57 protein-coding genes (2 of these 57 running past the window's edge) are annotated in these 56,277 nt (G+C 61.6%); 41 read left to right on the top strand and 16 right to left on the bottom strand.

Annotation, left to right across the window (positions count from 1 at the left end):
* Positions 1-12, top strand: the final stretch of a protein-coding gene (locus AMK05_RS03320; protein ID WP_064836499.1) for a DMT family transporter. Its footprint begins 882 nt before the window's first position; 12 of the gene's 894 nt are visible here — the last part of the coding sequence; the start codon falls outside the window, past its left edge; its stop codon occupies positions 10-12.
* Positions 13-119: 107 nt separating this feature from the next.
* Here the strand turns inward: AMK05_RS03320 and AMK05_RS03325 are convergent, their stop codons facing one another.
* Genes AMK05_RS03325 through AMK05_RS03340 form a run of 4 tightly spaced genes read right to left on the bottom strand, consistent with a single transcriptional unit; the run spans position 120 to position 5,914 of the window.
* On the bottom strand, positions 120-1,739 hold the full coding sequence (locus AMK05_RS03325) for a VOC family protein (RefSeq protein WP_171899743.1): 1,620 nt from the start codon (positions 1,737-1,739) through the stop codon (positions 120-122).
* 21 nt (positions 1,740-1,760) lie between these two features.
* Complete coding sequence (locus AMK05_RS03330) at positions 1,761-3,356, bottom strand: response regulator (RefSeq protein ID WP_064836500.1); 1,596 nt, start codon at positions 3,354-3,356, stop codon at positions 1,761-1,763.
* A gap of 4 nt (positions 3,357-3,360) precedes the next feature.
* The gene (locus AMK05_RS03335) at positions 3,361-3,786 is read right to left on the bottom strand and encodes a response regulator (RefSeq protein WP_064836501.1); all 426 of its coding nucleotides are present in this window, start codon (positions 3,784-3,786) and stop codon (positions 3,361-3,363) included.
* Positions 3,773-5,914, bottom strand: coding sequence for a sensor histidine kinase (locus tag AMK05_RS03340; protein ID WP_064836506.1), 2,142 nt, complete (start codon positions 5,912-5,914; stop codon positions 3,773-3,775). The genes AMK05_RS03335 and AMK05_RS03340 overlap by 14 nt, the downstream gene beginning before the upstream one ends.
* Before the next feature lie 193 nt (positions 5,915-6,107).
* On the opposite strand from AMK05_RS03340, the gene AMK05_RS03345 reads away from it, so the two are divergent.
* From AMK05_RS03345 to AMK05_RS03355, 3 genes are all read left to right on the top strand, one after another.
* On the top strand, positions 6,108-6,485 hold the full coding sequence (locus AMK05_RS03345) for a response regulator (RefSeq protein WP_064836508.1): 378 nt from the start codon (positions 6,108-6,110) through the stop codon (positions 6,483-6,485).
* A gap of 475 nt (positions 6,486-6,960) precedes the next feature.
* Positions 6,961-7,665 carry a helix-turn-helix transcriptional regulator gene (locus tag AMK05_RS03350; RefSeq protein WP_064836510.1) on the top strand — a complete coding sequence of 235 codons (705 nt, stop codon included), beginning with the start codon at positions 6,961-6,963 and terminating at the stop codon, positions 7,663-7,665.
* A gap of 31 nt (positions 7,666-7,696) precedes the next feature.
* On the top strand, positions 7,697-8,134 hold the full coding sequence (locus tag AMK05_RS03355; RefSeq protein ID WP_064836513.1) for a response regulator: 438 nt from the start codon (positions 7,697-7,699) through the stop codon (positions 8,132-8,134).
* 9 nt (positions 8,135-8,143) lie between these two features.
* Here AMK05_RS03355 and AMK05_RS03360 read toward each other — a convergent pair whose 3' ends face one another.
* The 4 genes from AMK05_RS03360 to ybaL form a co-directional block, all read right to left on the bottom strand.
* A complete protein-coding gene (locus AMK05_RS03360; protein WP_064836516.1) occupies positions 8,144-8,854 on the bottom strand; it encodes a sensor histidine kinase in 711 nt (236 codons plus the stop codon).
* Between the two features lie 173 nt (positions 8,855-9,027).
* Positions 9,028-11,577: a protein translocase subunit SecD gene (secD, locus tag AMK05_RS03365; protein ID WP_064836517.1), complete on the bottom strand. Its 2,550-nt coding sequence runs from the start codon at positions 11,575-11,577 to the stop codon at positions 9,028-9,030.
* Positions 11,578-11,660: 83 nt separating this feature from the next.
* Positions 11,661-12,041 carry a hypothetical protein gene (locus tag AMK05_RS03370; protein WP_064836519.1) on the bottom strand — a complete coding sequence of 127 codons (381 nt, stop codon included), beginning with the start codon at positions 12,039-12,041 and terminating at the stop codon, positions 11,661-11,663.
* A 54-nt stretch (positions 12,042-12,095) separates the two neighbouring features.
* Positions 12,096-13,916, bottom strand: a complete 1,821-nt coding sequence (gene ybaL, locus AMK05_RS03375; RefSeq protein WP_064836521.1) for a YbaL family putative K(+) efflux transporter — start codon at positions 13,914-13,916, stop codon at positions 12,096-12,098.
* A 34-nt stretch (positions 13,917-13,950) separates the two neighbouring features.
* Here ybaL and AMK05_RS03380 point away from each other — a divergent pair, with 34 nt between their 5' ends.
* Positions 13,951-14,250, top strand: coding sequence for a helix-turn-helix transcriptional regulator (locus AMK05_RS03380; RefSeq protein ID WP_171899744.1), 300 nt, complete (start codon positions 13,951-13,953; stop codon positions 14,248-14,250).
* 24 nt (positions 14,251-14,274) lie between these two features.
* Here AMK05_RS03380 and AMK05_RS03385 read toward each other — a convergent pair whose 3' ends face one another.
* Positions 14,275-15,696 carry an ArnT family glycosyltransferase gene (locus AMK05_RS03385; RefSeq protein ID WP_064836522.1) on the bottom strand — a complete coding sequence of 474 codons (1,422 nt, stop codon included), beginning with the start codon at positions 15,694-15,696 and terminating at the stop codon, positions 14,275-14,277.
* 625 nt (positions 15,697-16,321) lie between these two features.
* Between AMK05_RS03385 and AMK05_RS03390 the strand changes: the two genes are divergently transcribed.
* The 13 genes from AMK05_RS03390 (at position 16,322) to visR (ending at position 28,402) form a co-directional block, all read left to right on the top strand.
* Entirely contained in the window at positions 16,322-17,950 is a 1,629-nt protein-coding gene (locus AMK05_RS03390) for a globin-coupled sensor protein (RefSeq protein ID WP_064836524.1), read from the top strand.
* Positions 17,951-18,013: 63 nt separating this feature from the next.
* A complete protein-coding gene (locus AMK05_RS03395; protein WP_003588585.1) occupies positions 18,014-18,310 on the top strand; it encodes an STAS domain-containing protein in 297 nt (98 codons plus the stop codon).
* Positions 18,307-18,672: a chemotaxis response regulator CheY1 gene (gene cheY1 / locus AMK05_RS03400; RefSeq protein ID WP_003570362.1), complete on the top strand. Its 366-nt coding sequence runs from the start codon at positions 18,307-18,309 to the stop codon at positions 18,670-18,672. The genes AMK05_RS03395 and cheY1 overlap by 4 nt, the downstream gene beginning before the upstream one ends.
* 16 nt (positions 18,673-18,688) lie before the next feature.
* A complete protein-coding gene (locus AMK05_RS03405) occupies positions 18,689-20,992 on the top strand; it encodes a chemotaxis protein CheA (protein ID WP_064836526.1) in 2,304 nt (767 codons plus the stop codon).
* Positions 20,993-20,996: 4 nt separating this feature from the next.
* A complete protein-coding gene (locus AMK05_RS03410; RefSeq protein ID WP_064836529.1) occupies positions 20,997-21,464 on the top strand; it encodes a chemotaxis protein CheW in 468 nt (155 codons plus the stop codon).
* Positions 21,461-22,369: a protein-glutamate O-methyltransferase CheR gene (cheR, locus tag AMK05_RS03415; RefSeq protein ID WP_064836531.1), complete on the top strand. Its 909-nt coding sequence runs from the start codon at positions 21,461-21,463 to the stop codon at positions 22,367-22,369. Before AMK05_RS03410 ends, cheR begins: the two co-directional genes overlap by 4 nt.
* Positions 22,366-23,406 carry a protein-glutamate O-methylesterase CheB gene (gene cheB / locus AMK05_RS03420; protein ID WP_064836533.1) on the top strand — a complete coding sequence of 347 codons (1,041 nt, stop codon included), beginning with the start codon at positions 22,366-22,368 and terminating at the stop codon, positions 23,404-23,406. Before cheR ends, cheB begins: the two co-directional genes overlap by 4 nt.
* Positions 23,407-23,796, top strand: coding sequence for a response regulator (locus AMK05_RS03425; protein ID WP_003556488.1), 390 nt, complete (start codon positions 23,407-23,409; stop codon positions 23,794-23,796).
* Positions 23,793-24,347 (top strand): chemoreceptor glutamine deamidase CheD, encoded by a 555-nt coding sequence (cheD, locus tag AMK05_RS03430; RefSeq protein ID WP_007633342.1) that lies wholly within the window; start codon positions 23,793-23,795, stop codon positions 24,345-24,347. Before AMK05_RS03425 ends, cheD begins: the two co-directional genes overlap by 4 nt.
* A gap of 16 nt (positions 24,348-24,363) precedes the next feature.
* Positions 24,364-24,753 carry a chemotaxis protein CheT gene (cheT, locus tag AMK05_RS03435; protein ID WP_003584234.1) on the top strand — a complete coding sequence of 130 codons (390 nt, stop codon included), beginning with the start codon at positions 24,364-24,366 and terminating at the stop codon, positions 24,751-24,753.
* Between the two features lie 110 nt (positions 24,754-24,863).
* A complete protein-coding gene (gene fliF / locus AMK05_RS03440) occupies positions 24,864-26,555 on the top strand; it encodes a flagellar basal-body MS-ring/collar protein FliF (RefSeq protein ID WP_064836535.1) in 1,692 nt (563 codons plus the stop codon).
* 344 nt (positions 26,556-26,899) lie between these two features.
* Positions 26,900-27,646 carry a transcriptional regulator VisN gene (gene visN / locus AMK05_RS03445; protein ID WP_064836537.1) on the top strand — a complete coding sequence of 249 codons (747 nt, stop codon included), beginning with the start codon at positions 26,900-26,902 and terminating at the stop codon, positions 27,644-27,646.
* A 9-nt stretch (positions 27,647-27,655) separates the two neighbouring features.
* Positions 27,656-28,402: a transcriptional regulator VisR gene (gene visR / locus AMK05_RS03450; RefSeq protein ID WP_064836539.1), complete on the top strand. Its 747-nt coding sequence runs from the start codon at positions 27,656-27,658 to the stop codon at positions 28,400-28,402.
* Positions 28,403-28,550: 148 nt separating this feature from the next.
* On the opposite strand, the gene AMK05_RS03455 is transcribed toward visR, so the two are convergent.
* From AMK05_RS03455 to motA, 6 genes are all read right to left on the bottom strand, one after another.
* Positions 28,551-28,994 carry a hypothetical protein gene (locus AMK05_RS03455; RefSeq protein WP_064836541.1) on the bottom strand — a complete coding sequence of 148 codons (444 nt, stop codon included), beginning with the start codon at positions 28,992-28,994 and terminating at the stop codon, positions 28,551-28,553.
* Between the two features lie 5 nt (positions 28,995-28,999).
* Positions 29,000-30,079, bottom strand: a complete 1,080-nt coding sequence (flhB, locus tag AMK05_RS03460; RefSeq protein WP_064841259.1) for a flagellar biosynthesis protein FlhB — start codon at positions 30,077-30,079, stop codon at positions 29,000-29,002.
* Positions 30,080-30,369: 290 nt separating this feature from the next.
* A complete protein-coding gene (gene fliG / locus AMK05_RS03465; protein ID WP_064836543.1) occupies positions 30,370-31,410 on the bottom strand; it encodes a flagellar motor switch protein FliG in 1,041 nt (346 codons plus the stop codon).
* A gap of 28 nt (positions 31,411-31,438) precedes the next feature.
* The gene (gene fliN, locus AMK05_RS03470; RefSeq protein WP_064836545.1) at positions 31,439-32,023 is read right to left on the bottom strand and encodes a flagellar motor switch protein FliN; all 585 of its coding nucleotides are present in this window, start codon (positions 32,021-32,023) and stop codon (positions 31,439-31,441) included.
* 65 nt (positions 32,024-32,088) lie between these two features.
* Complete coding sequence (locus AMK05_RS03475) at positions 32,089-33,039, bottom strand: FliM/FliN family flagellar motor switch protein (RefSeq protein WP_064836547.1); 951 nt, start codon at positions 33,037-33,039, stop codon at positions 32,089-32,091.
* On the bottom strand, positions 33,040-33,912 hold the full coding sequence (gene motA / locus AMK05_RS03480; protein WP_012556597.1) for a flagellar motor stator protein MotA: 873 nt from the start codon (positions 33,910-33,912) through the stop codon (positions 33,040-33,042). It abuts the gene before it with no gap.
* A 254-nt stretch (positions 33,913-34,166) separates the two neighbouring features.
* On the opposite strand from motA, the gene flgF reads away from it, so the two are divergent.
* The 13 genes from flgF to fliP all read left to right on the top strand — a co-directional run bounded on the left by flgF (position 34,167) and on the right by fliP (position 43,194).
* Positions 34,167-34,901: a flagellar basal-body rod protein FlgF gene (flgF, locus tag AMK05_RS03485; protein WP_003588556.1), complete on the top strand. Its 735-nt coding sequence runs from the start codon at positions 34,167-34,169 to the stop codon at positions 34,899-34,901.
* A 95-nt stretch (positions 34,902-34,996) separates the two neighbouring features.
* Positions 34,997-36,394 (top strand): flagellar protein export ATPase FliI, encoded by a 1,398-nt coding sequence (fliI, locus tag AMK05_RS03490; protein WP_064836550.1) that lies wholly within the window; start codon positions 34,997-34,999, stop codon positions 36,392-36,394.
* 2 nt (positions 36,395-36,396) lie between these two features.
* Positions 36,397-36,939: a hypothetical protein gene (locus tag AMK05_RS03495; protein ID WP_064836552.1), complete on the top strand. Its 543-nt coding sequence runs from the start codon at positions 36,397-36,399 to the stop codon at positions 36,937-36,939.
* A 166-nt stretch (positions 36,940-37,105) separates the two neighbouring features.
* Entirely contained in the window at positions 37,106-37,498 is a 393-nt protein-coding gene (flgB, locus tag AMK05_RS03500; protein ID WP_064836554.1) for a flagellar basal body rod protein FlgB, read from the top strand.
* Between the two features lie 5 nt (positions 37,499-37,503).
* A complete protein-coding gene (gene flgC, locus AMK05_RS03505) occupies positions 37,504-37,920 on the top strand; it encodes a flagellar basal body rod protein FlgC (RefSeq protein WP_064836556.1) in 417 nt (138 codons plus the stop codon).
* 2 nt (positions 37,921-37,922) lie between these two features.
* Positions 37,923-38,267, top strand: coding sequence for a flagellar hook-basal body complex protein FliE (locus AMK05_RS03510; RefSeq protein ID WP_064836558.1), 345 nt, complete (start codon positions 37,923-37,925; stop codon positions 38,265-38,267).
* A gap of 19 nt (positions 38,268-38,286) precedes the next feature.
* Entirely contained in the window at positions 38,287-39,075 is a 789-nt protein-coding gene (flgG, locus tag AMK05_RS03515) for a flagellar basal-body rod protein FlgG (RefSeq protein WP_012556600.1), read from the top strand.
* Between the two features lie 16 nt (positions 39,076-39,091).
* The gene (gene flgA, locus AMK05_RS03520; protein WP_064836560.1) at positions 39,092-39,574 is read left to right on the top strand and encodes a flagellar basal body P-ring formation chaperone FlgA; all 483 of its coding nucleotides are present in this window, start codon (positions 39,092-39,094) and stop codon (positions 39,572-39,574) included.
* Positions 39,571-40,692: a flagellar basal body P-ring protein FlgI gene (locus AMK05_RS03525; RefSeq protein WP_064836562.1), complete on the top strand. Its 1,122-nt coding sequence runs from the start codon at positions 39,571-39,573 to the stop codon at positions 40,690-40,692. Before flgA ends, AMK05_RS03525 begins: the two co-directional genes overlap by 4 nt.
* On the top strand, positions 40,689-41,228 hold the full coding sequence (locus tag AMK05_RS03530) for a MotE family protein (RefSeq protein WP_064836564.1): 540 nt from the start codon (positions 40,689-40,691) through the stop codon (positions 41,226-41,228). Before AMK05_RS03525 ends, AMK05_RS03530 begins: the two co-directional genes overlap by 4 nt.
* A complete protein-coding gene (gene flgH / locus AMK05_RS03535; protein ID WP_064836566.1) occupies positions 41,225-41,941 on the top strand; it encodes a flagellar basal body L-ring protein FlgH in 717 nt (238 codons plus the stop codon). The genes AMK05_RS03530 and flgH overlap by 4 nt, the downstream gene beginning before the upstream one ends.
* Before the next feature lie 12 nt (positions 41,942-41,953).
* On the top strand, positions 41,954-42,460 hold the full coding sequence (locus AMK05_RS03540) for a flagellar basal body-associated FliL family protein (RefSeq protein ID WP_064836568.1): 507 nt from the start codon (positions 41,954-41,956) through the stop codon (positions 42,458-42,460).
* Positions 42,457-43,194 carry a flagellar type III secretion system pore protein FliP gene (gene fliP / locus AMK05_RS03545; RefSeq protein ID WP_064836570.1) on the top strand — a complete coding sequence of 246 codons (738 nt, stop codon included), beginning with the start codon at positions 42,457-42,459 and terminating at the stop codon, positions 43,192-43,194. Before AMK05_RS03540 ends, fliP begins: the two co-directional genes overlap by 4 nt.
* Positions 43,195-43,287: 93 nt before the next feature.
* Here the strand turns inward: fliP and AMK05_RS03550 are convergent, their stop codons facing one another.
* A complete protein-coding gene (locus tag AMK05_RS03550; protein WP_064836572.1) occupies positions 43,288-45,204 on the bottom strand; it encodes an O-linked N-acetylglucosamine transferase, SPINDLY family protein in 1,917 nt (638 codons plus the stop codon).
* Positions 45,205-45,634: 430 nt separating this feature from the next.
* Between AMK05_RS03550 and AMK05_RS03555 the strand changes: the two genes are divergently transcribed.
* The 10 genes from AMK05_RS03555 to rem form a co-directional block, all read left to right on the top strand.
* Entirely contained in the window at positions 45,635-46,540 is a 906-nt protein-coding gene (locus tag AMK05_RS03555; RefSeq protein ID WP_064836574.1) for a flagellin N-terminal helical domain-containing protein, read from the top strand.
* A 281-nt stretch (positions 46,541-46,821) separates the two neighbouring features.
* Positions 46,822-47,730 (top strand): flagellin N-terminal helical domain-containing protein, encoded by a 909-nt coding sequence (locus AMK05_RS03560; protein WP_064836576.1) that lies wholly within the window; start codon positions 46,822-46,824, stop codon positions 47,728-47,730.
* 247 nt (positions 47,731-47,977) lie between these two features.
* Entirely contained in the window at positions 47,978-48,889 is a 912-nt protein-coding gene (locus AMK05_RS03565) for a flagellin N-terminal helical domain-containing protein (RefSeq protein ID WP_064836578.1), read from the top strand.
* A 299-nt stretch (positions 48,890-49,188) separates the two neighbouring features.
* On the top strand, positions 49,189-50,151 hold the full coding sequence (locus AMK05_RS03570) for a flagellin N-terminal helical domain-containing protein (protein ID WP_064836580.1): 963 nt from the start codon (positions 49,189-49,191) through the stop codon (positions 50,149-50,151).
* Positions 50,152-50,352: 201 nt separating this feature from the next.
* Entirely contained in the window at positions 50,353-50,982 is a 630-nt protein-coding gene (locus tag AMK05_RS03575) for a hypothetical protein (protein WP_064836582.1), read from the top strand.
* Positions 50,979-52,331, top strand: a complete 1,353-nt coding sequence (locus tag AMK05_RS03580; RefSeq protein ID WP_064836584.1) for a MotB family protein — start codon at positions 50,979-50,981, stop codon at positions 52,329-52,331. The genes AMK05_RS03575 and AMK05_RS03580 overlap by 4 nt, the downstream gene beginning before the upstream one ends.
* Positions 52,332-52,335: 4 nt before the next feature.
* Positions 52,336-53,622 carry a chemotaxis protein MotC gene (gene motC, locus AMK05_RS03585; protein ID WP_064836586.1) on the top strand — a complete coding sequence of 429 codons (1,287 nt, stop codon included), beginning with the start codon at positions 52,336-52,338 and terminating at the stop codon, positions 53,620-53,622.
* Positions 53,619-55,040, top strand: a complete 1,422-nt coding sequence (locus AMK05_RS03590) for a flagellar hook-length control protein FliK (RefSeq protein WP_064836588.1) — start codon at positions 53,619-53,621, stop codon at positions 55,038-55,040. The genes motC and AMK05_RS03590 overlap by 4 nt, the downstream gene beginning before the upstream one ends.
* Entirely contained in the window at positions 54,988-55,545 is a 558-nt protein-coding gene (locus AMK05_RS03595; protein WP_003584276.1) for a lytic transglycosylase domain-containing protein, read from the top strand. Before AMK05_RS03590 ends, AMK05_RS03595 begins: the two co-directional genes overlap by 53 nt.
* 280 nt (positions 55,546-55,825) lie before the next feature.
* Positions 55,826-56,277, top strand: the 5' portion of a protein-coding gene (gene rem, locus AMK05_RS03600; RefSeq protein WP_049733072.1) for a transcriptional activator Rem. The gene runs 220 nt beyond the window's last position; 452 of the gene's 672 nt are visible here — the first part of the coding sequence; the start codon lies at positions 55,826-55,828; its stop codon lies off the right edge, out of view.

Genomic DNA, 56,277 nt, shown 5'->3' on the forward strand with positions numbered 1-56,277 from the left:
CGCCGAGGCTGATCGTTAAAGCGCGTCGCGTCAAACTTGATTCATGCGACGCGCTTTCGCTTTTTGTTTTTACGCATGTCGTTGCCGTAAAACCGCGGCACACTTTTGCGCGACATGCTTTAGCGGTTTTCCTGCAGCAGCCATTTCTGGATGATCGGCACATCGGCATCGCCGAGATCATGGCCGCCGGGAATGACGTCGGAATCGACGGTGGCGCCCGAACTCTTCAGCCGCTCTTCCAACTCGCTCGCATATTTGCCGTAGGCATCCGTCTTGCCGCTGATGACGAGCAGGTCGGTGCCTTTGAGGTCGGCATGCGGAAAGTCGCTGAGCACCGGCATGGAGCGCAGCAGCACCGCCTTGTGCACCAGGTTCGGGTGCAGGTAGAGCAGCGAGTTCAACAGATTGGCGCCGTTGGAATAACCGACATAGACCACCTTCTGCGGGTCGAGCCCATAGGATTTGACGGCGCCCTCGATAAAGGCCGCGAAAGCCTCCGCCTCGGTCTTGATGTCGTTCTGGTCGAAGGAGAAGGGGGTGATGCGCTTGTACCAGCGCGGAAACCCTTCCTCCGTCGCCCGGCCGCGCACGCCGAGCAGCGTCGCACGCGGCGCGGCCTTGTTGAGCAGCGGCATCAGCGTCGTTTCGTTGCCGCCGGAGCCGTGCAGCAGCACGAAGACGCTGCCGTCGGGATCCGGCGGCGTATAGAAGCGATGGACGAAGGGCAGCTCGCGGTAATTGATGCGCGGCTGGCCGGGCATTGCAAATTGCGGCAGCACGACCTTCAGGTCGTGGAGATTGGTGATCGCTTCGGGCGGCGCGAACAGCTTCGTCCCAAGCGCCGCCTGCTCTTCGTCCACGGTCATGCCCGGCTTGTCGGTGGCCAGTTCTATCAGCGTGCCGCCGGGCTCGCGGGCATAGAGCGAGCGGAAATATTTGCGGTCATGCAGGTTGGTCGGCGATGCGTCGGTGGCCTCAAGGGCCTTGCGCACCGAAAGCAGCGTCTCCTCGTCGGCGGCGCGGAAGGCGACGTGATCGACCGTGCCGGTGCCCGGCGCGCCCGACCAGAAGCCGCGGGCATCGCGCACGTCGATGACGTCGCCGGACTGCGAAACCAGCCTGTCGATCGTTCCGCGATTGGCCAGGAAGCGATAGCCGAAATGGGTCTCGATGAAGCTGCGGCTTTCAGCCGGCTTCTCCGTCAGCATGGTTGCGCCGCGCACGCGCTGGATGGCGTGCTCGGCCGGGATCGAGGCGCCGTCCCAGACCGCCGGCGATGTGAGGTGCTTTGCGCCGGCGAGCTTGAGGATGATGTTGTCGGGGTCCTTCAGCCTCAGCACAGGCTCGCCGAATTCGTCGGCCGGTCCTTCCGAGCGCAGGCCGAAGCTCATGGCGCGTGTCAGCCAGTAGCCGATGCTGGCTGGGTCGATCGACAGTGAGATTTCGCTGATCTGGCCGTAGCCGGCCCGGCCCGGCGCGCCGTCTTCCCAGCTAAGGAAGGTGAGGAGGGAACCGGGCGTTCCCACGGCATCGCCGTAAAGGAGATGCAGTTGCGTCACATCTTCGTAGCCGGCCGTCTGCTTGACCAGCCGCATGCCGAGAAATCCAGCGTAGAAGTCCACGTTCGCCTGCACCTTGCGGGTGATGGCCGTCACGTGATGTATGCCTGATACCATCGAGAGCTGTCCTGATTGAAGCGGCGTCGTCAGGAGCGCGAGTATGAAAGCTGCGAAGGTCATACCGTTGCCAATGACCATCGCTTAGTTTTGTTCCGCACAAAGAGCAAGCGAATCGCCGCGCTGCAGCAATTCCAAATGGTCGACATATTCGAGCGCCTCTTCGAGTTGCTGCAGGGTCGGCGGCTTGACCATATAGGCGCGCGCACCGAGATTCCTGGCTCGCTGCCGGTCGGTCTCATCGCTTGACGTGCTGAGAATGCAGACGGGAATCTGCTTGAGGCGGATATCGGCGGAAAGCGCACGCAGCACCTCGAAGCCGTCCATGATCGGCATGTTGATGTCGAGCAGCATCAGGTCGATCTGCGGCACATCGGCAATACCGGCGCGCGTCTCCAGCAGCCGCATCGCCTCGCGCCCGTTGGTGGCTACATGCAGGTTGAAGTCCACCTTCTCCCGCCGCATCAGCTTGATCTTCAAAAGCTGGATGTCGGCCGGGCTATCCTCCACCAGCAGCACTTCGGCAAGCCTGCCCGCCCCTTCGCCCGGCTGCTCCGCCCCTTTGCCGCTGTGCGGGACGGCCGCTGCGGCGGCCGGCTCCGGCCTCGTCACGGCGAGCGGCACGTCGAGAATGAAGGTGGCGCCCGGGCCATTTTCGGCTTCGCACCAGATCGCGCCGCCATGCAGCTGCGCGATGCGGCGGCAGATGGCAAGGCCGAGCCCGGTGCCCTCGATGCCGCGGCCGACGAGGCGCTTGAACGGCTGGAAGATCAGTTCGCGATGCTGGGGGTCGATGCCGGGCCCATTGTCACGCACGGTGAGCCGGCAGAAATCGCCCTGGGCTTCTCCCGAGATCGTCACCTCCGGAACCGTCTGCTCGCAATAGCGGATGGCATTCGACACGAGGTTCTGCAACAGTTGGGTCAGCAGCGTCGCGTCGCCCATGACCTCCGGCAGCGCTCCGCGGATGATCACGGCGCCGCGGCTTTCGGTCTGCTGGCGCAGATTGTCCTCCACCTGGTCGAGCACGGCAGAGAGCGAGACCGGCGTGAGTTCCGGCCCGCCGGAGGCCTCGAGGCGGGTGAAGCCGGAGACCTTGACGATCAGGTCTTCCATATGGTCGGCGGCGCTCAGCACATAGTCGAGCAGTTCCCGGTCGTCGGCCGGAAGCGCTGCAGAACCGGCCAGGATGCGGCTGAAGGATTTGATCGTCCTGAGCGGCTCCTTCAGATCATGGGCCATGGCGCGCGTGAAGATTTCGAGCGATTGCCGCTTCTGCTCCAGCTGCGCTTCCAGCATGCCGTGCATGATGGCATTCTGGATGCAGCGATGCAGTGTTTCGGGCGACAGCGAATCCTTGGTGAGATAGTCGCGCGCGCCGCTCTTCATCACCTCGACTGCGACGGTTTCACTACCCTGGCCGGTCAGCATGATGACGTTGGCGGCGGGATCGCTCTCCAGTATATCGGCAAGGACGCCGAGGCCGTTGCGGCCCGGCAGCGAATAGTCGAGCAGGATGCAGTTCGGCCGCTTGCGCCCGTTCAGCGCAAGACCCTCTTCGCCCGTTTCCGCCTCCAGAACGCTATAGGCGGTGCTGGAGACGCGGCTCAATATGCGGCGATAGACCTCGCGATCGTCGATATTGTCGTCGATGATGAGAATGCTGCAGACTTCTGCCAATCTGTCAGTCCTCGAGCGGCAGGATGGCGATTTCGAACCAGTATTCCTTCAGCCGCTGGATCGCAGCGAACAGCCCGTCGAGATCGACCGGCTTCTGCACATAGGTATTGGCCCCGAGCGCATAGCAGCCTTCGATATCGCGCTCATCGTCCGAGGTGGTGAGGATCACCACCGGGATCTTGCGCCATCCGGCGTTCGACTTGATCGCCTCCAGTGTCTTGCGGCCATCAAGGCCCGGCATGTTGAGATCGAGCAGGATCAGCCCCGGTTTCGGCACCATGGCGGTGAGCATGTCGAGCGCTTCCTGGCCGGAGGCGGCCCAGCGGATCGAATTGCGCAGGTTGGTGCGTTTGAAGGCGCGCATCGTTGCTTCGAAATCGTCTTCGCTGTCCTCGACGATCAGGATCGGTTGCGTGTCACGCTGCTGCATTCTGCCCCTCGCGCTTTTTTCCCAGGGTGAAATAGAATGTCGTGCCGGTGCCGACCTCGGATTCCAGCCAGATATCGCCATTGTGCCGCGCGATGATCTTGCGGACGAAGGTGAGGCCGGCTCCGGTGCCGTCGTCGGAATCCTGCGACTTTTCCAGCCGTTTGAAAATGCGGAAAATGTCCTCATGGAATTCCTGGGGTATGCCCTTGCCGTTATCCCTGACGAAAAACACGTTGCGGGCAACCGTGCCGTCCTTGCCGACATACCGCTCAAGATAGCCGATCGACACCAGCGGCGCCGGTTTGTCGTTGTATTTGATCGCATTGGTGATGAGATTGCGGAACACTTCGGTCAGCCGCGGCGCGTCGCAGACGACATCCGGCAACTGGCCGTCGATGACGACCTTGGCATGCCGCTCTTCCAGCAGCAGCTCCATCGTCGCGACGACATCCTTGACGATCAGGCCGATATCACTGCGTTTGACCGCCAGCTGCTGCCGCCCGAGCCGGGAGAAATAAAGCAGGTCGTTGACGAGTTTTTCCATGCGCTGGCTGAGGCGCACCAGCCGGTTCAACCGGCGCACGCCGTCGTCGTCGAGCTTGTCTTCATAGTCTTCGAGGAGAAAGCGAGAGTGGTTGTGCAGGCCGCGCAGCGGTTCCTTGAGATCATGCGAGGCGATATAGGCGAATTCGTCGAGGTCGTGGTTGCTGCGCTCGAGCTCGGCCGTATAGGCCTCGAGCTGGGCAAGTGTCGTTTTCATCCGCTCTTCCTGCCGGGCACGCTCGCTGATGTCGCGCACGATGCCGACGAAGATCTTCGCGTCGCCGGTGGCGACGGCGCTGATCGAAACGTCGATCGGAAAGACGATGCCGTTCTTGCGTCGTCCGGAGACCATGCGCGTCGTGCCGATGATACGCTCCTCGCCGGTCTTGCGGTAATGGGCGAGATAGCCGTCATGCTCGGAATGGTAGGGTTCGGGCATCAGCATCTTGATATTCCGGCCGATCGTCTCCTGCGGTGAGTACCCGAACATGCTTTCGGCGGCCGGGTTGTAGCTCCGGATCGTTCCCCCCTCGTCGATGACGATGACGGCATCGGGCGTGCCGCGCACCAGCGCGCCGAAGCGGACGCGCTCGGTTTCGAGGTTGTGGTTGTTGCGCATGAAATAAAAGACGAGGATGGCGATCAGCCAGAGCGTCGCCGCCGTAATCGTGCGATTGGCGATCTCCTGCCAGAATGCCGCCTCGTCGTGCCGGACGGCGAAGAAGCCGAGCATCAGCAGTACGGTGCAGGCAAAGGCGAAGAAAAGCGGTGCGTTCCGGTTGCCGAACCAGAGCGCCGTCAGCACCAGCGGCACATAGAGAATGCCGTTGGCGACACCGAGCGGCGTATAGAGATCGACGAGAAGCCCGGTGAAGCAGACCGCAGCCGGGATCCAGAGCGGAATCTGCGCCCGGTTTGCCGGCTGCATCCACCAGGAGCGCGCGAGAAGCCCCGAGCCGAAGATCACCATGCCGACCGCCGTATGCAGCGCCATCGCCGCATAAGATCCCCAGCGGTACCCCTGCTCGGCGTCGGTGACATAACTGGCGAGCGCGATCATGCCGAGGGTGATGACGACATAGCTCGTCAGTTCCTGCACGACCTGGCTTTTCCCCTCGATGTGGAGAGAGAGCAGCAGCGAGAGATTGGCGATCAGGAAGACCAGCGCCGTGTTCGGGCCCATGCCGCCTCCGATCTGTGCGATGAAATCCGGCGGAATGACGAATCGGCTGATCAACAGGTCGATATTGTGGAACGTCCGGCCGATGGTGACGATTTCCACGAGCCTGGCCGCGGCGATCGCCGCCGCAAACCCCGACATGATCGTTGCGGCGATCAGAAAGCGACGGGCAGCCAGCGTCGAGGCGGCAAGCCCCAGGCCGGACAGCACGAAGCAGAGCGCGGTGTTGAAGGCCATCGACGGAAAGCCGGGAACCAGCGAAATGATCACCTCGATCTGCAGCAGCCAGCCGACAAGGGCGCTCATTCCGAGAAGGAACATCAGGCAGCCGACCGCGATCGCGAAGCCGCGGTAGCGCCGCCGCCGCCGCTGATCCTGCAGGTCCACGTTGCCCTTATCCTGCACCCGTCATGTCCTCCTCGGTTCGCGCGGCCATTTTTTCCGAAATCGAGGAATACTCAATAGGCAGGCGAGGGCGGTGCCGCGCTTTTTGCGAAATGATTTTTCGATAAGATGGATCGAATTTTCGCGAAATCGCGATATCGTGAGGTCGAAGGACAACGAGGTTCATTCGAACAATATCCAATCACGGTGCTGAATGCCTACCATAATTTACGTCGACGACAGCAGGGATGATCTCTTCTATCTCGACTATATCCGCAGGAAGCAGCATATCGATGTCGATCTATTCTGTTTTTCGACCGCCGAGACGGCGCTGGCGGCGCTGGAGCAGCGTGCGGCGGAAGGCTGGGCGCTGCCGGAACTGCTGGTCGCCGATCTCTACATGCCGCTCGACAGCGGCATCGCACTGGTGAGCAGGCTGCGCCTAGACGATCGGTTCAAGGCAATGCGGCTTGCCATCTGCAGCGGCTCGGATGCTGCCGAGGACCGCGCGCGCTCGCTTGAGGCCGGCGCCGATGCCTATCTGGAAAAGCCGCTTGACCTCGCCAGGATCATTCTCAATCTTGAGATGTAGGAAGTGGCGAAAGCCCGCCGGCCTGTTCCCCGTCCCATGTCCCAACCATATGACAAACCGCAATTGACAAGGTCGAGGACGCATCACAAGATGCAACCGAAGCGAAGGAAATGATACGCGAAATAAGCGCTGAGAGAACCGATCGACCCGCGTTCGCCGCCACGAACATCAGCCAACCCCTTAGCTGAATGGGTCTGTCGGCTCTCTCGCGCTTACGTCTAGCACTACCTTCCTGCATTCATGGATGTTGAATTCAGGAAGAATACGATACTCAGGTAAGAACTACTGCCCCTCAGTAAAGTCTGCCCGTGCATCACCTGTCGTCGAGATAATTGATGATTTCCGCCTTTGACTATCGAAAGTCCCCGTTTCGATATTCGTCATCAACCGTCTCGCAATTTTTGTAGCTCTTCGCGTTTAAGACGTATATCCCAAGATTTCGGGATCGGAGGCATCGAGGAGAGGACGAGTGGGAATGAACAACGCCCCGGCAATTCCCTTTCATGCCGGACCGGAGTTGAGCCGGGCGATCAATCGCACCGATTTTTTCCGGCTGCTGAAGTCGGCAGCACAGCACTACAACTTCGACAATTTCACGCTTGCCCGCATTTCCGAGGCTTCGGCCCCTTTCGGAGAACGTGATATCGTCATCACCAATGTCGCCGAGCGGCGTGTCGGCCTTTTCATCACGACGTTGAAGGAAGCGCTGGGGACCGTCCGGGCAAAGTCCGCCCAGTTTCTGGCAACGCCGGTTCATGGCCGGAGCGCACGGCCGGAAGATCATCGTTCCGATTTGGTCTTCAACGAGTTCCTGAGCGGCGTCTTTCTGTTCATCCCGCTGTTCACCCCCGAAGGACGGCGCTATTGCCTCGTGCTCAGCGGCGAGCGTCAGGAGCCGGACCAGAGCGAGATCGCCGACATGCTTCTCGACACGATGCGGATTTTCGACAAGCTTTATGAGGAAATCCTGACGCCGGAAATGTCCGGACGGCTGACCCAGCGCGAGCAGGAAATCGTCAAATGGACGAGCGAAGGCAAGACGTCGGCTGAGATCGCCATCATCCTCGGACTTTCCGAGCATACGGTGAATTCGCACATCACTGCGGCCGCGCGCAAACTTGACGCCGTCAACCGCGTTCATATGGTGGCGATCGCGTTGCGGAACGGCCTGGTCACGTGAAGCCGGTTTCGGGATTGAGGAAATTAAGTCGATGACCGCCGAAACTGTGCGAAAAAATGCCGTGAAGGTTCTCTTCGTCGACGACGAATTCATCGAATTCCGTGCGCTCAAGAAGAAGATCGCCGACCTCTCCGAGCCGGCCGTCGAGGTTGAATATTCGCCGTCGATCGGTGACGCGCTGGAAAAGATCCGCTTGGCGCGTTTCGATCTCATCCTGCTCGACAATCGCCTTCTGCCGAACGCCGATTTCCGCGAAACCGTGCCGGAACTGCGCGGCATCGGCTACACCGGCCCGATCGGCGTCGTCTCAACCGATATATCGGGCGGCTACTTTCAGGAATTCCCCGATTACGGCGTCGATTTCCGCATCGGCAAGGATGAGATTGACGCCCAGACGCTGCAGCACATCATCCGCGAATATGTCACCTATGACGTCCCGGATTTCTGGAAGGACGATTACAGCATCTGAAAAGAACGCTTAGGCGACGGGAAGGCGGATGAGGAAGCGGCTGCCGCTTTGATCCGAATGCTCCAGGCTGAGATCGCCGCCAAGCGCTGTCAGAAACTCTCGCGCCGTCGTCAATCCGAGGCCGGCGCCCGGCACCGTTCCCGCCTTCGGCAATTTCCAGAACGGCTCGAAGATCCGCTCCCGGTAAGCAGGATCGATGCCCGTCCCATTGTCGGAAATCCGGATGAACCAATCCGCCCCCATTCGCTCCGCCGCGATAGCCACCTGCAGCGGCGCGTCGCCACGATAGGTGAGGGCATTGGCCAGCAGATGCCGCAGCACCAGGCCGAGCAGGGCCGGGTCGGTCCGGATGGAGGGCAGGCCCCGGCTTTCCAGCGTCGCATCGTGCACCGCGCTTTCGTCTATCAACTCGCCCCAGATATTTTCGGCCAGCGCCTGCAGATCGACCTCTTCGGGCGTCACCTGAGGTGCTCCGCCGGCAAGGTTCATCAATGCCTTGGTGAGGCGCTGCGCGGTTTGCGCCTTTTCCATGATCATCCGCAGGCTCTGAAGCTGTTCGCCGTCGAGCGTTTCCTGGAGATCGTCGAGCAATAGCTCGGCATACATGGCGATATGGCGCAGCGGTGATTGCAGGTCGTGCGAGGCGGTGGCGAGAAAACGCTTGATGCGCTCCTCACTGCTATCGTTCTCTTCCGGTCGTCGCGTCGGGTTTGATGGCATCTGGCGGTTCCCCCGATCTCTGCTACAGCGCCGCGCTTCTTTCTCAGATGCGCCAACGACGCTGTAATCCGTTGAATCGCTGCAGGATTTTATCTCTGCAGTCATCGACAATAGAAAGAGGGCGCCGGCTCTGCAACCGGCGCCCTGTTCAAGCATGCGTCAACACGCGGATTTTAGCTCGCCGACTTGCGCGGGCGACCCTGTTCCGGCGGGATGATTTCGACGGCGCCGTCGGTTGCCGATGCCGCCTTGGCGTGGCGGCGGCGCCAGTCGCCGAGGAAGAGCAGGATCGGGGCTGCGATGAAGATCGACGAGGCGCCGGCCACCAGAATGCCGAAGACCATCGGGATCGCAAAGCTCGACACCGCGCTACCGCCCCAGATCGCCATCGGCACCAGAGCGAGGAAGGCCGTCGCATTGGTGTAGAGGCTTCGCGCCAGGGTCTCGTTGATCGACTTGTCGATGATTTCGCGCAGCGGCATCGACTTATAGAGCCGCATGTTTTCGCGCATGCGGTCATAGACGACGACCTTGTCGTTCACCGAGTAACCGACGAGCGTCAGGATGGCGGCGATGGCCGTCAGGTTGAAGTCGAGGCCGGTGATCGCGAAGAAGCCGATTGCCTTGGTGACGTCAAGCACCAGCGTGACGATGGCGCCGACGGCAAACGGCCATTCGAACCGCACCCAGATATAGATCAGCATCGCCAGGCTGGCGATCACCACCGACAGAATGCCGGCCGAAGCAAGCTCGCCGCTGACCTTCGGGCCGATGACGTCGGTGCCTTCGACGGTAGCGGTCGGATCGATCTTGGCGACTTCGGCCTTCAGCTTGGTCACTGCCGCGGTCTGCGCCTCTTCGCCGCCTTCCTGCCGCTGGGCGCGAACGAGAATGCTGCTTTTGTCGCCGAAGGACTGCAGGGTGATTTCGCCGAGGCCGAGACTATCAAGACCTTCGCGGAACTTCGCTAGATCGGCCACCCCTTGGGTCTTGACGGACATCTGGATGCCGCCGCGGAAATCGACGCCGTAGTTGAGACCGGGGTGAATGAAGAGCACGACGGAGGCGATCGAAAGCAGCGCCGAAACGGTGACGCCGAAGAAGCGCGCCTTCATGAACTCGATGTGCTTGTCATAAGGGCTGAACGGGATCAACGGCCGGATGTTCAGCACCTTGAACTTGCGGCGGCGGGTGATCTCGATCATGGCAACGCGAACGAAGGCGACCGAGGTGAACATCGAGATGATCAGGCCGAGCGCCATGGTCACGGCAAAGCCGCGAACCGGCCCGGAGCCGAAGAAGAACAGGATGGCCGCAGCGATCAGGGCGGTCATGTTGCCGTCGATGATGGTCGAATAGGCACGATTGAAGCCCGTATCGATGGCGGCAAAGGCGCCCTTGCCCTTGCGGGTCTCTTCACGAATACGCTCGTTGATGAGGACGTTCGCATCGACCGCAAGGCCGATGCCGAGAACGACACCGGCAATACCCGGCAACGTCAGCGTCGCACCGACCAGCGTCAGGGCCGAGAAGGTCAGGATCGTGTGGATCAGCAGCGCCACATTCGCCAGGATGCCCCAGGTGCCGTAGAGCACGAAGATGAAAAGCGCGACGAGAGCAAAGCCGACGACGCCGGAATAAATGCCCATCTTGATGGCGTCGGCGCCAAGGTCGGCGCCGACAGTGCGTTCCTCGATAACGGTCAGCTTGGCAGGCAGGGCGCCGGCGCGCAGCATGGCGGCAAGCGTCGTGGCGCTGTCGGCCGAGAAGCTGCCGGAGATCTGGCCGGAGCCGCCGGTGATCGGCTCGCGGATATTGGGTGCGCTCAGCACCTTGTCGTCGAGGACGATGGCGAACGGATTGCCGACATTCTGGCGGGTGATTTCGGCAAAGCGGCTGGCGCCGGCGCTGTCGAAGCGGAAGCTCACGATCGGCTCATGCGTGTTCTGATCGAAGCTGACGCGGGCATCCGAAAGCCGGTCGCCGGAGAGTTCGACACGGTCGAGAACCGCATAGGACCGGCCTTCATCGTCCTGCATCATGGTGATGCCCGGGCCGGGCTGGTTGTTCGGCGCCACCATGTGGAACGACATCTTGGCCGTGGAGCCGAGAAGTTGGCGCAGCCGCGTCGGATCCTGTGCGCCGGGCAACTGGACGAGCACGCGGTTGGCGCCGATGCGCTGGATCGTTGGCTCGGAGACGCCGACCTGGTCGACGCGCTGGCGGATGACTTCCAGGCTCTGCTGAACGGCATTGTCGACATTGGCGGAGATGCCGGCCTTGGAGAAGCCGACGGTGATGGTCGCTCCGTTCGCCGTGACATCAAGATCCGCCTGGCCGGCGCTGAGGCCGGTGCTGATCGGGTTGGCGAGCGTCTTGAGGTCGGTGACGGCTGCATCGCTCTGCGTGGCATCGGCGAGCGTCACGACGATCTGGTTCTGGCTGCGGACGACGGCCTTCGGCTGGATGCCCTTTTCGCGCAGCACGCGGCGCGCGTCCTGAAGCAGCGACTGCAGCCGCTCCTTGGTCAGATCGGCTTCGTCGACTTCCAGAACGAGATGCGAGCCGCCGCGAAGGTCGAGGCCGAGCGACACCTGTTCATGCGGCAGCCATGCCGGCACGCGCTGAAGGACGGATTGCGGCAGGGCGTTCGGCAGAGCGATCAATAGGCCGAGTACGATGATCACCGAATAGGTGAACACCAGCCATGGTGAAGTACGCATGTTGTATTCCTTAGATAATCGGGGGCCGGCGCGCTGGCGCTGGCGGCATGTCGTCAGATGTCGGAAGCGCCTTGGCGCAAACGTCAGGCAGCAGCCGGCGGTGCGCGCGGCTGATGGGTCCTGGAGACCGCGGCATGAAACGGCGCTTCAAATGCCGGAAAAGCGGCTGAAATGGTCCAGCCGGCGAAATCGAGGGTCGGGGCAGTGGCAAGAGCCGGCGATCCGCCGTCATAGGCTGCCTGCTTCGGCGCAAGCCTGCGCTCGCTGGAAAGCACGCCGCGCACGGCATCGCGCGCGGTCAGCTGCGGCGGTTGCGGATCCCGGCCGGAAGAGGAAAGCGTATTGACGGCAGCGGTCGGCGAAATGACCAGATTGCCGCCGAACAGCAGGCCGAGATAGGCAAGGATAGCGACGAGGAGGGAGGCGGCGACACGGTTCGTCAGACGGTGCTGCTCCAGCTCCATCTTCTCCGTCCCGGCGATGTCACTCCCGTATCGGCTCAAAAGCGCGCCAATCTCTCATTGTCTTTGCGGCGGAGGCTCATCCGTCGAAATAAGTGTATCAGGCCCATGCCCGTCTTCATAGGGCACACCCTCATGATGCACTTGGGCGAGCCGGTCAACCATACCCAGCGCAATTTCACGCTCGCCCATGATGACGGTGTCGGCGCCATACTGCTTCAATTCATCGACTTCGGCATCGGAATGGGCGCGGGCGACGATGAGGATCGACGGATTGACGCTGCGCGCCTGCTCGGCGATGCTGCAGGCCTCGAAGGCGTTCGGGATGGCGATGGCAAGGCTGCGGGCGCCGGAGAGATTGGCAAGATCGAGCGTTTCCCTCGCCACCGCATTGCCCATGAATGTCTCGATGCCCAGCGCCTTCAGCTCGCCGATACGCTTGTCGGAATCCTCGATGACCAGGAACGGCGTGCCTGATGATTTGAGGTTCTGCCCGACGATCCGGCCGACCCGGCCGTAACCGATGAGAATGGCATGGCCGCTGAGGGCGGTCGGATGCACGTCGTCATCCTCAGGCGCCGCCGTCTCCTGGGCGATGGTCGCATCTGCGGAGGGCGCAGCGGGCTCGGCTGCGCTTTCCTCGCGCTTGCTTTCGAAAAACGGCCGCATGCGGTCGCAGAGGAAAAACAGCAGCGGATTGAGGATGATCGAGATGATGGCGCCGGCAAGGATCAGATCGCGGCCTTCCTCCGGCAGCAGTCCGAGTTCGACCCCGAGGGCGGCGAGGATGAAGGAGAATTCACCGATCTGGCCGAGGCTGGCCGAAATCGTCAGCGCCGTGCCGAGCGGCTTCTTGAAGGCGAGCACGATCAGCAGGGCGGCGACGGATTTGCCGATGACGATGATGAAGATGGTGGCGAGGATCAGCAGCGGCTTGTCGATCAGGATGTTCGGATCGAACAGCATGCCGACCGAGACGAAGAACAGCACGGCGAAGGCGTCGCGCAGCGGCAGGCTTTCCTGGGCGGCGCGATGGCTGAGCTCGCTTTCGGCAAGCACCATGCCGGCAAAGAAGGCGCCGAGCGCCAGCGACACGCCGAAGAGCTTGGCCGCGCCGAAGGCGACGCCGAGCGCGATCGCCAACACGCCGAGCCGGAAGAGTTCGCGCGATCCGGTATGGGCGATGCGGTGCATCGTCCAGGGAATGAGCTTGCGGCCGAAGACCAGCATCAGCGCCACGAACAGCGCTACCTTCACCAGCGTCATGGCGATCATGCCGCCGATGCCGAGATCGAGGCCGAACAGCCGGTTCAACCCGGCCGAGAGCGGCTCGACAGGCGCGTGTCCCTCACCGCCGATGCTGGCTGCGGCCGGGATCAGCACCAGCGCCAGCACCATGGCGAGATCCTCGACGATCAGCCAGCCGACGGCGATGCGGCCACGCTCCGTCTCGACAAGGCGCCGCTCCTGCAGCGCCTTCAACAGCACCACGGTCGAAGCGACCGAAAGCGCCAGGCCGAACACCAAGCTGCCACCGGTCGGCCAGCCCAGGAAGGCGCCGAGCCCCCAGCCGAGCAGGGTCGCAAAGGCGATCTGGGCGATCGCGCCGGGCACGGCGATGCCGCGCACCGACAGCAGGTCTTTGAGCGAGAAGTGCAGCCCGACGCCGAACATCAGCAGGATGACGCCGATTTCGGCAAGTTCCGGCGCCAGGCTCTGATCCGCTACATAACCCGGCGTATGCGGTCCCACCAGCACGCCGGCAATTAGATAGCCCACCAGCGGCGGCATGCGCAGCCGATGGGCAAAAGCGCCGAAGATGAAAGCCAGCACGAGGCCGCCGACGATTGTCGAAATCAAGGGCGTATCGTGCGGCATTGCTGTCTCCCGATCTGGAAATCCTGTTTGTAATGTGACATATATGGTCTATGTCGACCAATATGGGCAAGTTGTAATCATGGGTCAAGGCGCAAGGGAAACAATTCTGACACCGGCTCTCTGCCGGGCGGCGCGCGGCCTGCTCGACTGGACCCAGACCGATCTTGCCGAAAGGGCCGCCGTCTCGCGCAGCACCATCCGCGATTATGAGGGACGTCACCACGACATCCACCGCGCGACCGAGGCGCAGCTGCGCCTCGCCTTCGAGGACGGCGGCGTCAGATTCGTCGAGATCGAAGGGGCAGGCACCGGCCTCTACCTGCCCACGGCATAATTCCTTAGATCGGAATCGATTTGCTCAAGGCGCCAGGCAGGCGGCGGAGACCCGGTAGACCGACAGCGACTTGCCCCGGTAATAGCCTTCCGTCGGCTGCCAGGTCTTCAGCACCTCGGGCGTCTCGGCGGCGCAGGTGAGGGACCCGTCCGTCAGGAAAAGCACCTTGCCGGTGATGTCGGCGGGCAGGGCGAATTCCTGTTCGTAATAGCTCTCGGGAAGGCCGGCGGGCGCCCGCGCATAGATCCTGTAGGATGCATCGCGCAGCGTATAGAAAAGATCGGCGACCATGTCGCGATTGTTGGTGACGATGATGTCGGTGCCGGCTTGAGCGGCGAGTGCGGCGGCCTCGCGGCTGACCTCGGCGCGGCCGAGATAGCGTTTCATCAACGTGTCCCCGTTCGGCAGCAGCAATTGCTGCGGAAAGATCGTCGCCAGCGGAAAGAGCAGGCTGGCGATGCCATTGATGGCGAGCGACAGTCTCAGGCCCTTCGGCCACATCCGATAAAGCAGCCAGACGGCCAGGATGGTGCCGGCGACATAGGCGGTCACGGCCCAGTTGGCATAGGCCTTGGCGACCGTTGCCTGCAGCGTGATCAGCACCACCACCGGCATCGACAGCCAGACCAGCAACTTTTCCCGATCGTCGCTCCTGCCGCTGATCATGCGATAGACCGCCCAGAGCATGGCAAAGAAGATGATCGGCCCGACGACGCCGAATTGGGCGGAGAAGAATTCAAGTCCGCGACGGAGATTGATGCCGAGGTCGCTCCAATGGGCGATGTCCTGCGTATGCCGCACCGTCGTATTATTGTGCTGCAGGTTCCACCAGAGGTTCGGCAGGGCGACGACCGCCGCGACCGCAACCGCGATGATGAAATCCCGGATGGCGATGCGCGCCGCCGGAATGAGGAGGAGGGCAAGCGCGCCGCCGGGAACCACGAACAGCACGGCATATTTCGTCAGGAAGGCGAGGCCGACGCCGAGGCCCATGACCAGCGCCAGCCCGACCGAGCGCCGCTGCGTCAGGCCGAAATAGGCAAGCAAGGTGATGGCGATGAAAAACAGCAGGATCACGTCGGTCGAGAAAAACACCGAGGAAAGCGCGACACCCGGGAGGGTAATATAGGTGGCGCCCGTCCAGCCTTCGATCTCCGGCCCGGCGAAGCGCTTTGCGACCTTCATCAAAACCAGTGCCGCCGCCATGTGGATCAGCGGTCCGGAGAGCCTGATCCAGTAGATGGCGTTGGAGCCGGAAAGCCCGGTCACTCCACGGATCACCCAGGCGATCATCGGCGGCTTGGAATAATAGCCGAGATCGAGATTCTGCGCCCAGAACCAGTACTGCGCCTCATCGACGAAAAGGTCCGTCCGATCGAAAGCTAGCGTGACGACGCGCCAGAGCGTGAAGCCGAGAACGATGAGGAGACCAGATCTGGGGGACATGAACCAAGTGTTCCGCTGACATGAAAGGCGCCAGTGCGATACACCATAGGTGCCGGACTGCCAACGGGCAGGGACGGGTTTTAGAAAACCCGCAGCGCGCGGATATCGCGGTTTGCAGCAAGAAAATCGAGGCGGGCGACGGCGGCAAGCAGCGTCATTGCAATCAAGCAGGCACCCAATCCGAGAACAATCATTGCTCTGTCCTTGTCGACGTCATGTCTTGGTTATCGACCGGCCTATAACACGGAGCTTGCGTGTGCCTTGTAGCAGCCGTGCAACTCCGCCGCAGTATTTGCTGCGAACGGCCTTGAATTGCGTCAAAAGCCGGCACTGCGAAGGGCTTATTAACCTTCAAGCAAGGAATTAACCATAAACATTGGTTTACACGTCGGAATGGGAAGATGCACTCGTTCCCACCAGGCATGACGCCGTCCCGCCGTACCGGGTTGATCCGGTATCCATCTCTTCAGACAGCTCCGAGATATAGCTGATCAGGGGGCTTCGACCCGCCGGTTGTCACCGGTGGCGAGGACCGTCTCCAGGCTTGCGTTCACCGGATGCTGCAAAAGTTTTTAACCAGGCATTCGCCTGGGCAGTGGGTCGGGGACAGGCGTTGAGGCAGGACATGCCATCAGATCAGGATCGTGGAGCGCAGGCAGGCAGCTTGCGCGACCGCCTGCGCTTTGCCGGTCTCGATGCCGACCAGTGCGAGCTGGTGCGCCGCAACCGGCCGGCCCTCGAAGCGCATCTGAAGGCAGGTCTGCGCGATCTCTTCCACAGGTTCCAGTCATTCCCGGACGCGGCGCGCAATTTCGACAGCGAGCGCCAGGTCGAGCGCCTGCATGATCTGCAGTCCTCGCATTGGGACGTGCTGACGGATGCGCGGTTCGACAGCCTCTATGCCGAACGCGTCAAGGTTTTGTCCGACACCGAAAGCAAGATCGGCCTCGACCCGCGCTGGCATGTGGCCGGCCATGGCGTCATGCTGGAGCATGTCGTTTCCGGTCTCGCCGAGGAAATTGCCGGCCGTCCCCTGCTGCCGTCGGCCAAGCGCCGGACCCGCGAAATCTCCGATCTGATGACCGCGATCATCCGCATCGTCATGGTTGATGTGGAAATCGCCGTCTCGCTGCGCTTCAACGCCCAGCGCGCCGCTCAGAGCCGCGCGCTTGCCGAACAGCGCGCCGACAACGAGGCCGATATCGCCCGGATCTTCGGCGATGTCGTCGAAGGCCTTTCCGCCCGCGACCTGACGCGGCGCGCGCCCGTCGATGGCGCCCATGCCGAGATCGCCGCCGCGCTGAACGGCGCACTGGATGGCCTCCAGGCCGAATTCACCGCCATTACCGACCGCACGCTGAAGGCCGAAGCGGCGACGGGTTCGCTTGCCGGCCTGTCGCGGCAGTTCGCCGGCACCGCCTCCGGCCAGGCCGACCGGCTGCAGCTTTCCGCAGCCGCCCTTGCCGGCATCGCCGGCAGTGTGCGCGACGGCGCCGCCGACAGCCGCGCCGCCGAACAGGCCGCCGCCTCGACGCGCGCCGCCGTCGAGGAAAGCGGCGAGGTCGTCGGCCGCGCGATCAGCGCCATGGCCGATATCGAGCAGTCGGCCGAAAAGATCGGCCAGATCATCGGCGCGATCGACGAGATCGCCTTCCAGACCAATCTCCTGGCGCTGAACGCCGGCATCGAGGCCGCCCGCGCCGGCGACTCCGGCCGCGGTTTTGCCGTCGTCGCCCAGGAGGTCCGCGCGCTGGCCCAGCGTTCGGCGGAAGCCGCCCGCGAAATCAAGACGCTGGTGACGACGACCAAGGCGCAGGTCGATGCCGGCGTGCAGATGGTCGGCCGCACACAGGATTCGATCGGCAGCATCGTGCGCCAGGTCACCGACATCAATGCCGCCATTTCAGGCATCGCCACCCGGACCGGCGAACATGCCGCCAGCCTCGACAACGTGACGTCGGACGTCAGGGGCCTGGGCGGCGAGGTGGCGGATAGCGCCAGCCTTGCGGAGCGCTCGGCCGAAGGCGCCGACCACCTCCAAACCGTCATTCTCGAGCTCGGCCAGACGATACGCGAATTCCGCATCGCCCGGGAAAATGCCAATGCCGGGCGCCCGGCACCGGTTCGCGCGACGCCGCCGCGCGCCATCGAAGCCGCCGCCCGACCGGCTGTCGTTGAAGACGAATATGAAAATGATGATTTTAGCCTTCCGCGGCCCTTCGCAAGCGTCGGAGGTGGGCGGAATGTTTACTAACCTATCGGATGATTGCCGCAGCTCGTCTTCTCGAGCCGGGGACAAGGGGACAAGGAAAAGCTGATGGTAGCAAAGAAGAGTGGCAAGACGCTGGATCTGACAGCGGTGCTCGACCTCAACGAGGCTTCCGCCTTGCGCGATAAACTCCTCTCCCTCAGGGGCAGCGGTCTGTCGATCGACGCTTCCGGTGTCGAACGGATCGGTGCTCTTTGCGCCCAGGTTCTGATGTCCGCCGAGAAGACCTGGGAACAGGACAAGCAGCCATTCACCTTTTCCAAGGTGTCCGACGCATTTCAGAAAACCATGCAGCTCGTGGGCGTCAATATTGATCACCTGCTTGCCAAGGAGATTCGGCAATGAAGAAAAAAGTTCTTACCGTGGATGATTCCCGCACCATCCGAAACATGCTTCTCGTGACGCTCAACAATGCCGGCTTCGAGACGATCCAGGCGGAAGACGGCGTCGAGGGTCTGGAAGTTCTCGAAGAGTCCAATCCTGACGTCATCGTGACCGACATCAACATGCCGCGCCTCGACGGTTTCGGCTTTATCGAAGGTGTCCGCCGCAACGAGAAATATCGGGCGATCCCGATCCTGGTCCTGACCACCGAAAGCGACGCGGAAAAGAAGAACCGCGCCCGCCAGGCCGGCGCCACCGGCTGGATCGTCAAGCCTTTCGACCCGGCCAAGCTGATCGATGCCATTGAGCGTGTAACCGCTTAAACCAGGATTTTCTCCTATGGATATGAACGAAATCAAAGAGATCTTTTTCCAGGAGTGCGAGGAACAGCTCGCCGAGCTGGAATCCGGTCTTTTGAAAATGAATGATGGCGATCGCGATCCGGAAACCGTCAATGCGGTGTTCCGTGCCGTGCACTCGATCAAGGGTGGCGCCGGCGCCTTCGGCCTTGATGATCTGGTCGCCTTCGCCCATGTTTTCGAGACCACTCTCGATTGCGTTCGATCCAACAAGCTTGAGCCGACCCAGGACGTCCTGAAGGTGATGCTGAAGTCGGCCGACGTGCTCGCCGACCTGACCAATGCTGCGCGCGACGGCGGCAGCGTCGATGAAAGCCGCAGCCGCGGCCTGGTCAAGGAACTCGAGGCTTTGGCCAACGGCGAACTGCCGTCTCCCTCGGCATTGGCCGAGGCGCCGGCGCCGAAGGCCGCCGCAAAGCCTGTAGCCAAGGCCGCCCCGGCCGCTGCCGCACCCGCCCCCAAGCCGACCGACGACAGCGGCTTCCAGCCGGTGCCCTTTTCCTTCGACGATTTTGGCGGCGAGAGCGATGCGGGCTCGGCCATGCCGGCCTATGAAGTCATCTTCAAGCCGCGCTACGAACTCTATTCCAAGGGCAATGACGCCACGCTGTTGCTGCGCGATCTCTCGCGCCTCGGCGAAATGACCATCTATTGCAACAGCGATGCTCTGCCGGGCCTCGATGAACTCGATCCGGAAGGCGCGTATTTCTTCTGGAACGTCACGATCAAGACGGACAAGGGCGAGGACGCCATTCGCACCGTCTTCGAATTCGCCGAATGGGACTGCGAACTGACGGTGAAGCCGGTCGAGGACGCACGGGCTGAGGCGACCAGCAACGACGAACTGCCGATGGTGCCGGTTCCCTTCGATCTGTCGATCCTGGATGAAGCCGGCGCAGCCGAAGACGTTTCCGGCGCTGCTGCCGCCGATACGGCAGCCGCCGTTGCCGCTGCCGAGACTGCCTCCAATGTCACGCAGATGGCTGCAGCCGCCGCCCGCGTCGAGAAGAAGGAATCGGCAGCCGCCGCAGCGGCCGCTGCCAGTGCCGCCGCCGCCCAGAACAATGCCGCCGGCGCCGGCCAGACGATCCGCGTCGATCTCGACCGTGTCGACCGCCTCATCAACCTCGTCGGCGAACTGGTCATCAACCAGGCGATGCTGTCGCAGAGCGTCATCGAGAATGACACGACCGGCACCTCCTCGATCAATATGGGCCTCGAGGAGCTGCAGCAGCTCACCCGCGAGATCCAGGACTCGGTCATGGCGATCCGCGCGCAGCCGGTGAAGCCCGTCTTCCAGCGCATGTCGCGTATCGTCCGCGAAATCGCCGACATGACCGGTAAGTCGATCCGCCTGATCACCGAAGGTGAGAACACCGAAGTCGACAAGACGGTTATCGACAAGCTGGCCGAGCCGCTGACCCACATGATCCGCAATGCCGTCGACCATGGCATCGAAACGCCGGAAAAGCGCGCCGCCGCCGGCAAGAATACCGAAGGCACGGTCCGCCTGACTGCCAAGCATCGTTCGGGACGCATCCTGATCGAGCTCGCCGACGACGGCGCCGGCATCAACCGTGAGAAGGTCCGCCAGAAGGCGATCGACAACGACCTCATCCCGGCCGATTCCAATCTGTCGGACGAGGAAATCGACAACCTGATCTTCCTGCCGGGCTTCTCCACCGCCGACAAGATCTCCGACATTTCCGGCCGCGGCGTCGGCATGGACGTCGTCAAGCGTTCGATCCAGGCGCTCGGCGGCCGCATCAACATCACGTCGAAGCCGGGCCACGGCTCGGTCTTCACCATGAGCCTGCCGCTGACGCTCGCCGTCCTCGACGGCATGGTGGTCACCGTCGCCGGCCAGACGCTGGTCGTGCCGCTGACGGCGATCGTCGAAACCCTGCAGCCGGAAGCCTCCGCGATCCACTCCTTCGGTGCGAACCACCGGCTGATCTCGATTCGCAACTCGTTCTGCCCGCTGGTCGATGTCGGCCGCATCCTGAACTTCCGTGCGACCCAGGCCAATCCGGTCGAGGGCGTGGCGCTTCTGGTGGAATCCGAAGGCGGCGGCCAGCGCGCCCTGATGGTAGACGCCATCCAGGGCCAGCGCCAGGTGGTCATCAAGAGCCTGGAAGCCAACTACACCCATGTGCCGGGCATTGCCGCCGCCACCATTCTCGGTGACGGACGCGTCGCTCTCATTCTCGATGTCGACGCGGTTGTCGGCGCCTCGCGCGGCCAGTCGCTCAAAGCAGAAATGTCGTTAGCAGCGGTAGGGTAAGGGAATGTCGTACGCCGTGAAAAATCTGAACGAGGGGGATCGCGAGCTGATCGCGTTCCGCATCGGGGATCAGGAATTTTGCGTGAACATCATGTCGGTTCGCGAGATCCGGGGCTGGACCCCGGCGACCGCGATGCCGCACTCACCTGGCTATATGCTCGGCGTCATCAACCTGCGCGGCGCGGTGCTGCCGATCATCGACCTTGCCGCCCGGCTCGGCATGAAGCCGGCCGATCCGACCGCCCGTCATGTCATCATCGTCGCCCAGGTGCGGCGCAAGGTCGTCGGCCTGCTGGTCGACGCCGTGTCCGATATCCTGACGGTGACCGACGAAACCATCCAGCCGCCGCCCGAGATCTCCTCCGAGCTCGAGCGTCAATTTGCCCGCGGCATTCTCGCCATCGAGAAGCGCATGATCTGCCTGATCGAACTCGAATCCCTCTTTCCCGAGACCGAAAGCGAAGCCGCATGAACGCAATGGGCGCAAAAGATCAGAGGCAGGGAGCCGACGAGGTTCTGGCAAGCGGAGAATATCCGCTGACGCGCCGCGATCTCACCGAGATCGCCGCGATGATCTATTCGGATGCCGGCATCTTCCTCAACGAGACGAAGGCCTCGCTGGTCTATTCGCGCCTGTCGAAGCATATCCGCAATCTCGGCCTGTCCGGCTTCCGGGAATATTGCGAGCTTGTCGCTTCGCCGGCCGGTGCTGCGCCGCGCCGCGAGATGCTGTCGCATCTGACGACCAATTTTACCCGCTTCTTTCGCGAAAACCATCATTTCGACCACCTGCGCGACCATGTCCTGCCGGAGCTTCTGCAGCGGGCGAAATCGGGCGGCAGGGTGCGCATCTGGTCGGCCGCCTCCTCCGACGGGCAGGAGCCTTATTCGATCGCGCTCACCGTGCTGTCGCTGATGCCGAATGTCGCCGATTACGACTTCAAGATCCTGGCAACCGACATCGACCCGAAGATCCTGGCGATCGCCCGGGCCGGCGCCTATGACGAAAATGCGCTCGAAACCGTTTCGCCCGCCATGCGCAAGCAATGGTTCAGCGAAGTCGAGGTGCAGGGCCGCAGGAAGTTCCAGGTCGACGACCGCGTCAAGCGGCTGATCACCTACAACGAGCTGAACCTGATGGCGCAATGGCCGTTCAAGGGCAAGTTCGACGTCATCTTCTGCCGCAACGTCGTCATCTATTTCGACGAGCCGACGCAGATGAAGATCTGGCAGCGTTTCGCAGGCCTGCTGCCGGAGGGCGGTCATCTCTATATCGGCCATTCCGAGCGTGTGTCCGGCGAGGCGAAACACGTCTTCGACAATATCGGCATCACCACCTATCGCTACACCGCCAAAGGTCACGGGAGGAAGGCATGAGCGCTCCGGCAAGGGTTCTCGTCGTTGACGACTCCCCGACGATGCGGGGGCTGATCACCGCCGTTCTGAGTTCCGATCCCGAGGTCAACGTCATCGGCCAGGCCGGCGATGCGCTGGAAGCGCGCGAGGCGATCAAGCGGCTGAACCCCGACGTCGTGACGCTCGACATCGAGATGCCGAACATGAACGGCCTCGATTTCCTCGAAAAGATCATGACGCTGCGTCCGATGCCTGTGATCATGGTATCGACAATGACCCATCGCGGCGCCGAGGCGTCGTTGGCCGCGCTCGAGATCGGCGCGTTCGACTGCGTCGGCAAGCCGGCGCCGGGCGAACCTCGGCCCTTCGGCGACCTCGCCGAGAAGGTCAAGGCTGCCGCGCGCACGCAGCGCCAGTTTTCCCAGCCGGTTGCTGCTCCAACGCCGCCCTCCGTCGCCGATTTCCGCGTCGGTCGCAAGATCGTCGCCATCGGCTCGTCCACAGGCGGCGTCGAGGCGCTGATCACCGTGCTGCAGAAGTTTCCGGCCAATTGCCCGCCGACCGTCATCACCCAGCATATGCCGCCGACCTTCACCAAGAGCTTCGCCGAACGCCTGAACCGTCTCTGTGCGCCGGTGGTGCAGGAAGCGACGGACGGCGCGCGTCTCGAAATCGGCAAGATCTATCTGGCGCCGGGCGGCGAGCGTCATCTCCAGGTCAGCAACGCCTCGGCGCCCTGCTGCCGCCTCGTCGACCGGGCGCCGGTCAACGGCCACCGCCCATCGGTCGACGTGCTGTTCGATTCGGTCGCCGAGCTGGCGGGCCGCAACGCCGTCGGCGTGATCTTGACCGGAATGGGCCGCGATGGCGCCGCCGGATTGTTGAAAATGCGCCACGCCGGCGCCAGAACACTCGGCCAGAACGAAAAAACCTGTGTCGTTTACGGAATGCCAAGGGTTGCTCATGAACTTGGCGCCGTTGAGCAGCAGTTGCCCCTGTCTGCCATCGGTGAGGAAATATTGAAAATGACAGCCGCCCGAAAGGAAGGGACCGAATAAATGTCGATCGCGGAGAAAATCAAAGTTCTGATCGTCGATGATCAGGTAACGAGCCGGTTGCTGCTCAGCGACGCGCTGACCCAGCTCGGATTCAAGCAGATCACGTCCGCAGGCGACGGCGAACAGGGCATGAAGATCATGGCCGAGCAGCCGCACCACCTGGTGATCTCGGACTTCAACATGCCGAAGATGGATGGCATCGGCTTCCTTCAGGCCGTGCGCACCAACCCGAACACCAAGAAGGCGGCCTTCATCATCCTCACCGCCCAGGGCGACCGCGCATTGGTGCAGAAAGCAGCCCAACTCGGCGCCAACAACGTGCTCGCCAAGCCGTTCACGATCGAGAAGATGAAAGCGGCCATCGAAGCCGTGTTTGGAGCCCTGAAATGATCACTGAGGGGGCAGCCCGCCGCGTGCACATCATTCAGGGCGAGTACAAGGTTCTGAACGATCCGAATGCGGTCCTCTCGACCATTCTCGGTTCCTGCGTGGCTGCGTGCCTCAGAGACCCTGTCGCCGGCATCGGCGGCATGAACCACTTCTTGCTGCCCGGTTCGGCGACGTCGCCGACCTCAGGCGGCGATGCCACGCGTTACGGCGTGCATCTGATGGAACTGCTGATCAACGGTCTCCTGAAGCAGGGCGCCCGGCGCGACCGGCTGGAGGCCAAGATCTTCGGCGGCGCGAAGACGATCTCGACATTCTCCAATGTCGGTGAGCAGAACGCGGCCTTCGCCATGCAGTTCCTCAGGGATGAAGGCATTCCGGTGGTCGGCTCCTCCACAGGCGGCGACCACGGACGCAAGCTTGAATTTTGGCCGGTCTCCGGTCGTGCCCGGCAATATCCGCTGACCGGCGCCGAAACGCAGAGAACCGTCGCTCTCGAGCAACGCCCCGCCGCTCCGCCGAAGCCCGTCGAAACCAGTATCGAATTTTTTTGATGGCGAGGATTTTCATATGACATTTAACCCGGTGATGGAGCCGCCTGCGCCTGTTGAAGCGTTGAGCGACATCCTGATGCGCATCGTTTCGGAACTGCACGATGTCGCCTATCTCATCGAGCGCATCGAGCCGCAGCTTCTCGATCTCGGCGGCGCTGAAATCCTCAATTCGCCGGATGCCATGAAGGTCATGCAGGGCATTGATCTCGCCGTGCAGAAATCGCGCGGCCTCGCCGAGTTCATCGACACCATCACCGGCGAAATCCCGCACGGCTGGGCAGTCGACGTCGCGACCGCGCTCAGCCTCGTCAAGCTGGCGGAAATGCAGAAGGCGCTGGGCGGCGCCACACGCCACGGCCATTCCCAGCCCCTGAGCAAGGCAGCCGGCGACTTCGATTTCTTCTGACCCTCCAGGGGCGGCGCCCCCTTTACGAAACGCTCGCGCAAGTTTCGCCGATTATTCGTCAGATGAGGCAATAAGCCTGCTTTGTCTTTGACGAATCGTGCGAGAACAGAATGAATCTGTTAAATCAATTAGTTCAGATCTTTAAGAACTTCGGCTCGCTTGGCCGAACACGCCTGATGATTCTCGGAGGCGTTGGTGCCGTCTCCATCGCAATCGTCCTTGCGGCCGCCCTTTTCGTCAACAAACCGGCACAGGAAACGCTCTACGTCGGCCTGGATTCGCCCGATCTCAACCAGATCAGCATGGCGCTCGCCGAAGCCAACATCAATTTTCAGGTCGGCACGGACGGTTCCAGCATCAGTGTCCCCGCGGGGATGACGGGCAAGGCCCGCCTGATGCTTGCCGAGCGCGGCCTGCCGAACAGCGCCAATGCCGGTTACGAACTCTTCGACAATGTCGGCTCGCTCGGCCTGACCTCCTTCATGCAGGAAGTGACGCGGGTTCGCGCGCTGGAAGGCGAAATCGCCCGCACCATCCAGTCGATCTCGGGTATCACGGCCGCGCGCGTACATATCGTCATGCCGGAGGTCGGAAACTTCCGCAAGCAGGAGCAGAAGCCGACCGCTTCCGTCATGATTCGCGCGAGTGCGGCCACCGGACGAAGTGCTGCGACTTCGATCCGCCATCTCGTCGCCTCGGCCGTGCCGGGGCTTGACGTCGATGACGTGACGATCCTCGATTCCGCCGGTCAGCTGCTCGCCTCCGGCGACGAAGCCAGCAACAGCTCGCTGAACCGCTCGCTCAACATCGTCCAGAATGTCCAGCAGGAAGTCGAATCCAACGTCGACAAGGCGCTCGCACCCTTCCTCGGCATGGACAACTTTCGCTCCAGCGTCACCGCCGACCTCAATACCGACGCCCAGCAGATCCAGGAAACGACCTACGATCCCGAATCTAAGGTCGAACGCTCGGTCCGCTCGACCAAGGAAGCCCAGCAGTCGCAGCAGAAGCAGTCCGACAGCGCGACGACGGTCGAGCAGAACATTCCGCAGGCGGCCCCCGAGGCCGGTGGTTCGGCGGGGCCTGAATCGCAGGACAAGTCCGACAAGCGCGAAGAGCAGACCAACTACGAAATCAACAGCCGGACGACGGCGACGACCCGCAACAGCTACAAGGTCGAGAAGCTTTCGATCGCCGTGGTGGTCAACAAGGGCCGCATCGCCAAGATGGTCGGCGAGCCTGCCGATCAGGCCAAGATCGATGCCTATCTTGCCGAAATGAAGACGATCGTCGCTTCGGCGGCCGGCATCGACGCCAAGCGCGGCGACGTCGTCACCGTCACGGCCATGGACTTCCTCGAGAACCAACTGCTCGAAGACGCCACCGGCGGTGTCCGCGTCATGGACATGCTGAGCCGCAACCTTGCCGGCATCATCAACTCGCTCGCCTTCGTCGCCGTCGCCTTCGTGGTGGTCTGGATGGGCCTGCGGCCTCTGGTGCGCAGCGTCAGCGGCAATGGCAGTTCGTCGGTTCTCGGCGACGCCACGCCGGAGGCGGCCGGCCTCGAGCTACCGGACTTTGCGCCGGCAGCCGGCGTCCCCGGAGGTGCCCTCATGGACGGCTTCGGATCCGACTTCGGCTTCGACAGCACCGAGGATCTGCTCAGCCTCGGCGACGACGACGGGAACTTCAACCGCCGCGTCAAGGAAGGCCCGGAACGCAAGCTCTCCCGCATGGTCGAGATCAACGAGGAACGCGCCGCGAAAATCCTCCGGAAATGGGCGATCGACGAGGCAGCGTAAGACAAAAGGTCGGGCAACCGGCCTTTTTCATATTGGTGCCCCGCGTCATTTCCTCCAACAGGATAGATGTCGGCTCCCGGACTCGCGTAAAACGCGAATGAAGTTGCGATGCAGCCAGAATCACCGTAGCCTTCCCAATAGCTTGAGGGCTGGAAATGATCGTCGAATCAGTGCATGGGCGGCAGCGTAAGTAAATCCCTAGAAGTCGGAGATGGTGATTTGCATCGGCTGGCTTACCCTTGGGTGATTCGAAATGGGATTCGAGCGGGACTTGAATTGAATCCCTTGCAGAAAAATTGCTGTTGCACCGAGTTTGATCGTTTCTCAGCCGCAGGACATTGCCAATGGATATGGATGTAATTCAGGCGAGCAAAGGCGAGAGGCAAATGGCGAATTTCGCGAGCGCGGTAGTGCCGGATTTGTTGCCGCGTGATCAACTGCTCCAGCGCCTGCACGGCGTCGCCAACACTGGCAGGTTGCAATCCGGTCTGCGCGCACTGACGGAGTATGTCGGCGCTTCGCACTACCTTCTGGCGCGCTGCGATCTCATCCAGGAAAGCGGTCTCGATTTCATTGTTTCGTCGGATTGGCCTTTCGACCTGGTGAGGGATATCGCCAATGACCTGGTTCGCGGCTATGCCCGTTCGACGGAGCTGGAAAAATGCATGCAGGTGTTCCAGCCGAATTTTGCTCTTATGCCTGACAATGCCGACGTGCCGGACGGCGCCAGCCGCCAGTATTGTTCTGTCACCTTCAATGTCGGCCGGTCGCGGCTGGCCCTGATGTTCCTGTTCGGCGAGGGGTTCATCCTGTCGCCGGAGCGTCTGCGGGATGTGGGCCTGCTTGCAGGTTATGTCGCGAGTTTCCTGCGCTGCGGCGGGACGAAGGTCGATCGCGATTTCGATTTGACCGACCGCGAGCTGGAATGCCTGTTCTGGATCGCCGAGGGCAAGACCAGCGACGAGATCGCGATGATCCTCGGCATCTCCCGCAATACCATCAACAATTACATTACCAGCGTGATGCGCAAGACGGCGACAAAGACCCGGTCCGAGGCCATTGCCTTCGCCGTCCGCAATAATCTCGTATAGGGGGAATCCATGGCGCATCCATCAGCCAGAACGATGAGCAGCGCCGATCAGCTGCGCATGGTGCGTGTGAACAGGATTTCCAGCCGGTCCGATCTTTTTCCGCGGCTGATTGCGATGCAGAAGCTCGCCGATGCTCAAGGCTTCGCGATCTTCCGCGTCAGCGGCGCAGGCCTTCCGGCAAAACAGCGCCTTGTCTGCGAGCTCGAGAATTGGGGGTCTTCCAATGCCGGTTTCGGCAAGGCCTTCACCGACGCCTACGGCGATATCCTTCTCGACCACATCGAAAAGTCGTTGCTGCCGCTCTCATGGGCCGGCGGATACGACCGTGCCGCACCCGGTCCTGCCGACTTCGCGCCGTTCATTACGCGGCTGCAGGACGGTATCGTGCCTTTTTCCGGCCTTGCCTTCCCGGTGCGGCTCGGCGCAGTCGGCAACGGTTTCATCGTTTTCACCGGCGATGAGCTCGATCCGTCGAGCGATACGATCGTCGAGCTGCACGGTCGCTGCTGTCATATCATGATGGATCTGCTCTCGCTCGACGAACGCCGCACGGCGGCCGCCGAAGCGCTCAGCGAACGCGAGATCGCCTGTCTCCAGCTTGCCGGCGACGGCCGCATCAGCGAAGAGATTGCCGACAAGCTCGGCCTCTCCGTGCACACCGTGAACGCCTATCTCGGCTCGGCGACCATCAAGCTCGATTCCGTCAACCGTATCCAGGCGATCGCCAAGGCGATCCGGCTCGGCTATATCAGCTGAGCCTACTCAGCCATATCAGCTGAGCTCTGCTCTGCTATTTCAGCTGAGCCCACTCGGCCATTTCAGTTGAGCCCCGCTGAGCTCAGCTGAAGCGGATGGATCTGCTCTCGAAAGACCGGATGAAAGCTCTTATGTCCTGATGAGAGTGTCAACCCGCCAGCGCCCGCGGCGCCTGATTGACGTTGTAGCGCGATTCCCGAAGGCTCTTTTCGAGGAAGCGGGTGTTCTCATCGGGATCGGCCGAGGGATCCTGGAACGCGATATGGTTGATCTCGATGCCGGCGTGATCTTCGGCCAGCGTCAGCTGCGCATAGACGGTGACGCCGCGCGGCTTGATTTCCAGATCGAGAACGACTTCGGGCTTGCCGCCCCACTCCAGCGTATAATTGCCGCCCAGGCCGAAATTCACCGTGCCCGGATGAAAGAAAAGCTCTGCCGCCGAAGCGACGAGATCGGAAAGATTGCCGTAATACTCGAAGCGCAGCAGCGAAATAAGGTCAGAAGCATCCAGAAGGCGCAGTTCCGTGGCGACCGGGCTGATCGCAACTGCGAGGATTTTTTCACGCTGGGTAGAGTGGGGGCATTTTTTCATTCGGCTTATCTTACCCGTTTGTTCTTGGCGTCTGCGGCGTAGACCCGGTGGATCAGCTCCGCAACGGCCTTATAGAAGACTGACGGTATGACACTATCGATCGAGACTTGCGCAAACATGGAGCGCGCAAGCGGCGGATCCTCGAACACCGGGATGCCGTTTTTCTCGGCAATCTCCCTGATTTTGAGCGCAATCAGGTCCTGGCCCTTGGCCAGCACCACCGGCGCGTCGTTTTCTTCGCGCGCGTAGCGCAGCGCCACCGCATAGTGCGTCGGGTTGGCGATGACGAGCGTCGCCCGGTGCACGTTGGCGATCATGCGCCGGCGCGCGCGGTCGCGCATCAGCGAGCGCTGCCGGCCCTTGACGAAGGGGTCGCCCTGCGCCTGCTTGTTTTCTTCCTTGATTTCGTGCCGCGTCATCTTCAGCTCGGTGAACCAGTGATGGCGCGTCCAGAAGACATCGGCGATCGCCACGATCGCGGTGGCGATCAGCACGACGATGATGATCTTGCGCATCGCCGTCGAGATCCGCACCAGGATCGTCTGGGGGTCGGAAAACATCGCGTCGATCGAGCTGAAATATTCGCTCCTCAGCACGAAAAACAGGATGACCCCGACGACGACGACTTTGAACAGGGATTTGCCGAACTCGACGAGGCCCGGCAGGCTGAACAGCCGTTCCCAGCCTTTGGCGGGAGAGATGCGCGAGGCCTGCGGCCGGATGCGTTCGAGCACCGGCGTCGGCAGGTTCTGGAAGACGGAGGAGGCGATGCCGAACACCATGAACAGGATGAGGGCAGGGGCCAGCAGCGCCGCAGTGGCCCAGCCGAGCCTGACGAACAGCGAAAGGACATCCGGCCCCGTTTCGATCTTCCACTGGTCGGGCTGCTCGAAGATGTCGCGCAGCGTTTCAGTCATGCGCCCGACGCCGTCGGGGAGGAAGAAGACCAGATAGATATAGGTGGCAAGGATGGTCGCGAAGATCGACAGCTCGCGCGAAAACGGCACGTTGCCTTTCTCAGCCGCGTCGGATTGCTTTTTCGCGGTCGGGGCTTCTGTTTTGCTGTCCTTGTCATCGTCTGCCAAGACGCGGCCCTCCGTCAATGAAATTGGCCGCAGCATCAAAACAATGAGCTAAAGCGCGTCGCCGGAACCGAGGTTCTCCGCGACGCGCTTTAAAGCGCAGCCAGTCACTTGAAGGGTAGTCGCCTGCGACACGGCGATCAACGGCCGCTTTGCCGCACGCCGGATTTGTCAACAGTCTCGGAGTTTCAATGCATGTCGCCCGGAAGTGTGCAGCGGTTCCGGGATAACGACATGCATAAGACGAGGAGCTAAAGCGGGTCGCATGAACGAAGTTCGATGCGCGACGCGCTTTAGGCGGCCGCCGAAGCGTCGCCTTCCTTCTCCTTGAGCTCGATCTGGCCGGAGTTGGCCAGGCGAATCGCTTCCTGCGCCACGGCGCGCCGGGCAATGGCGATCTCGCGCGGATTGACGCCGCCCATGCCGCTCTGCAGATCCGATTCGATCATGCGGCGCTGGCGCGGGCTGATGGCGGAGAGAACCGATTCGCGGATTTCGGCCGGCGAACCGCGCAGCGAGACGGTGAGTACATCCGTCGAGATGTCGTTGAGCAGCAGGACGCGGCTGCGCTGCGGCATGTACATGAGGTCCTCGAACAGGAAGATCTTCGGGCGGACCTTGTTGACGGATTCGCGGCTGATCGATTCGAGCGAGGTGAGCAGCGTGTCGACCTGCGGCTTGTCGAGCTCGTTCATGAGATCGGCGACCTTCGTCGAGCCGGCCGCATTGCGCTCTGCCTCGACCTCGGCAAGCAGCGTCATCACCTGGTTCTCGATGATCTGCGCAGCCTTCGGGCTGACGGTCTTCATGTTGACGGTTCTGTTCATGATGTCGGCGCGGCGGTTGTCGGGAAGCTGCAGCAGCACCTTGGCGCCGAAATTGGACGGCATCATCGAAAGAATATAGGCAACGGTCTGCGGATGTTCGCGCAGCAGGAACTGGGCGACGAATGTCGGCTCCGCCTCGCTGAGGCGATCCCAGATCGAAGTTTCGTAGGCCTGGAACGCCGTGCGGCGGCCGAGCAGGCTGTCGACCTCGTCGGGCGTCAGGCCCTCTTCCAGAATGGCTTCGATCGCCTTGGCATTGTCCATCAGTCCGGCGCCCTCGGTGAAGAGGTCTTCGAATTCGCCGACGAGCATCAGGAGCTCGTCCGGCGGAATGGCGCGCAGCGACTGGGCGGATGCGATAATGGTCTGCAGTTCAGCCTGGGTGAAATATTTCAACAGCCGGCCGGCGACGCCCTTTCCCATAGCGAGAAGAACAGCCGCCGCCTTTTCAGCCTGGGTCAACGGTTTCCCGGCTAGCGCGCCGCCGAAATCGTCAAAGTCCATCATGGTCTAACCTCTCCGTCCCACACAGGGATCAGGCTTTTTTCGTACTCAAAACTTCTATCAGTTTCACACCGAATCGGGTGTCATCGTTATCAAGCACCGTAATTTCACCGCGGGCAATCCTGCGGCCGTTCACCATGATCTCGACTGGCTCGCCGATTTTCTTGTCGAGGGCGATCGTCGCCCCTTCATTGAGGTTCATCAGGCCGGAGACCTGCATGCGGCTGGTGCCGAGCATGATCTGGACATCGATCGGAATGTCCATGATCAGTTCGAAATTGGAATTCAAAGCGCTGCCGAGCGGAGCCGGCGACGCCTCGAAGGAAGCGCCGCTGCCGAAATCCATGCCGGCTGCCGAATCGGCATTGCCAGCACCGAAATCGCCGCCGAAATCGTCGCCGCCGAACGGGCTGTCCGAAATTTCGCCGCCGAAGGCCGCCAGATCGGTTCCGGCTGCGAAGGCGCCGCTCTGCAGGTCGTCGCCAAACTGCGGCAGGTCGCCGTCGGCGTCCTGCTTCAGCACGCCGCGCAGATCGTCGATCGCCTGGTCGAGATCCGCTTCGCTGCCCGGCATATCCAGGGAGAGGTCGTTCTGCTGTGTTTTCTTCGTAGCCATGAAATCACTATTCCAGTTGAAACTTGCCTCAAACTGCCTTTGCAGCCCAAGAGCCAGAGAACCGATTAATTCATTAAATGACGGATGAGTTCGTCATCCGAGTTCATCGTGTCCTTGACGCGGACCATGTAGTTTTCGCCTGAACGCCCGAACTCGCACACATACAATTCCTTGCTGTTGGCGCTCACCTCGACGCGTACGTCGCCGTGATCGCGGAAGGGGATGACATCGCCGACCATCAGCTTCGAGATGGTGCGCAATGTCAGGTCCTGCAGCCTGATTTTGGCCTCGAGCGTGACATGCGAACGGCGAACCTGGTCGCCGAGCTGTTCGGTCCATTCCGCCGAGCTGCCGCCGGACTGGCGCTTCGGCTTCGGTGGCGTTACCTTGGTCTTGAGCAGCGCCGTCTGCGGAACCATCAACGAAAATTCCGAAACGATGCCGGCAAGGGTAATCGACATATTGATGGCGGCTGCGAATTCGTCCGGGCGGTCCTCCGGCGGCCGGGCGCGCATCTCAAGGGCGTGCGGGACCGAAAGGCTCGGTTCGAAACCGCCAGGCGCATTGACGGCCGAGCGCAGCACCTTGGCGATCTTGTCGAAAACCATCACCGCCAGGTCCATTTCGATGATCGACAGCAGCCGGTCGGCCGGCTCCTCGATCGTATCGGCGGTGGCGCCGAGCAGGTGCTCCATCAGCGTGATGACGAAACCGTTGCCGCAGGCAAGCGTGATGTTCTGCGACCAGTTGCGCAGCGTCACGTCGGCGAGCGTGACGTTCGAGTTCAGGTCGTCGATCAGATGGTTCTTATAGCCGATCTCGCAGCCGAGATAATTGACCGTCACGTCGAGGCCGGTCTCGCTCTTGATGACGTCTGGAAAGAATTCGCTGTAGATTGCCCCGAAGGAGCTGCAGATCTTGGCGACCCTGCCTCGGTCGCCGAGTCCGCCCGTCAGTTTGGCGAGAAGGGCAGGATCCATTGCCGGTTTGTCTTGCGAAGCATTGCTCGTGGTCATTTAAGCCGCCTTGTTCTCGCCGCCTGGATTCATCATTTCCTGTTCGACCGCATCGATGGACGGACGCTCGTAAGCCGAGATCGTCTTGCGGCCGTATTCGAGAGCGACCTGCGGCACCGAGCCGTTCATGTAGGCAAGCAGCGTCTGCTTGACGATGACGTAGAGGCGGTGCTGCTTGTTGCGGACGATCTTGATCTGGGAGACCAGCGGCGAGCAGACGCAGTAGGACAGGAGAATGCCGAGGAAGGTGCCGACCAGCGCCGAGCCGATCAGATGGCCGAGCACTTCGGGCGAATCGTTGATGTGGGCCATCGCCTTGATGACGCCGAGAACCGCCGCGACGATACCGATCGCCGGGAAGGAATCGCCCATGATCTGGATCGCGTGGTAGGGCTTCATCTTGTCGTGCATGATGGTGTTGAGTTCTTCGTCCATCAGCGCTTCGATCTCGTGGCTGCGGGCATTGCCGATGATGATCAGGCGCACGTAGTCGCAGATGAACGCCGTCAGTTCCTTGTTCTTCAGAACCGTCGGGGCCGACTGGAAAATCGTCGATTCTGCCGGATTGTCGATATGGGCTTCGATTTCGTTTCGCGACTTGGTGCGCAGGTCGCGCATCAAGGAATAGAGCACGCCGAGCGTATCGAGATAATTGCGTTCCTTCGGCACGGCGTGCTTGAAGGCTTCGCCGAGCGCCTTGCCGGAATCCTTCACCACCTTCATCGGGTTCGCCATGATGAAGCTGCCGAGGCCGGCGCCGCCGATGATCACGAATTCGAAGGGCTGGAACAGCGCGTCCACGTGGCCGCCCATTGCCATGAAGCTGCCGATGACACAGCCGCAAGTCACTATAAATCCGATAATGATATTCATCGTCAGCCCAATCTGAACGTTACTTTTCTCTAAGAGGGTTAGGGTTTCTGCCTTGCGTGAGGCTGATGAACGGGCCGCGCGCAAGGCATTTCCGCGTGCCAGCTTCGCGCAAGCATCTGCCGTCAATCTAAAGGAGACGAATGGGTACCCGTACCCGTTTCTGAGATGCCGCCTCAGCGAAATCCCGGCCGAACCCCTTAAGACGACGCCCGGCTTTTCGTTCCGTTCATCGCCAATGCTTGGAGCCTACCGACATGCAATCCGGTCTTTATGTTTCTCTGTCGTCGCAGATGGCCCTCGAAAAGCGCCTGAACACTATTGCGGACAACATGGCGAACGTGAACACGACCGGTTTTCGCGCCACCGAGGTGAAGTTCGACGAGATGGTGGCGGCGACCAAGAACAAGCTGAACACCAAGGTCGCTTTCGTTTCGCAGGGCAACGACTATCTGAACGAGTCGAACGGCGAGCTGCAGCACACCGGCAACATGCTCGATTTCGCCATCAAGGGCGACGCCTGGTTCTCGCTCGATACGCCCGCCGGCCGCGTGCTGACGAGGGACGGCCGCTTCACGCTCAAGGACACAGGCGAACTGGTCTCGATCCGCGGATACCCCGTTCTCGACGCCGGCGGGGCGCCGATCCAGCTCAACTCCAAGGGCGGCGAGCCGGCCGTCGGCACCGACGGCATCATCTATCAGGGCGACCGCCAGGTCGGTTCGCTCGGCCTGTTCGAGGCCGATATCAGCAAGGGTTATCTGCGCTACGAAAACAGCGGCATCATGACCACCGACCAGCCGCGGGCCGTCGTCGACCGCTTCAATGTCGGTGTCGAGCAGGGTTATCTCGAAAACTCCAACGTCAACGCCATGCGCGAGATCACCCAGCTGATCGAAGTCAACCGCGCCTTCGAAAGCGTCTCGTCGCTGATGCGTGACAGCGAAGATTCCTTCAAGGAAGCCGTTCAGACGCTTGGGGGCAGCCGCTAATGCCTGTCGCCCAAAAGTGTGCAGCGGTTTTGGGAGGACGGCATGCATAAGAACAAAGACCGAAAATGCGTCGCATTTTCAGGTGGGATTGAAGCATGAGCACGACGCTACTGTCCGACGACGCCCTTTCCCCGAAGCTGGCGCATCTGGCGGGCCTCGTCGACCGATACGCATCACCGGAGTTCTCGGTTGCCCATGGCGGTCGCGTGCAGACCATCGCCGCCGGCCACTACACGGTTCGCGGTCTCTCCCGCCATGTTCGCCTGGGCGAGTTCGTCGCCCATAAATCGGCGACCGGCATCCATCTCGGCGAGGTCGTTCGCGTCGAGCCTGATCTGATCTATGTCTGCCCGATCGAGCCGGGCGAGCCGATCGGCATCCACGATACGGTGATCCGCAAGGGTGCTTTCCGGATCTCGCCGTCGGACAGCTGGTGCGGGCGCACTCTCAACTCGCTCTGCGAACCGATCGACGGGCTGGGGCCGATCGCCGAGGGCCTCGACCGCCGCTCGATTTCCAATACCGCCCCGCCCTCGATGACTCGCAAGCGCGTCGAGGCCGGCTTCAAGACCGGCGTGCGCGCCATCGACATCTTCTCGCCGCTCTGCCTTGGGCAGCGCCTCGGCATCTTCGCCGGCTCCGGCGTCGGCAAGTCGACGCTTCTGTCGATGCTCGCCCGTGCCGATGCCTTCGACAAGGTCGTCATAGCGCTTGTCGGCGAACGCGGCCGCGAGGTGCGCGAATTCATCGAGGATACGCTCGGCAGCAATATGAAGAAGGCGATCGCCGTCGTCGCCACCAGCGACGAGAGCCCGATGCTGCGCAAAATGGCGCCGCTGACGGCGGTCACCATCGCCGAGCATTTCCGCGACAAGGGCGAGAACGTCCTGTTCATCGTCGACAGCGTCACGCGTTTCGCCCATGCGATTCGCGAAGTGGCGACCGCCTCCGGCGAACCGCCGATCGCCCGCGGCTATCCGGCTTCCGTCTTCACCGAGCTGCCGCGCCTGTTGGAGCGCGCCGGTCCCGGCCCCGAGGGCGCCGGCACCATCACGGCGATCATCTCGATCCTCGTCGATGGCGACAATCACAACGATCCGATCGCCGATTCGACGCGCGGCATCCTCGACGGCCATATCGTCCTGCAGCGCAGCCTCGCCGAGGAAGGGCGGTATCCGCCGATCGATCCGCTCGCCTCGATCTCGCGCCTGGCCCGCAAGGCCTGGACGCCGGACCAGGAAAAGCTGGTGTCGCGGCTGAAAGTGCTGATCCACCGCTTCGAGGAAACGCGCGACCTGCGCCTGATCGGCGGTTACCGCCAGGGCGCCGATCCCGATCTCGATATGGCGGTCAAGCAGGTGCCGATCATTTACGACGTCCTGAAACAGTCGCCGGGCGATCGCGACTCGCCCGATGCCTTTGCCGATCTCGCCGGCGCCCTCAAGGCTGCAGCCGGTATCGGCAATCAGGGCGGAGCCATCCAGAGGAGATAGACGTGGCTGAATTCGACGACGAACGCATCGCTGCCCCGAAGCAGCGCAGGAAGGCTGCCGGCCTGGATCGGTTTCTGACCTTTGCCGGCCTAGCGCTCGCCGGCGCCTCCGCCTTTTTCCCCTGGTACGTGTTCTTCAACGAAGACAAATTCGGCATCAACGTCGCCGCCAGCGACAATTCGCGCGAACTGCCGGACTGGCCGGCCCGCAACGTCTTCAGCGTCTCGCCGCTGGCCATGGTCAACAAGAACGAGCCGGACAAGAAAGCGCCGCCGATCGATCCGCTGACGACGGCGACGGTCTCCGACCTCGGCAAGGAGCGCGACGGCCGCCCCATCCTGGAAGATCAGCCCTTCCCCGGCAAGTCGCCCTTCCGCCTGCTGCACGTTTCCAACGGCCGGGCGCTGATCGAGGATACCTCCGGCATGTATGTGGTGCGCGTCGGCTCGATCCTTCCGGACCAGAGCCGCCTTGCGACGATCGAACAGCGCGAGGGCAAGTGGATGATCGTTACCTCGAAGGGTGAAACCTACCAGAACAACTGAACCTGTCGGCCAAATCAGAAGGCAACAGGGGCTCCGCCGCAAACCGGCAGGAGCCCCGTTTTTTGCGCGCGCGGCGCTCCCCGAAAGGCGGCTTGAAACCTGAATTCCCGTAAGTCCCACGCAAGATTACCGCACTAGGTTCGGGACAGTAAAAACGGAGAGTTTCATGCAACCGATCCAACTTTTCGACTTGGCTTCGCGACAGGCGGAATGGCTGACGATCCGTCAGCAGGTTGTTGCCGGCAACATCGCGAATGCCAATACCCCGAAGTTCCGCGCCAAGGACGTCACGCCTTTCGACGCCGTGCTCGACAAATCAGACATCACCATGACGCGCACCAATCCGGCCCATCTCAGCGGCAATGATTTCAGCGCCAGCGGCGATATCGACGTCAAGGACGCCGCACTCGACCAGGAAATCGGCATCCAGGAATCGGGCAACACGGTCGGTCTGGCCGAGGAGCTCTCCAAGTCTGGCGATATCAAGCGCCAGTACGATCTGAACACCTCGCTGGTCAGTTCCTTCAACCGCATGATGCTGATGACCGTCAGGAAGTAAAAGTCATGGATCCGCTTTCAGCAGCAATGAAAATCGCCGGTTCCGGGCTCGAGGCGCAGTCGACGCGCCTGCGCATCGTTTCGGAAAACATCGCCAACGCCCGCTCGACCGGGGACACGCCCGGTGCCGACCCCTATCGCCGCAAGACGATCACCTTCGGCCAGCAGATGGACCGCGTCACCGGCGTCGAGACGGTCGACGTCAAGAAGGTCGGCGTCGACGAAGGCGACTTCAGCACCGAATTCGACCCGAGCAATCCGGCTGCGGACCAGAAGGGCGTCGTCAAGCTGCCGAACGTCAACATCCTGGTCGAGATGGCCGACATGCGCGAAGCCAACCGCTCCTATGACGCCAATCTGCAGACCATCAAGCAGACCCGCGATCTCATCTCCTCCACGATCGATCTCCTGAAGAGCCAATAATAATGATCAGCAGCGTCCAGAATGTCAGCAACCTTTCGATGACGCGCGCGCTCGGCGCCGTCGACACCGAAAATTCCGCCTCGTCGTCTGCCGCCACCATGCCAGGCACCGCTGGTGCGGCTGCCAATAATATGAGCTTCGCCTCCGTCATGGGCAACATGGCAACCGACGCGGTCACCAGCCTGAAGGGTGCGGAAAGCATGTCCTTTGCCGGAATCAAGGGCACGGCGACGACGCGTGAAGTCGTCGATTCCATGCTCCAGGCCGAGCAGACGCTGCAGACGGCGATCGCCATCCGCGACAAGGTCGTCTCGGCCTTTCTCGAAGTCACCAAGATGCAGATGTAACTGATTTGAGGACGAACACATGAGAGCGCTCGCCATTGCAGCAACGGGCATGGATGCCCAGCAGACCAATCTGGAAGTTATCGCGAATAATATCGCCAACATCAATACAACCGGTTTCAAGCGCGCGCGCGCCGAATTCTCCGATCTTCTCTACCAGACCGAACGCGCCAAGGGTGTCGCCAACCGCGCCAATCAGGCCGTCGTTCCCGAAGGCGCCAATATCGGCCTCGGCGTCCAGACCTCGGCGGTCCGCAATCTGCATCTGCAGGGCGAACTGACCCAGACCGGCAACGATCTCGACGTGGCGCTGATCGGCAAAGGCTTCTTCCAGATCCAGTCGACCGACGGGACGACGCTTTACACCCGCGCCGGCGCCTTCAACAAGAACGACCAGGGCCAGCTCGTTACCATCGACGGCTACGAGGTCCTGCCGGGCATCACCATTCCGACGGGCTCGACCGAGCTGACGATCAGCCGCTCCGGCCAGGTTTCGGCCAAATTGCCGGGTGCGGCCGATGCGACCGTGCTCGGCCAGCTGACCCTTGCCGACTTCGTCAACGAGGCGGGCCTCCAGCCGCTCGGCGACAATCTCTTCCAGGAAACGGCGGCCTCCGGCGAAGCCGTCGTCGGCAATCCCGACGAGGAAGGTTTCGCCTACATGAAGCAGGGTTATCTGGAATCGTCGAACGTCGACCCGGTGAAGGAAATCACCGAGCTGATCTCGGCCCAGCGCGCTTACGAAATGAATTCCAAGGTGATCACCACCGCTGATGAAATGGCCTCCATCGTCAGCAAGAACCTGAAGTAAAGGGAAGGGCCGAAACATGATGTTTTGCCGGGCAGGACACATCTCAGGATGGGTGGCGGCAGCCACGATCGCAATCGCGGGCATTTTCGCGCCCGCGGACGTGGATGCCGGCATGGGTTATGCCGTCGTCCCGACGACGATCATCTACCCCGGCGACACATTGTCGGCCAGCCAGCTTCAGGAGGTCGAGGTCACCAACCCCAACCTCGCCGGCGATTTCGCCAAATCCATTTCCCAGGTCGAAGGCCTGGTCTCCAAGCGCACATTGCTGCCGGGCCGCACGATTTCGGTTGCAGGCCTGCGTGAGCCCTATACGGTGACACGCGGCTCCTCGATCCGCCTCGTCTTCTCGCTCGGCGCGATGACCATCTCAGCCGCCGGCTCGCCGCTCGAAGACGGCGCCACCGGGCAGCTGATCCGCGCGCGCAATATGGATTCCGGCGTCATCGTCAGCGGCACGGTGCTTGCGGACGGCACGGTCCATGTGAGGGCAAAATGAAATTGTTCTTCCGGTTTTTGACCCTTGTCGCGGTTCTCGCCATGAGCCTGGCCGACGTCGCGCCCGCCTTCGCGCTGACTTCCCGCATCAAGGATATCGCCTCGCTTCAGGCCGGCCGCGACAACCAGCTGATCGGCTATGGTCTGATCGTCGGCCTGCAGGGGACCGGCGACGGTTTCCGTGCCTCGCCGTTTACCGAGCAGTCGATGCGGGCGATGCTGCAGAACCTCGGCATCTCGACGCAGGGCGGCCAGTCCAACGCCAAGAATACGGCGGCCGTCATGGTCACCGCCAACCTGCCGCCCTTCGCAAGCCCCGGCAGCCGCATCGACGTGACGGTGAGCTCGCTCGGCGACGCAACGTCGCTGCGCGGCGGCACGCTCGTCATGACCTCGCTTTCCGGCGCCGACGGCCAGATCTACGCCGTCGCGCAGGGCGCGGCGATCGTCACCGGCTTCCAGGCCCAGGGCCAGGCCGCGACCGTGACCGAAGGTGTAACCACCGCCGGCCGCGTGCCCGGCGGCGCCATTATCGAACGCGAACTGCCGTCCCGCTTCAAGGACTCGGTCAATCTCGTCCTGCAGCTGCGCAATCCCGATTTCTCGACGGCGATCCGCATCGCCGACATCGTCAACGGTTATGCCTCGGCGCGTTTCGGCGGCCCGGTGGCGGAAGCCAAGGATTCGCAGGAAGTGGTGATCCAGAAGCCGCGCCAGGCCGATCTCACCCGGCTGATGGCCGACATCGAAAATCTCATCGTCGAAACCGATACACCGGCGAAGGTCGTCATCAACGAGCGCACCGGAACGATCGTCATCGGCTCCGACGTCCGCGTCTCGCCGGTTGCCGTCAGCTACGGTACCTTGACGGTGCAGGTCACCGAGACGCCGCAGATCATCCAGCCCGAGCCCTTTTCGCGCGGCCGGACCGCGGTCCAGCCGCAGACCGATATCGCGGCTGAGCAGACCGGCGGGCGCGTCGCCATCATCGACGGTCCCGACCTCAGGACCCTCGTTGCCGGCCTCAACAATATCGGCGTGAAACCGGATGGCATCATCGCCATTCTCCAGGGCATCAAATCGGCGGGCGCCCTGCAGGCGGAGCTTGTGCTGCAATGATAAAGATCATCAAAGACATGACGGTCCTGCAATTGCTGCGTCGGCTGGCGCTGCCGGCAGCAGGCCTCGTCCTTCTGTCGATCCCGGGCGCCTTCGCGCAGGAGCATGCGCCGGCGGGCGACATCACTTCCCAGGACGAGGTCAAGCAGTTCTGCACCAACATCGCCGACCCCGCTCGCGACCAGCGTTACCTGCTGCAGAAGCAGGAACTGGAAAAGCTTCGCGCCGACATCGACGCCCGCATGGCCGAGATGGACAAGCGCAAGGCCGAATACCAGGACTGGCTGAAACGGCGCGACGATTTCCTGAAGCAGGCGGAAGCCGGCTTGACCGACATCTACAAGAAGATGAAGCCGGATGCGGCCGCACAGCAGCTGCAGGATATGAATATCGAGGTGGCCTCCGCCGTGATCATGCGGCTCGGACCGCGCCAGTCGAGCCTCATCCTCAACGAGATGGACGCGAAGAAGGCCGCGGCCATCGCCAGCGTCATCGCCAGTGCGTCCGATCCCAATACGTCGAAGGATCCTTCATGAATATGCGTTTTTCGGCCGCGATCGCCGCCCTCGCACTCCTTGCAGGTTGCCAGTCTCCGACGGCAGTCAGCGAGATCGGCCGCGCGCCCGCCATGAGCCCGATCGGCAGCGGCCTGGCCTATGGCCAGACGCCGCAGATGGCGCTTTATCCGAAGCAGCCGCGCGCCGTGGCGCAGGGTTATTCGCTGTGGAGCGATTCGCAGGCAGCGCTCTTCAAGGATGCGCGCGCGCTCAACGTCGGCGACATCCTGACGGTCGACATCCAGATCAACGACAAGGCCTCCTTCGACAACGAGACCAATCGAAGCCGCACGAATTCGAGCGGCATGAACTGGGACGTCAACGCCCAGATCTTCGGCTGGACGCCTGAGTCCAAGACCGACCTGACTTACGGCTCAGACACCAGCACCGACGGCAAGGGCAAGATCGAGCGCACCGACAAGATCACCCTTCTGGTCGCCGCCGTTGTCACCGGCATTCTCGAAAACGGCAACCTCGTCATCTCGGGCTCGCAGGAAGTCCGGCTGAACCAGGAGCTGCGCATCCTGAACGTCGCCGGTATCGTTCGTCCGCAGGACGTCAATGCCGACAACCAGATCTCCTACGACAAGATCGCCGAAGCCCGCATCTCCTACGGTGGCCGCGGTCGCCTGATGGAAGTGCAGCAGCCTCCGCGCGGCCAGCAGGCCGTCGATCTTTTCTCGCCGCTTTGAGGCTGAACGACGATGGCAGAGCCAGACGTAAGCGCAGGTCAACCGAAGAAGAAATCCGCCACGCTGATGACGATCATCGGCATCGCCGTCCTGACGCTGCTCGGCGCCGGCGGCGGCTGGGCGGTCGGCACGATCGTCGCGCCCAACATCAAGGGCGCCAAGGAGGCCGAGCAGGCCAAGGACGCCGAGGCCAAGAAAAAGGCCGAGGAAGGCCTGGCCCACATTTCGACCGAGGCCAACAACGTCGTCCAGCTCGAGCCGATCACCTCGAACCTCGCTTACCCCTCGGAAAACTGGGTTCGACTCGAGGTCGCGCTGCTGTTCAACGGGCCGCCGGATGTCAAGGTTTCCGAGGATATTCACCAGGATATCCTCGCTTATATCAGGACCGTTTCCCTTCAGCAGATCGAGGGGCCGCGGGGCTTTCAATATCTCAAGGATGACATACAGGAACGTGTTGACCTTCGCTCGCAAGGGCGGGTATCGAAGGTCATGTTCAGGACATTTGTCATCGAATGATTCGTCTCATAGTTTTCCTTGCCGCCATGATGGCGGTACCGGAACTGGCGGTGGCACAGCAGCTGCCGACTGACTTGTTGAACGTGCCGGTCGATGGCTCCGTCGCCGCCTGGATCATCCGCACATTCGGCCTGCTGACCGTTCTTTCGGTCGCGCCGGGCATCCTGATCATGGTGACGAGCTTCCCGCGCTTCGTCATCGCCTTCTCGATCCTGCGCTCGGGCATGGGCCTCTCCTCGACGCCCTCCAACATGATCCTGCTGTCGCTGTCGCTGTTCATGACCTTCTACGTCATGTCGCCGACCTTCGATCAGGCCTGGCAGAACGGTGTGCAGCCGCTGCTTGCCAATCAGATCAACGAGACCGAGGCTGTCCAGCGCATCGCCGAACCCTTCCGCACCTTCATGGCGGCCAATACCCGCGACAAGGATCTGGCGCTTTTCGTCGATCTGGCGCGCGAGCGCGGGCAGAATATCCAGACATCAGGTCCGATCGACTATCGCGTGCTGATCCCGGCCTTCATGATTTCCGAAATCCGCCGCGGCTTCGAGATCGGCTTCCTCGTCGTGCTGCCGTTCCTCGTCATCGACCTCATCGTCGCCACCATCACCATGGCGATGGGCATGATGATGCTGCCGCCGACGTCGATCTCGCTGCCGTTCAAGATTCTCTTCTTCGTGCTGATCGACGGCTGGAACCTGCTCGTCGGCAGTCTGGTGCGCTCGTTCAACTGATCGGCCACCGTTCATTTATTCGCTCCTATCGTCGTCAACGAGAAAACCCCGCCGGATCGTTCCGGCGGGGTTTTCTCGTTGATGATTGAAAGCTTACTCGGTGGCGAACGGCGCCGTGCGCGGCGGCAGCGCCGCAATGTCCATGTGCTCGGGTTCGAGGCGCTGTTTGGCGCGCTCGGCCATGATTTCGTAAGCCTGCTCCAGATGGTCGCAGAAACGTTCGGCGTCGAAGAGCGGCGCAATATAGCGCTTCTCTTTCAGATGCGCCTTGTACTCGGCGATCCGTCCGGGATTCTGCGCCAGTTCGACGGCGAGATCCTCGTAGGCCTGCAGGTCGGTTGCAACGAGCTCGGGCAGGTCGATGGCCCGCAGCAGGCTCTCGCTGACGCGTGAGGCGAAGTTGGTGCCCTTGACGGTCAGCACCGGCAGGCCGCCCCAGAGCTGCTCCGAGGTGGTCGTGTGGCCGTTGACCGGGAAGGTGTCGATGCCGAGATCGGCCGCCTGCTGGCGGTCGATATGCTGTTCGTAGGGGGCGCGCGGGCAGAAAATGATGCGCTTAGGCGAAATGCCCGCCGTCTGGAACTGCTTCAAAAGGTTCGCCTGGTTGCGCGGCGTGTTCGCCATCAGCCAAAGCACGCTGTTCGGCGCCCGCTTGAGAATGCGGCACCAGCTGTCGATCGTCTCCGGCGTGATCTTGCGGTTGCCGTTGAACGAGGCGAAGATGAAGGCCTCTTCCGGCAGACCCAGCTGCTCGCGGGTGACCGGGCGCGGCTTCGGGCGGTGCATCGGGTCGTTCGGCTGATAGCTTTCCGGCAGCCGGCAGAATTTCTCATGGTAGAAGGGCTTGGCCACCTCGGGCAATACCGAATGGTCGCCGATGACATAGTCGAGATCGATATTGACCGTGCTGCCGGGGAAACCGAGCCAGCCGACGTGGACCGGTGCCAGCGGCAGGTTGAAGACTGTCGCGCGGCTGCCAGAGGTATGGCCCTTCAGGTCGACCATGATGTCGATATTGTGCTCGCGCACGACCGCCAGCACCGCCTGGTCGGAGAAGCCGTGAACGTCGACGATCCGGCCCCAGCGGCTGCGGTCGGTCACATTGTGCTTCAGGTATTCCGGACCCGTATGGCAAAACAGCGTCACCTCGAACCGGTCCTTGTCGTGCAGTTCGAGGATGCGCTGCAACAGCTTCATCGTCGCATGGCGATCCCAGAAGTCCGACGACATGTAGCCGATCCGGATCTTGTTCGACCATGTATGCGGCTGGTTGCGGCGGAGGGCTACCCGTTCCGGGTTGAGGGGGGTGGTGCCGATCGTCGCATGCCGGTTGAAATCCTCGTTGCCGCACCAGTGCAGATGATAGAACGGGTTGTCCTTGCGCAGGATCTCGATATCGCCCTCCGCCAGGGCCGCGTCGATCACCGCCTGATGTTTGCTGGCCTCTTCGAAATCGTTGAATTCGCGCGCGAAAACCAGATGCAGGAAGCGGAATGCGTGATTGCCGGGAAACCGCTTGAAGAGGTTGCGCGAGAGGCTCTGGTTGGTTGCGTCGTTCAGATCGTCGCTCAGGAGCAGGGCAGCCAGGCGCATATGATCGGGATTGGCACTCTGTGACAGCACCGTCTTGAACGGGCGAATGATATCCCGCTGCTGCCGCTTCAGATAGATTGCGGTGATGATGAAGGCGAGTTCCGCGTCATCCTGCGCCTTGGCGAGGTTTCGCATGGCAATCAGCAGGGCATCATCCTCGTTGCCGATCTCATAATGCAGCTTGGCAGCTTGTTTCTGGTATTCGTAGGCATTCGGCCCTTCGCAGTTGCCGGCCAGGCCATAGGCTTTCGCGGCATCGGCCTTGAAGCCGAGCTGCACGAGGTTCTTGGCCAGCAGCGCGTAGGTCTTGGCGTCCTGCTGGATATCCATGAGCTGGTTGAGCGTCGCCAAGGACTGTGTGTAGCGGCCGGCCTGGTAATCTCTGGATGCCGCAGAGAACGAAACTTTGCTGTTCAAAACCCAACTCCGTGAAGGAAATGTTCTGGCATGGCTGTCGATTGCCGACACGCACGAGCCGTCCTCCCCGAAAACGGGTGGGTCGATCCGATGATGCTATCCCGGCGCCTGCCACATTGTCATGTGAAGCTTGCTTGAAACCGGTGCGCCTCATGAAGACGCTTCCTTTCATGAGAGAAAACGGTTTCTTTCCCCGTATGTTAGCATGCGAAGGAATTGATTCAGCCGGCATTAACTATGCGATGTAAGGAGCCTGCACGGGGCCTCTATTTTTAAGAAGTTGGCAAGCATTGGCTGCGAGATTGCCCTGGACATGACGGGTTTGGGCCAAACAAAAAAAGGCGCCGAGTAGCATGAAGCTGGTCCGTCATCGCCGGTACTTAGTCCGGTATGTCCTCCTTTTTGTATCTAGTTTCCAGGGGACAGATTTATGACAAGCATTAACACCAACACTTCCGCACAGGCCGCTCTCCAGACGCTGCGCGACGTCAACCAGGGTCTCCAGTCAACCCAGGCTCACGTTTCGTCCGGCTATCGTGTCGGCAAGGCATCTGACAACGCGGCATATTGGTCGATCGCAACGACCATGCGCTCGGACAACAAGGCACTTTCCGCCGTTTCCGACGCTCTCGGCATGGGTGCTGCCAAGGTCGACACCGCTTACACCGCCATGGACAGCGCCATCGACGTCGTCGGCGACATCAAGGCCAAGCTGGTTGCCGCCACTGAAAACGGCGTCGACAAGGCCAAGGTCCAGGAAGAAATCGGCCAGCTGCAGGAGCAGTTGAAGAGCATCGCTCAGTCGGCTTCCTTCAACGGCGAAAACTGGGTTGCCGGCGCTGACGGCACCAAGAGCGTCGTTTCGTCCTTCGTCCGTGACGGCTCCAACGCCGTTTCGGTCACCACGACCGACTACGTTCTCGACGACGGCTCCGCAGGCAACGTTCTGTTCGGCATGAGCAACGGCTCGGTCGAAACCTCCACGGGTATCCTCGGCACGTCGAATGGTGCGACCGGTTCTGTCTACTCGATGGACATCACCAACTTCACCGCCGGCCAGATCCAGACGGCCCTGACCAACGTCGAAGCCGCTCTGAAGTCCATGACCAGCGCCGGTGCTGCTCTCGGCTCGCTCTCCAAGCGGATCGACAGCCAGGACGAATTCGTGTCCGCTCTCAGCGACTCGATCGACTCCGGTGTCGGCCGTCTCGTCGACGCCAACATGGAAGAAGAATCTTCCAAGCTCAGCGCCCTGCAGACCCAGCAGCAGCTGGCGATCCAGTCGCTGTCGATCGCGAATTCCTCTTCGCAGAACATCCTGTCGCTCTTCCGCTAAGAGCGGTCGGCAAAGGCCTTCTAGTTTCGCGGCCGGGTCATCCCCGGCCGCGAAATGTTTTAACATAAGGTTAATGAAAATTCTCCTAAGTGTCAGATATTTTTACGCTATTTCCATTTTGAATTTAGCTTTCCTTAACCATCTTGCTGTTTTCTAGGCCCATCGAAACGGCGAGTTAACCTTAACGAGAATGGTTAACAGGCATGATGCTGATCGCTGTGGGCCGGCCGAAAATCCGGAATGTCCCTTTTTAAAATCTGCCAACAAGGGGCAAACAAACTATGACGAGCATCAACACCAATAACGCTGCAATGGCAGCCCTCCAGACTCTCCGTGGCATCAACCAGGGTCTCCAGACAACCCAGGCTCACGTTTCCTCAGGCTATCGCGTCGGCCAGGCTTCCGACAATGCTGCTTACTGGTCGATCGCAACGACCATGCGTTCGGACAACAAGGCACTTTCGGCCGTTTCCGACGCGCTCGGTCTTGGCGCCGCCAAGGTCGACACCGCTTACTCCGCCATGGACAGCGCCATCGACGTCGTCGGCGACATCAAGGCCAAGCTGGTTGCCGCCACTGAAAACGGCGTCGACAAGGCCAAGGTCCAGGAAGAAATCAGCCAGCTGCAGCAGCAGCTCCTGAGCGTCGCACAGTCGGCTTCCTTCTCCGGTGAAAACTGGGTTGCCGGTGCTGACGGCACCAAGAACGTCGTTGCCTCCTTCGTCCGTGACGGCTCCAACGCCGTATCGGTCGTGATGACCGACTACGTTCTCGACGACAGCTCGGCAGGCAACGTTCTGTTCGGCATGAGCGGCGGCGCGGTCGAAACCTCCACGGGTATCCTCGGTACTTCGAATGGTGCGACCGGTTCTGTCTATGGGATGGACATCACTAACTTCACCCTGGGCCAGATCCAGTCGGCTCTGACCAACGTCGAAGCGGCTCTGAAGTCCATGACCAGCGCCGGCGCTGCTCTCGGCTCGATCTCCAAGCGTATCGAACTGCAGGAAAACTTCGTGTCGGCTCTCAGCGACTCGATCGACTCCGGTGTCGGCCGTCTCGTTGATGCCAACATGGAAGAAGAATCCTCCAAGCTCAGCGCCCTGCAGACCCAGCAGCAGCTGGCCGTCCAGTCGCTGTCGATCGCGAACTCTTCTTCGCAGACCATCCTCACGCTGTTCCGAGGCTAATAACCCTTGGAAACATTGGCCCGCCGGTCTCCGGCGGGCACATCGGAAACGAGCCGCGCTTCAATGGAGCGCGGCTTTTTTAATGTCTGTTAACGGTTGATTAACCATAATGCTGTTTTCTCGGGTCAACGAGACGGCGGGTTAACCAAATTTAAGAACCGGTTAACAGGCATGAGGCTGGTCCCCGTTCCCGGTAGCTTTCCGGAATGTCCCTTTTTATCAACTGCCGACAAGGGGCAATCATTTCATGACCAGCATTTTGACCAACGTTGCGGCGATGGCCGCTCTTCAGACACTCCGCGGAATTAATGACGGCCTCGAAGCTACGCAGAACCGCGTATCATCGGGCTACCGCGTCGAAAAGGCAGCCGACAACGCCGCCTACTGGTCGATCGCAACGACCATGCGTTCTGATAACAAGGCACTCTCCGCCGTCTCCGACGCTCTCGGTCTCGGCGCTGCTAAAGTCGATACCGCCTACTCCGCCATGGACAGCGCCATCGACATCATCAGCGAAATTAAGGCGAAGATCGTTGCCGCGACCGAAAAGGGCGTCGACAAGACCAAGGTCCAGGAAGAAATCGGCCAGCTGCAGCAGCAGCTGCTCAGCATCGCGCAATCGGCTTCCTTCTCCGGTGAAAACTGGGTTGCCGGCGCCGACGGCACCAAGAGCGTGGTTTCCACCTTCGTTCGTGATGGCAACGGCAATGTCTCGGTCAAGACGACGGACTACATCCTGGACACAAGCTCCGCGGGCAACGTTCTCTTCGGCATGACCTCGACTGGCACGATCGACACGGCCGCCGGCATTATCGGCACATCATACGGCACGATCGGCTCGATCTATTCGATGGACATCAGCACCTTCGGCTCGGTTGAGATCTCCATGGCCTTGACGTCGATCGAGGCCGGCCTGGAAGCAATGACCAAGGCAGCATCGCAGCTCGGCTCGATTTCTACGCGCATCGACCTGCAGGAAAATTTCGTCGGCGCGCTCAGCGACTCGATCGACTCGGGTGTCGGCCGCCTCGTCGATGCCGACATGGAGGAAGAATCGAGTAAGCTGACGGCGTTGCAAACGCAGCAACAGCTGGCGATCCAGTCGCTGTCGATCGCCAACTCCAGCGCGCAGAACATCCTGACGCTGTTCCGCAGCTAAACCAGGCGCTGAAGCTGGACCGAATCTTGCGCCTTCGTCCGGCAACAAACAAAAAGCCTCCGAACCGCGTCCGAAACGGCGCGGTTCTTTCTTTTATATCAAAGGCTTGACTTGCATTGCGATCGAGGCGGCGCGTTCCGTGCCGCGCTCTTGCCCAATAGGTTGATATCGAGTTACCTTCGCTTTCAGTTGATTTGCTTTTGCGACACGCCGGTGGAAACTCTGCCGGAGGCATGACGCCACTTCAGTCGCCGCCGGTATTCCGGCCTGCCCCTTGACCTTATTCCGAGACCCTGTCGATGACCGTTAAGATTACCAGCGCGGCCGCGGTGAATGCGCTTGCGGTGCTGCGCAGCATCAACAAAGAAGCCAGCCAGACCCAGCAGCAAGTGTCCTCGGGATACCGTATCGAGACGGCCGCCGACGATGCGTCCTACTGGTCGGTCGCGACCGTCATGCGCTCGGACAGCACCAATCTCGGGACGATCGGGGATGCGCTCGGTCTCGGAGCTGCCAAGGTGGACGCGACCTATACGGCGATGAACTCGGCCATCGATCTTATGGGCCAGATTCGCGCCAAGCTGGTCGCGGCGAGAGAGCCGGGCACAGACAAGGACAAGATCAACGCCGAGATCGGCGAATATAAAGAACAGCTGCAGACGATCGTCGAATCGACATCGTTTGCGGGTGAGAACTGGCTGCTGAACGGCAATACCACCGCGCCTCCGACATGGTCTGTGATCTCAAGCTTCGTGCGCGCCCCGACCGGCGAATATCAGGCCCGGACCATCGATTTCCCGTCGTCGCAGACCATCCTCGTCGACAAGAACAATGCGAGCGGCGGCCTGTTGACCAAGGCGGTCGATGCCAATGCGATCAACAACAGCGGCGCGACGGCGCGCAACTACTACCTACTCAACGCCAACTCGACCACGCCGGCGACCGGGACGGAAATTGCGATCAGCAATACCACGACGGATGCGCAACTTACCGACATGCTTGATGTGACCGACTCGCTGCTCGCCACGCTGACGACGACAGCCGCATCCATTGGCGTGATGAAGACGCGCATCGACGATCAGATAGACTATACGGCCGATCTCTCCGATTCGATCGACAAGAGCGTCGGTGCGCTTGTCGATACCGACATGGACGAGGCCTCGATCCGGCAGAAGGCGATCGAAACCCAGAAGCAGATGGCCGTCGAGGCGATTTCGATCCTCAATACGGCGTCGAGCAAGATTCTGATCCTGCTGGAATAAAGGTGGGCGCGATCGCGGATGGCGGCGCCATTCATCCTCGCGCAAGTTTGACTTCCTAGTTTCCGGCATGAAGGCATCGTCCGAATTCGTGCCGGCGCAAGGCGAAGCCCTTGCCCGTTTCGAAGCGGCATGCCGGCGCGCTAGGTCGTTTTGAGCGGGGGTGGCTATGCTGCATGCCTCCCGAATACTGGATGGTTTTTTATGAGCATTACGCTTTCCCGGTATTTGAAGGATTTCGGTGAACCGGAACCGTCAGCGCCGATCATCGAGATGGACGATTTCGGCGGCGACGGTTTTTCCGAAATGCCGAGCGAACCGGCAATCGACGTCGAGCAGGAGCGCCGGGATGCCTATGCACAAGGTCATGCCGCAGCGACGGCTGATCTGACCGAGAAATACGAAGCCGAGGCGCAGACACTGGCCGAGGTCCATGCGCGTGAGCTCGAGGAGCTGAAGCTTCGCTACGAAGTCGAGGCGGCGGCGGTCATTGCCTCCCGCATCCGCGATATCGCCGAAGAGGTCGCGCAGCTGGTCAGTGCCGGCGCCGCCGCAGCAATCGCGCCCGTGATGGCCGAAGCGCTTGCTGCCAGGGCCACCGAGAGCCTCGCCGTGCTGCTGCGCGACGCGATCCTCGAGGGGGCTGCCGGACCGATCGTCGTCCGCGGGCCGCCCCGGCTTTTCGAATTATTGACGGCCGAACTCGGCGAACATGCCGGGGCGGTTCGACACATTGAGACTGACGATATCGATCTTGCCGTTGAAATCGGCGAATCCGTCATCGTCACCCGCATGTCCGCCTGGGCAGCCAGCTTGAAGAAAGTTCTCGAATGAGCGAAGGCGAAAACCACCACCACGGCAAGAACGAGATCATCATCGTCAAAAGACATGGCGGCGGTGATCACGATGGCTCCCATGGCGGTGCGTGGAAAATTGCCTATGCCGACTTCATGACGGCGATGATGGCGTTCTTCCTGGTCATGTGGCTGGTCAATGCCGCCAACGAGGAGACCAAGGCCTCGGTCGCGACCTATTTCAATCCGATCAAGCTCTCCGACGAAAAGCCGACCGAAAAGGGTCTGAAGAAGCCCGTCGACAACGCCGAGGGCGAGGAGAAGCAGGAAAAGTCGAAACAGAAGGAAGAAAATCCGAACGACGGCAAGGCTTCGGCGGATGGTGACGACCAGACATCGACATCGGGCGACCAGACCAACTATTCCGAGGCCGACTTCTTCGAAAATCCATATTCGGTTCTGGCAGAGATCGCCCAGGAAGTCGGCCAGCAGGCGAATGTCAGCGCCAAGGGCGACGGGGGAGCTGCCGATTCCGGCCCGGCCACCGGTGCCGATGGCGGCGAGGCCTATCGCGATCCCTTCGATCCGGATTTCTGGACGAAACAGGTCGAGGTCACGACAGCCGGCAAGTCGGCGCCTCCCGGCAAGAGCGACGAGCAGGCGGCCGAGAGCGGGGCAACCGAGGTCGCCAAGGTCGAGGATATGAAGCCGATACCGCTGACCACGGACCAGAAGGCGGTCGCCCCGGAAGCCAAGGAAACCAAGGGCGCCGCCGAGGCCAAGGACGGCAAGGCGCCTGATGACAAGAAGTCCGGCGACAAGAGGGCGGATGACAAGAAGGTTGGCGACAAGAACGCCGAAGCGCAGAAGGACGCCGATCATCAGAAGGATGCGGACAAGAACGCCGACGAGACCGAGCAGCAGCAGAAGCAAGCCGATCAGTTGCAGCAGCAGATCGCCCAGCAGATCGGCGGCGTTGCCGGCAAGCTTGCCGAAGGCTTGACCGTGACGGCATCCGAAGGCGGATTGCTGGTCAGCATCTCCGACCAGAGCGACGATTCGATGTTCAATATCGGTTCCGCGGTTCCGCGCCAGGAAATGGTGCTCGCCATGGAAAAGATCGGCGCCATTCTGAAGGAGCGGGGTGGCGCGGTCGCGATCCGCGGCCACACGGACGGGCGCCAGTATAAGGGCACGCAGAACGAGAACTGGCGGCTTTCGATGGATCGCGCCCAGAGCGCCTACTACATGCTCGTGCGCGGCGGGCTCGACGAGAAGCGCATCTCCCAGGTCTCGGGCTTTGCCGACCGTCGGCTGAAGCTGCCGGCCGACCCGTTCAACGCGACCAACCGCCGGATCGAGATTCTGGTGCAGGCGGATCGAGGATAACAGGATGGCGCGTCGGCAGCATCGTTATGTCGGATTTGTGGCCCTCGGCCTGGCGATACTGTCGCCAGCCGTAGGCAAGGCGCAGGATCCGGACGATCTCGCGCCGTACAAGATGCTGCGGTCGCTGCAGTTCGTGCAGGATTCCGTCGTCTCCGGCGATCATTCGGCCGGTGAGATGCAGCGCTTCATGCTGGGCACGATCGACGAGCGGCTGCGCACCGTCGACACGTCGGTCTTCGATGACGACCGCAATGTCGATGCCGCGCTGATCTACGCGATGAGCGGCGGCAATCCGCAGACGCTCGAATATCTGATCGCCCACGACGTCAACGGCTATTTCGACAATCGTGTCACCGATGTGCTCAGAAAATATCTGAGCGGCAAGGGACTGCTCGTCGCCAAGACGCTGGAAGAGACGGCCAGGGAATACCGCGACAAGAAGATCGGCCCTTACCTTGCCTTGATCGGCGGCAACGTGCTGATCGCGACGAAACCGACGGACGCGCTGGATCTCTACGACCAGGCGCGCCTTGCAGCACCCGGCACGATCGTCGAGGAGGCAGCGTTACGCCGCTCCGTCGCCATCTGCGTCGACAAGGGCATGCTCGACAAGGGCATGGCCTATTCGCAGCGTTATGTCAGGCGTTTCCTGCATTCGCCCTATGCCAGCCAGTTCGCCGATCTTTTCGTGACGCTCGTCGTCGGCCATGATCACGCCGTGAAGCCGCAGGATGTCGTCGACATCCTGTCCTTCATGGACGCGCCGCGCCAGCGCGAGGTCTATCTGCGCATCGCCCGTGCTGCCGCGATTGCGGGTAAGTCGGAACTGACGCATATGGCGGTCGAGCGTGTGCAGTCGCTCGGCGCCGGCACCGACAATGCCTTCGGCCCGCTGGCGGATTTCTATGGCGGCATGGCCGGCCTTACAACGGAGGATGTCGACCGGGCGGCGAAGAATGTCAGCGGCATCGCCGGCGACACGCTTTCACCGCGGGATCAGGCGCTGCAGGAGGCGGCGCGATCGGTCGCCGAGCAGATCCTGCGCGCTCCCGACCCGGCAAGCCTGACGCAAGCCTCGAACCCTAACACTTCTGATCAAGAAATCACTTCTGAAAAGGCTGCGGCGACAGATCCGCAACCGGGAGCGCTTCCCGAGCCTGTTCCGGGAGGTGTGGCATCGACTGGCCAGAGCCAGGGTACCGACCCCTCATTCAACGCATTTGTGACGACCAATCGGTCCAAGCTCGACGAGATCGACGGTCTTCTGGCGCAGGAAGGCAACGAACAATGATGGATATGAGCGTCTTGGGCGGCGCCGCCGGTGCGGATGCCGCGGCGGCTGCGAAATCTGCGCGGCCGATTGGTAAAGACGATGCTGCCGGCCAAAAGAACGGCTTCTCCGATGCGCTTGCCAAGGCAAGCGGCGGTACTGCCAATGACGACGCCGACGATGCGCAGCCGGATCAGGGCGCGGTTGCCAATGCCGGCGCCGAGACCATGGCGCGGACGATCCGCAGCCGCACCAAGCCGTTGATCGATCTCAGCGACGCCGCGTTGAAGGCGCAGGCTGAAGCGCAGCCGGAAACCATCGCCAATACAGAAAAAGCCGCGGCAAAGCCTGTCAAAATGCCGGCGGATCTTGCCTTGAAGCTCGATGCGAAAGACCGCTCGGCCGAGGAGGTCGTTCAGGCAGCCAAAGGCGGCAAGCACGCCAAGGCCGAGGCGTTGGAAACCGATACGGACAAGGACAGCGGCGATGAGGACGGGGCCATTTCCGATGTCCTCGGCCTGCTGAAGCAGGATCCCGCCGACGGCGCGGTCGCTTTGTCAGCGGCAGCAGGCATCCATCCGTCCGCCAAAGCCGATGAGGTCAAGCCGGCCGACAAGAAGATCGAGGGCATCGAAGCCAAGGCAGCCGGACATGCATCCGACGCCCTGGCGGCCGTCACCGGCGTCGAGAGTGGCAAGACCGACGACGTCAAGGTTCCCGGATCGGAGAATGCCGAAGCCACTGAGGGCAGGACATTCAGGCTCAGCCGCGCCGATGGCCGTGGCGTGTCGATGGATGTTCATCTCGGCACCGAAGAGGCCGGGGCTAAGGACGGCGGGAAGAAGGCCAATGTCGAAAACATCTCGGTGCTCGAATCACGCCGTTATATCGGCCTGGCGCAGAATTCGAATTCGGCCGCCGTCACTGCCGCGCTCTCGGGCGATTCCGAATGGGCGCGCGCCATGGAGCCGAGCTCGGCTCTCTCCAACGCGGCGGAATGGACGAGCACCGGCAAGGTGGTCAATACGCTGAAGATCCAGATGAACCCGCTCCATCTCGGCATGGTGACGGCGACCATGCGCCTGTCCGGCGACGCCCTGAACGTCGACCTCAAGGTCGAAACCGGCGCGGCTTATCGTCAGATGAAGGAAGATCACGGCAAGATTCTCGAAGCTCTGCGCAGCCAGGGCTACGCCGTCGACAATGTCACCATCAGCATGGCGCCGGTCGAGCGCAGCGACGCCGGCAACCAGGCAGGCAGCCAAAGCCAGGCCTCCCAGCAGCAGTCGCTGCCCCAGCAGGGGCAGGGCGGCGAGGCGCGCGAGCGCCATAATCAGACGGCACAGCGGGCGGATGGAGGCTTCAATGGCGCAGGCGAGACCGGTATTGAAGACGTTTCTGCTGGCCGCAGCGGCGGCACTGGCGGCGTTTACCTCTGAGGCGAAAGCCTCCACCGGTGCCTGCGAACGCGAAATCCAGTCGGCCGCTGCCAAATACGGCATCCCGGAAGGCATCCTCTATTCGGTCGGCCTGACGGAAACCGGCCGCAAGGGCTCGCTCTATCCCTATGCCATGAACGTCGAAGGCAAGGCGATCTTTCCGCCCTCGGAGCAGGACGCCATGAGGCAGTTCGATGTTGCCCGCAGCAGCGGCGCCAAGCTCATCGACATCGGCTGCATGCAGATCAACCACTATTATCATGGCGAAAATTTCGGCTCGGCCGAGGATATGTTCGACCCCCATCGCAACGTCGAGTATGCGGCAAAATTCCTCCGCAACCTGCATGACCGTCACGAGACATGGACAATGGCGGTAGCCAGATACCATGCCGGCCCAAACAATGATCCCGCGCAGAAGCAATATGTCTGCCGCGTCATCGCCAATCTGGTCGCCACCGGTTACGGCAAATGGACTCCTAATGCGAGTAACTTTTGCCGAAATTAATTCAACCAAAGATGGAGAAGGCCTATTGTGACGAAACTGTGTCACAATATGGCAAGAATCCGGCGTGAATCCCTCGTGCAAGTCATAATTAAGGGACTGTTAACTTTTCCACGAAATTTTGGTGTGCATAAATCACCGTACCCACTAGATATAGATCAAATCGCTACCCAGATCTTAATCAATTATTAGTTTCTGCCATTAACTTTAACGAGTTGTCGCCGATTCGTGCGATTCGTACCCATAGATCATCGAAGTGCCACACTGATTCGGAGGCGGACGAATGATCGTCGTGGTTGATGAGCGTGAGCTCGTGAAAGATGGATACACATCTCTGTTTGGCCGTGAGGGCATTCCCTCCACCGGCTTTGATCCGACGGAATTCGGTGAGTGGGTGCAGACCGCTGCCGATTCCGATATTGCGGCAGTCGAGGCCTTCCTGATCGGTCAGGGCCAGCGCAGCCTCGAACTCCCCCGGGCGATTCGGGATCGGTCGATGGCGCCGGTGATTGCGGTCAGCGACCAGCCCTCGCTCGAAAACACCCTTGCACTGTTCGATTGCGGCGTCGACGACGTGGTGCGCAAGCCAGTGCATCCGCGCGAAATCCTCGCAAGGGCGGCCGCGATCCGGCGCCGGCTGAAGGCGATCGCCAACTACACCGAGATCGGCGGCATCCGCGTTTTCTCGGATGGTCGCGACCCCGAGATCAACGGCGAAGTCTTCGCGCTTCCCCG

Origin of the sequence: Rhizobium sp. N324 (genome assembly GCF_001664485.1) — a bacterium.
In the GTDB taxonomy this organism is placed as follows: domain Bacteria; phylum Pseudomonadota; class Alphaproteobacteria; order Rhizobiales; family Rhizobiaceae; genus Rhizobium.

Coding starts and splice junctions, on each gene's coding strand:
- AMK05_RS03555 (WP_064836574.1), top strand. CDS start 45,635: ATGACAAGCATTAACACCAACACTTCCGCACAGGCCGCTCTCCAGACG.
- AMK05_RS03385 (WP_064836522.1), bottom strand. CDS start 15,696: ATGTCCCCCAGATCTGGTCTCCTCATCGTTCTCGGCTTCACGCTCTGG.
- AMK05_RS03355 (WP_064836513.1), top strand. CDS start 7,697: ATGACCGCCGAAACTGTGCGAAAAAATGCCGTGAAGGTTCTCTTCGTC.
- AMK05_RS03360 (WP_064836516.1), bottom strand. CDS start 8,854: ATGCCATCAAACCCGACGCGACGACCGGAAGAGAACGATAGCAGTGAG.
- AMK05_RS03325 (WP_171899743.1), bottom strand. CDS start 1,739: ATGACCTTCGCAGCTTTCATACTCGCGCTCCTGACGACGCCGCTTCAA.
- flgA (WP_064836560.1), top strand. CDS start 39,092: ATGATGTTTTGCCGGGCAGGACACATCTCAGGATGGGTGGCGGCAGCC.
- AMK05_RS03530 (WP_064836564.1), top strand. CDS start 40,689: ATGATAAAGATCATCAAAGACATGACGGTCCTGCAATTGCTGCGTCGG.
- fliI (WP_064836550.1), top strand. CDS start 34,997: ATGAGCACGACGCTACTGTCCGACGACGCCCTTTCCCCGAAGCTGGCG.
- flgH (WP_064836566.1), top strand. CDS start 41,225: ATGAATATGCGTTTTTCGGCCGCGATCGCCGCCCTCGCACTCCTTGCA.
- AMK05_RS03565 (WP_064836578.1), top strand. CDS start 47,978: ATGACCAGCATTTTGACCAACGTTGCGGCGATGGCCGCTCTTCAGACA.
- flgG (WP_012556600.1), top strand. CDS start 38,287: ATGAGAGCGCTCGCCATTGCAGCAACGGGCATGGATGCCCAGCAGACC.
- fliF (WP_064836535.1), top strand. CDS start 24,864: ATGAATCTGTTAAATCAATTAGTTCAGATCTTTAAGAACTTCGGCTCG.
- cheY1 (WP_003570362.1), top strand. CDS start 18,307: ATGAAGAAAAAAGTTCTTACCGTGGATGATTCCCGCACCATCCGAAAC.
- AMK05_RS03570 (WP_064836580.1), top strand. CDS start 49,189: ATGACCGTTAAGATTACCAGCGCGGCCGCGGTGAATGCGCTTGCGGTG.
- AMK05_RS03455 (WP_064836541.1), bottom strand. CDS start 28,994: ATGAAAAAATGCCCCCACTCTACCCAGCGTGAAAAAATCCTCGCAGTT.
- fliP (WP_064836570.1), top strand. CDS start 42,457: ATGATTCGTCTCATAGTTTTCCTTGCCGCCATGATGGCGGTACCGGAA.
- AMK05_RS03425 (WP_003556488.1), top strand. CDS start 23,407: ATGTCGATCGCGGAGAAAATCAAAGTTCTGATCGTCGATGATCAGGTA.
- AMK05_RS03390 (WP_064836524.1), top strand. CDS start 16,322: ATGCCATCAGATCAGGATCGTGGAGCGCAGGCAGGCAGCTTGCGCGAC.
- visR (WP_064836539.1), top strand. CDS start 27,656: ATGGCGCATCCATCAGCCAGAACGATGAGCAGCGCCGATCAGCTGCGC.
- AMK05_RS03345 (WP_064836508.1), top strand. CDS start 6,108: ATGCCTACCATAATTTACGTCGACGACAGCAGGGATGATCTCTTCTAT.
- cheT (WP_003584234.1), top strand. CDS start 24,364: ATGACATTTAACCCGGTGATGGAGCCGCCTGCGCCTGTTGAAGCGTTG.
- fliG (WP_064836543.1), bottom strand. CDS start 31,410: ATGATGGACTTTGACGATTTCGGCGGCGCGCTAGCCGGGAAACCGTTG.
- fliN (WP_064836545.1), bottom strand. CDS start 32,023: ATGGCTACGAAGAAAACACAGCAGAACGACCTCTCCCTGGATATGCCG.
- AMK05_RS03405 (WP_064836526.1), top strand. CDS start 18,689: ATGGATATGAACGAAATCAAAGAGATCTTTTTCCAGGAGTGCGAGGAA.
- ybaL (WP_064836521.1), bottom strand. CDS start 13,916: ATGCCGCACGATACGCCCTTGATTTCGACAATCGTCGGCGGCCTCGTG.
- flgB (WP_064836554.1), top strand. CDS start 37,106: ATGCAACCGATCCAACTTTTCGACTTGGCTTCGCGACAGGCGGAATGG.
- cheR (WP_064836531.1), top strand. CDS start 21,461: ATGAACGCAATGGGCGCAAAAGATCAGAGGCAGGGAGCCGACGAGGTT.
- motC (WP_064836586.1), top strand. CDS start 52,336: ATGGCGCGTCGGCAGCATCGTTATGTCGGATTTGTGGCCCTCGGCCTG.
- visN (WP_064836537.1), top strand. CDS start 26,900: ATGGATATGGATGTAATTCAGGCGAGCAAAGGCGAGAGGCAAATGGCG.
- flgF (WP_003588556.1), top strand. CDS start 34,167: ATGCAATCCGGTCTTTATGTTTCTCTGTCGTCGCAGATGGCCCTCGAA.
- AMK05_RS03370 (WP_064836519.1), bottom strand. CDS start 12,041: ATGGAGCTGGAGCAGCACCGTCTGACGAACCGTGTCGCCGCCTCCCTC.
- AMK05_RS03540 (WP_064836568.1), top strand. CDS start 41,954: ATGGCAGAGCCAGACGTAAGCGCAGGTCAACCGAAGAAGAAATCCGCC.
- flgC (WP_064836556.1), top strand. CDS start 37,504: ATGGATCCGCTTTCAGCAGCAATGAAAATCGCCGGTTCCGGGCTCGAG.
- secD (WP_064836517.1), bottom strand. CDS start 11,577: ATGCGTACTTCACCATGGCTGGTGTTCACCTATTCGGTGATCATCGTA.
- AMK05_RS03590 (WP_064836588.1), top strand. CDS start 53,619: ATGATGGATATGAGCGTCTTGGGCGGCGCCGCCGGTGCGGATGCCGCG.
- AMK05_RS03350 (WP_064836510.1), top strand. CDS start 6,961: ATGAACAACGCCCCGGCAATTCCCTTTCATGCCGGACCGGAGTTGAGC.
- AMK05_RS03560 (WP_064836576.1), top strand. CDS start 46,822: ATGACGAGCATCAACACCAATAACGCTGCAATGGCAGCCCTCCAGACT.
- cheD (WP_007633342.1), top strand. CDS start 23,793: ATGATCACTGAGGGGGCAGCCCGCCGCGTGCACATCATTCAGGGCGAG.
- AMK05_RS03575 (WP_064836582.1), top strand. CDS start 50,353: ATGAGCATTACGCTTTCCCGGTATTTGAAGGATTTCGGTGAACCGGAA.
- AMK05_RS03410 (WP_064836529.1), top strand. CDS start 20,997: ATGTCGTACGCCGTGAAAAATCTGAACGAGGGGGATCGCGAGCTGATC.
- cheB (WP_064836533.1), top strand. CDS start 22,366: ATGAGCGCTCCGGCAAGGGTTCTCGTCGTTGACGACTCCCCGACGATG.
- AMK05_RS03525 (WP_064836562.1), top strand. CDS start 39,571: ATGAAATTGTTCTTCCGGTTTTTGACCCTTGTCGCGGTTCTCGCCATG.
- motA (WP_012556597.1), bottom strand. CDS start 33,912: ATGAATATCATTATCGGATTTATAGTGACTTGCGGCTGTGTCATCGGC.
- AMK05_RS03475 (WP_064836547.1), bottom strand. CDS start 33,039: ATGACCACGAGCAATGCTTCGCAAGACAAACCGGCAATGGATCCTGCC.
- AMK05_RS03335 (WP_064836501.1), bottom strand. CDS start 3,786: ATGCAGCAGCGTGACACGCAACCGATCCTGATCGTCGAGGACAGCGAA.
- AMK05_RS03510 (WP_064836558.1), top strand. CDS start 37,923: ATGATCAGCAGCGTCCAGAATGTCAGCAACCTTTCGATGACGCGCGCG.
- AMK05_RS03395 (WP_003588585.1), top strand. CDS start 18,014: ATGGTAGCAAAGAAGAGTGGCAAGACGCTGGATCTGACAGCGGTGCTC.
- AMK05_RS03580 (WP_064836584.1), top strand. CDS start 50,979: ATGAGCGAAGGCGAAAACCACCACCACGGCAAGAACGAGATCATCATC.